The following is a 57,671-nucleotide window of genomic DNA, read 5'->3' on the forward strand; positions in this document are numbered from 1 at the left end:
ATCGTCGGATGGATCGTGTTCCTCGTACTCTTCCGCAAGCACCAGCACGCCGATCTCGATTTCGACATCGCGCTGGAACAGCAGGAGACCGCGGAGCTGCACCGCACCGAGGATGTTCGCGACGCGAAGAGCGATCCGGACACCGCATAGACACTCGCCGCGATATGGCGTCCGTCACTTTCTGTTCACCCGGAATATATACGGACCCCGGTCCGCTTGTGTACTATGAGCATTGAAACTTCAACCAACGAGGAGACTTCATGACCACCGCTATCGCACTTCCCGAGCTCACCGCAGGCACCTGGGCCATCGACGCATCCCACTCCACCGTCGGATTCACCGTCCGCCACCTGGTGGTCAGCAAGGTCCGCGGCCGTTTCCAGGCCTTCACCGGCACCATCACCGTCGACGCCGACGGCACCCCGTCCGTCGACGCCGAGATCGACGTCACCTCGATCACGACCGACAACGCGCAGCGCGACGGCCACCTCAAGACCGCCGACTTCTTCGAGGTCGAGAAGTTCCCCACCGCGACGTTCAAGTCCACCTCGGTCAAGGCCGACGGCGGAGACTTCATCGTCACCGGTGACTTCACCCTCCACGGCGTCACCAACTCCATCGATCTCAAGCTCGAGTTCAACGGCGTCAACGCCGGCATGGGCAACGGACCGGTCGCAGGCTTCGAGGCCAGCACCGTCATCAACCGCAAGGACTTCGGCATCAGCATCGACATGCCCCTCGAAGGCGGCGGCGCAGTCGTCGGCGACAAGATCACCCTGAACCTCGACATCGAAGCCGGCCTGCAGGCGTAATTCCGCCCTGCTCTTCCCCTCCCCCTTCGGGATCACCCCTCCCCCCTTCGGATCAATGCGGCTTTGTTGCAGTCCAAGCGACTGAAACCCACATTGATCCACGCCGGGAGGCCCACCGAACGGCCCGTATCGCATTTGCGGTACGGGCCGTTCGCTGTGGGTGTCTACAGTGGGTCGCGTGAAGTTTCGATCCCCCGCAGTTGCTGCCGTCCTCGACCTGCTGATGGTCCTGCTGTTCGCCGCCATCGGTCGCCGCAGCCATGACGAGGCCACCGCGCTGTCCGGCCTGTTCCACACCGCGTGGCCGTTCGTCGTCGGTGCCGCCGTCGGCTGGGTCGTCACGTTCGCTCTGTACCGCAACAAGTTCGACGCGTTCCTCGTCGTTCCGACGGGCATCGTCGTGTGGGTGACGACTGTTGTCGTGGGCATGGTGTTGCGGGCACTGACCGGACAGGGAACAGCCGGTGCGTTCATCGTCGTCGCGACGGCGTCCACTGCAGTTCTACTGCTGGGCTGGCGCGCGCTGACACGATTCGTGCCCAGCGTTCGTTGACTTCGAGTTCGTCGCGAACGCCTCGGCGCGATAGGATCGACCACGGTGCGCCGGGAAGTCTGGTCGGCAACAACTCTGTGCTGCGCGTCTACCGTCCTACCCGAGGTTGGCCCGCAGCTCGACCAAGCTACCGAAAGGCGCTGTCACCGTGACAGATTCATCATCTCCCAAAACGCGATTGCCGCTGTTCTCGCGCGGTTCCTGGTCCGAGGCAGACCGCGTCGCGCAGATCCTGCGTAAAGAGACAGTCGGTGGCGCACTATTGCTCGTCGCAACCCTGGTCGCATTGGTCTGGGCCAACTCACCCTGGTCCGCTGCCTACGACTCGCTGATGGATACCCGCGTCGGGCCCTCGGCATTGCACCTCGACCTGACTCTGTCGACATGGGCGGCCGACGGGCTGTTGGCCATCTTCTTCTTCGTGGTCGGTCTCGAACTCAAGCGAGAATTCGTCGCCGGAGATCTTCGCGATCCCGCACGCGCGGCGCTACCGGTGGCGGCCGCCATCGGCGGAATGGCAGTTCCAGCAATCATTTTCGTGCTGATCAACCTCGGCACCGGGGACGGTGCACTACTCGGTTGGGCCATCCCGACGGCAACCGACATCGCGTTCGCCGTTGCCGTCCTGGCCGTCATCAGCACTCATCTGCCGACTGCGCTGCGGACCTTCCTGCTGACCTTGGCCGTCGTCGACGACCTCCTGGCCGTCAGCGTCATCGCCATCTTCTACACGGACGACATCAATTTCGTCGCCCTCGGTCTGACGCTGATCCCTCTCGCACTGTTCGCCGTTGCCGTGCAGATGCGCATCCGGTCGTGGTGGATCCTCATCCCGCTGGCGGTGGTGACGTGGGTTCTGATGCACGAGTCCGGCGTTCACGCCACGGTCGCGGGCGTTCTGCTCGGCTTCGCCGTCCCGGTGATGCGCAGCAAGGCCAACGGAGGGCCGGAGGCAGGCCCCGGCCTCGCCGAACACTTCGAGCACAAGGTTCGGCCCATCTCAGCAGGTATTGCTGTGCCGATCTTCGCATTCTGTGCAGCCGGCGTGACCGTCGGTGGATTCTCCGGCCTGGCCAGCGCACTGACCGACCCCATCGCCATCGGCATCATCGCCGGCCTCGTGATCGGTAAAGCGATCGGCATCTTCGGCACCACCTACCTCGTCTCCCGCTTCACCCGGGCCACCCTCGACGCCGGACTGAAGTGGCTCGACGTCTTGGGCGTTGCGATGCTCGCGGGTATCGGATTCACGGTGTCGCTGCTGATCGGAGACCTGGCCTTCGGTGAAGGAACCGAGCGCGACGACCACGTCAAGGTGGGCGTGCTCACCGGTTCGATCATCGCCGCCTCGCTGGCCGCCGTCATCCTGCGCAGCCGTAACAAGGCCTACCGCGACATCCACATCGAAGAAACCCGCGACGACGATCACGACGGCATCCCGGACGTGTACCAGAACAAGAAGTAGGCACACACCTCGATCGTGTGATCGACGTGTGTCTACAGTTGTCGCCGTGACACAGCCGCTGGCTCGTCGCCTCGGACTGTTCGACGCCGTCGTCATCGGGGTCGGCTCGATGGTCGGGGCAGGGGTGTTCGCGTCGTTCGCCCCAGCCTCGGCCGTCGCGGGCACGGGCCTGCTCATCGGGCTTGCCGTCGCCGCGGTCGTTGCGTTCTGCAACGCCACCTCGTCGGCTCAGCTGGCCGCCCAGTATCCGACGTCTGGCGGCACGTACGTCTACGGCCGTGAGCGACTCGGCGAGTGGCCGGGATTTCTGGCCGGGTGGACGTTCGTCATCGGCAAGACTGCGAGTTCGGCGGCCATGGCGTTGGTGTTCGCGGCCTACGTCGCCCCGGCCGGATACACCGAACTCGTTGCGGTACTTGCTATCACAGTGCTGACCACGGTGAACTACTTCGGCATCACCCGCACTGCGACGCTGACGAAGATCTTGGTCGCCGCTGTGCTGACCGTGCTCGCCGTCGGGGTGGTGCTCGGCGTCACCGGCTCGTCCGAGCCGGTCGATACCGAGCTCGGCTCGTTCATCGAGAACGGGTGGTACGGCATTCTGCAGTCTGCGGGGTTGCTGTTCTTCGCCTTCGCGGGCTACGCCCGCATTGCCACGCTCGGCGAGGAGGTGACACGGCCGGAGCGGACCATCCCACGCGCCATCGTCTCCGCCCTCGGTATCGCGCTCGTGGTCTACGCGGTGGTTGCGTTGACACTGCTGTCGGTTCTCGGCCCCGAACTCCTGGCCTCGTCGTCTGCTCCTCTGGTCGATCTCGTCGTCACATCGGGGAATTCGTGGGCGTCACCGGTGATGCGCGTCGGCGCCGGCCTGGCTGCGCTGGGAGCGCTGCTCGCGCTGATCGCGGGCATCGGCCGCACCTCACTGGCGATGGCTCGCCACCACGACCTGCCGTCGTACCTGGCGGCGGTCCACCCCCGCTACTCGGTTCCGCATCGCGCCGAGATCCTCCTGGCCGTGATCGTCTGCGTGCTGGTCCTGGTGGTCGATCTACGTGACGCCATCGGCTTCTCGTCGTTCGGGGTGCTGCTCTACTACCTGGTGGCCAATCTCAGCGCGTTCACCCAGGATGCCGAGCACCGCCGCTACCCACGGGCTCTTCAGGTCCTCGGCAGCATCGGGTGCGTGGTGCTGATCGCCACGTTGCCGGCGTCATCCATCGTCGTCGGAACAGTCGTGGTCGCGCTCGGGGTCGCGTACCGCGTTCTTCGGGTTCGGCAACTGTTCACTTGACGCCTGATTCGATGAGCGTCAATATAGACGAATGTCGAATCAAGACCGGTCATCCGTCGATGGTGACTACTGCTCGCCGCTGATCCGCGAACCCCTGAACGCGGATTGGGCCGGAGATCTAGCCCGCATGTTCAAAGCTCTGGGAGATCCCGTCCGGCTGCGTCTGCTCAGCCTCGTCGCCAGCCATGCAGGCGGCGAAGCGTGTGTCTGCGACATCTCCCCCGCATTCGACCTGTCGCAGCCGACGATCTCCCACCACCTCAAGGTGCTCCGCGAGGCGGGGTTGCTCGACTGCGAACGGCGCGGCACCTGGGTCTACTACTCGGTGGTTCCCGCTGCCCTGCAGCAACTTTCCGCAGTGCTGAACGCTGCAGAGTCCACGGAGGTCATGGCATGAGTACGACGACCGATACTGCCGTAGTAGGCAAGCTCTCCACTCTCGACCGGTTCCTGCCCGTGTGGATCGGCGTGGCCATGGTCGTGGGTCTACTACTGGGACGCATGATTCCCGGAATGGACGAGGCGCTGTCCACCATCTCCGTCGACGGCGTCTCGCTCCCCATCGCCATCGGACTGCTCGTCATGATGTATCCGGTGCTGGCGAAGGTTCGCTACGACCGCCTCGACACCGTCACCGGAGACAAGCGCCTGCTGATCGGCTCGCTGGTGCTCAACTGGGTCCTCGGTCCGGCCCTGATGTTCGCTCTCGCATGGCTTTTCCTGCCGGACCTCCCCGAATACCGAACCGGCCTGATCATCGTCGGTCTGGCTCGATGCATCGCGATGGTCATCATCTGGAACGACCTCGCTTGCGGCGACCGGGAAGCCGCCGCGGTTCTGGTCGCGATCAACTCGGTGTTCCAGGTCTTCATGTTCGCCATCCTCGGATGGTTCTACCTCTCGGTTCTGCCCGGATGGCTCGGACTCGACCAGACCACCATCGAGGCGTCGCCGTGGCAGATCGCCAAGTCGGTCCTGATCTTCCTCGGCATCCCACTGATAGCGGGATTCGCGTCTCGCTTCTTCGGCGAACGCGCCAAGGGCCGCGAGTGGTACGAGGAGAAGTTCATCCCCAGGATCGCCCCGTGGGCCCTCTACGGCCTGCTGTTCACGATCGTCATTCTCTTTGCGCTGCAGGGTGATCAGATCACGTCACAGCCGTTCGACGTCATTCGGATCGCACTGCCACTACTGGTGTACTTCGCGGTCATGTGGGGCGGCGGTTGCGCCCTGGGTGCCGCGATGGGTCTGGGCTACGAACGCACCACCACCCTCGCGTTCACGGCCGCAGGCAACAACTTCGAGTTGGCGATCGCCGTCGCCATCGCGACGTACGGCGCGACATCCGGGCAAGCACTCGCCGGAGTCGTCGGACCACTCATCGAGGTGCCGGTGCTGGTCGGCCTCGTCTATGTCTCCCTCGCGCTGCGTAAGCGCTTCTCCCCCGTACCACCAGTGACCACAGCGACAAAGGAGTCCTGATGTCCGACAGCATTTCTCCCGCCAGCCATCGCGCTCAGCCCGAGCTACTGATGCCCCAGGCCATTCTCTCGCGCACCGCCGAAAGACTGGCTGCGGAATACGAGGGCATCTTCTCCACCCAGACCGTCGAGCGCTACGTCTTCGAGTCCTACACCGCGCTGCGTCGAACCTCGAAGATTCACACTCACCTGACCACTCTGGCCGGCAAGTTCGCCGCGGACCGCCTCACTGCCCTGGCCCAAGCACAGGGTGACGCACCGAAACTCGTGCCCGAGGTGCTGTTCATCTGCGTCCACAACGCCGGACGATCGCAGATGGCCGCGGCCTTGCTCGAGCACCACGCACGGGGACTGGTCCACGTCCGATCTGCAGGCTCGGCTCCCACCTACGAGATCAATCCGATCGTCGTGCAGGCGATGGAGGAACAGGGCATCGACCTGGGCAGCGAATTCCCCAAGCCACTGACCGACGACGTCGTCGCCGCGGCAGATGTCGTGGTGTCCATGGGATGTGGCGACGCGTGCGCGGTCTATCCGGGCAAGCGCTACCTGGACTGGCAACTGACCGACCCCGACGGCAAGTCCCTCGACGAAGTGCGTCTCATCCGCGACGATCTCGACGCACGTGTCCGCGAACTGCTCACCGAGCTGACCACCACAACCGTACCGGCCTGAGGTATCCGCCTCGCGCTCGAAAGGCAAACGACTCCATGTCCGACACCCCCAGTGTTCTGTTCGTCTGTGTCCACAACGCCGGCCGCTCTCAGATGGCCGCCGGATTTCTCACTCATCTTGCCGGCGACACCGTCGAGGTGCGTTCTGCCGGTAGCGCTCCCGCGGACATCATCAACTCCGCAGCAGTCGAGGCCATGGCCGAACTCGGTATCGACATCTCGTCGCAGTCCCCGAAGATTCTGACCCCGGAGGCCGTCGAGACGTCCGATGTCGTGATCACCATGGGCTGCGGGGACGCGTGCCCGGTGTTCCCCGGAGTGAGCTACCGCGATTGGGCACTGGCCGACCCGGCAGGCAAAGGCGTCGAGGCAGTTCGTCCGATCCGAGACGAGATCAAGAGTCGAATCGAAGAATTGATCGCCGAACTGGTTCCGGCGAAGCAGAGTTCGGCGTCATGACGACACCGAGCGTGCTGTTCGTCTGCGTCAAGAACGGCGGCAAGTCTCAGATGGCGGCCGGTCTGATGCGCAAGACCGTCGGCGATTCGGTGGAGGTGCACTCGGCGGGAACGAAGCCGAGCGGAACGGTCAATGCCCTATCGGCCGAGGCACTCCTCGAAGTCGGCGTCGACCTCTCCGGTGAACAGCCGAAACCGATCGACCCGGAGCTGTTGTCTCGCATCGACTACGTGATCACCCTCGGAAGCGAGGCGACGGTCGATCCCATCGACGGTCCGACGTTCGAGAACTGGAATACCGACGAGCCGTCCGAACGTGGTATCGACGGAATCGAACGGATGCGTCTGGTGCGCGACGACATCGCCGCTCGTGTCGAGGAACTCGCATCCCGACTGCGCGGCACCGACGGTTGACTCGCATGACATCGGAGGTGGTGGTGATCGGCGGCGGTCAAGCAGGACTGGCCGCCGGCTACTACCTGCGACGAGCCGGGCTGGACTTCGTCATACTCGACAACCAGACGCATGCCGGCGGCTCCTGGCAGGACTACTGGCCGTCGCTGCACCTGTTCTCGCCGGCCGAGCATTCACGACTCCCCGGTTGGCCGATGCCTGTGTGGCCCAACGGGTTTCCTCCGGCTTCGCACGTCGTGGACTACCTGCGGGCATACGAGAAGATGTACGAGTTGCCGGTGCGCAGGCCCGTCGACGTGAAGTCGGTGCATCGTACGACCGAAGGCTATCGCGTCGATACGGACGGTGACTCGTATTGCGCCACAACGGTCATCAATGCCACCGGGACGTGGTCGCGACCGTTCTGGCCCAGCTACCCCGGGATGCGGCAGTTCGTGGGATCGCAACTGCATGCTGCCGACTACCGAACACCGGACAAGTTCGTAGGCAAGCGAGTAGGGATTGTGGGCGGCGGCAACTCGGCCGCGCAGATCCTGGCCGAGATCTCCACCGTCGCCGACACCGCGTGGTTCACCAACCGCGAGCCCAGGTTTCTACCCGACGATGTCGACGGCCGAGTGCTGTTCGATGTCGCCAGCGACCGCGCCCGAGCGCTGGCCGCAGGTGACACCGATACCGGCGGGGTCGCAGGCCTGGGAGACATCGTCATGGTCCCGCCGGTGCGAGACGCGCGCGATCGCGGAGTTCTGCATGCTCGGCCGATGTTCACCGCAATCACAGCCGACGGCGTGACGGACGGGCACACGACAGAGACGCTGGATGCGATCGTGTGGTGCACCGGTTTCCGCCCTGCTCTGCGGCATCTGCAACCGTTGCACCTGCACACCGACGGGTCGGGAATCGTGCTGGACGGCAACCATGTTCGAGACGAGTCGACCCTGCTGTTTCTCGGCTACGGCGACTGGACCGGCCCGGCGTCGGCAACGCTCATCGGTGTCGGCCGCACAGCGCGTGCAGCCGTGGACACTGTCATTCGAAGAAGAAAGGTAGATCAGCCATGAAGACATACCCCGTAGTGGTGGTCGGCGCAGGGCCCATCGGCCTGGCCGCCGCGGCGCATCTGACCGAAACCGGTTCCGACGTAGTCGTTCTCGAACGCGGACCGTCGGCCGGATCGGCAGTGTCCGAGTGGAATCACGTTCGGCTGTTCTCCCCGTGGTCCGAGGTCGTCGACCCCGCTGCTGCCCGACTGCTCGAACCCACCGGTTGGACCGCGCCGGACGGCGACACCTACGCCACCGGACGCGAATGGGTGGAGCAGTACCTCGCGCCCCTCGCCGCCGTTCTCGGCGATGCCGTCCGAACCGACTCCGAGGTGGTCGGCGTCGCTCGCCACGGACGCGACCGCGTGGTCGACGCCGGCCGCGACACCGAACCGCTGTCGGTGCACATCCGCCACTCCGACGGCAGCGAGGAACGCATCCTCGCCCGCGCCGTCGTCGACGCATCCGGCACCTGGGGATCACCGAATCCACTGGGCAGCGAGGGTCTTCCGGCCATCGGTGAGAAGGTCGCCTCAGATCGGATCGTCTACCGGGTGCCCGACCTGACCGATCCGGACGTTCGATCCACCTTCGCAGGCAAGCACATCGTCATCGCCGGCAGCGGTCACTCCGCTCTGACCGCGATCATCACTTTCGCCGAACTGGCCGCGGACGAGCCCGGTACGACGCTCACCTGGGCCGTGCGCCGAGGCGTCACCGCGGAGGTCTTCGGCGGCGGCGAAGCCGATGAACTCGCCGCCCGCGGCGCTCTGGGCCAACGCGCCAAGAAGGCCGTCGACGACGGCTTCCTCACTGTGGTCTCGGGCTTCCGCACCGAAACCGTAGCGGCGGAGGGTGATCGACTGTCACTGGTCGGCGACACCGGGACTCGCATCGAGAACGTCGATCGCATCGTCGCACTCACCGGCTTCCGCCCGGAACTGTCCTGGCTGTCGGAAGTTCGCCTCGACCTCGACCCCACCCTGCAGGCACCGAGATTCGTCGCCGAGTTGGTGGACCCCAACATGCACTCGTGCGGATCGGTGTCCCCGCACGGCGTCGAGGAACTCACCCAGCCCGAACCGGGCCTGTACCTGGTGGGCATGAAGAGCTACGGCCGTGCACCGACATTCCTGGCGATGACCGGATACGAGCAGGTTCGCAGCATCGCCGCCGAACTCGCAGGCGATCACGAGGGCGCGCGAAAGGTGGAGCTCACGCTTCCCGACACCGGCGTCTGCGGTGGCGCAGGCCTGTTCGACGAGCCCGACGCCCCGTCGACCGGCGGTTGTTGCGGAGCCCCTGCGGCACCGGAGCTGATCACCCTCGGCGCACCGTCGAGCAAGTAGCGAACAGGTGACCTGAGTGTCCACTATTCCGGTCCAGAAGCGGGATCGCGCCTCCCTGCCAAAATAGTGGACGGTCAGAGCACCTGCACCGTCAGCCGAAGGCCTGGTAGCCCAGCCACCCGGCGAGACCGAGACCCAGAATCCCGACGCCGATGCGCAACACGATCGGCGAGATCACCTTCACCGTCGGCGGCCCGCACGCGCCGCCGACGAAACACCCGATCGCCAGGGCAAGCGCGGCCCACCAGTTCACCTGGCCGGAGAACGAAAAGATTATGGCAGCAATGAGATTGGCGATACCGAGGAAGAAGCTCTTCAGAACGCTTGCGCGCCAGAAGGTATCCGCGGTGCAAATCAACGCCAGCGCTAGAAATATGACGCCTGCTCCGGCACCGAAATAGCCGCCGTAGATCGCGACGGCGAACAATGCCAGGGGATATAGCGTCGGAAACTGCTTGTCTCCGGACAGCTTTCGAATGCTCGGCTGCAGCAGGAGCGCAATGGCTGCCATCGCCACCAGGAACGGGACAACCGCCTCGAACGAACCGTCCGGGGTGACGAGCAACAGAACGGCGCCGGTGCTACCGCCCAGCGCGGAATAGATCGCGTACCGAACCAACTGCTTGCCGTCCTTGGCCAGCTCGGCCGAGGAACTCGCCGTCGCGCCCACACCGGCGGCGACCAACGCGACCGTGTTCGTCACGTTCGCGGACACCGCAGGTAGACCCACCGCCAGCAGAGCCGGATAGGACACCAGCGACGCGAGCCCGGTGACGAACCCGATGAGCCCAGCGAAGAACCCGGCCACCACCAGAAGTCCGAAATCGAGCACAGTCACCGAACAAAACTACCGTGCCTAACTATCTGGTCCACATCACTCGACGGGGTTGGCCATCTCCTGCAGCAACCGGCTCGTCATCCGCACTGCCTGATCCCCACCGTCTGCGTCCTCGATGTACACCGCGAAGGCGACGTCACCACTGGTGGCGAGAACGAACCGATCGTCGGCACTTTCCCCGGCGAATCCCTGCACACCGTCGAACGTATCGAGGCCGCTGCTCCTCGACGAGTCGGCGAGTATGCCGCGCAATCGATTTGCCGCATCCGAGCCGATGGCCTCGGACTCGCGATTCGCGACGGCGGTCTGACCGGCGACGATCGTCGGAATCGGAGCGCTGCCCCGCGAGATCGCGGCCGCCATCTGCGCGAGTCCGAACGGCGTCACCGTCGCCTCGTCCCCGGAGGACGTGGACACGGTCCTGATGCCGTCGATCGCGCTGCGACTGTCGGCGGGAGTACCGGTGTAGGCATCGAGCCCGGGCATCGAGTAGCTGATTCCGAGACCGAGCCCCGCAGCCGCGTCCTCGGCGCTGGCGTCACCGCGATCGGACTGCACTGCTCTCACCAACTCGGACGCGGTGCCGGCCGGGTAGGAGCCCCCGAACACGACGTCGCCCTGCTCGTTCGCGTAACTGTTCTGTGCCGCAGCGAGAATCGCTCCGGTCGAGGTGGACAGTGCGACGATCGACGCCGACGACCCCGCCATGACAACTGCGTTCTCGGCTGCCAGCTGGACGCGCGGATCGAGCGTCGCGTGCAGGTCCGGTCCGCCGGGTCCTTGGAATCCGACGCGGCGTTCGCCGGTGCCGTCGACGGTGTAGGTGTCGACGGCCCAGCCTGCGGTGGCGTCGCGTCCGGCCTGCCAGGCGCTGCGCAGGGAGTCGAGCACGGGTGAGGTGATCCGACGGTCGTCGACGATGAGCTTGGGTTGCGGAGAAACCACCACTCCCGGCACGGCTCGCAGGTCGTCTTCGAGGACGGCGAAGTCGTCGTCGCGCAGAGTCACTGCCGTGATCGGCGCACCGCCGGACGAATTCAACTCTGCCAGCATCGATTCGGAGGTGATGAGCGGTGCGACAACGTCGATGACGTCCGCGAGTTGTGCGGTGGACGCCGCCGGATCGCTCATCTGCGCCGGGTCGAGGGTAATGGCGTTGATGGTTCGCTCGCTCATCAGCACGTTGTTCGCGGCGTCGAAGATCAGCGGCGGCGCGGCGTCGGTGCGGGTGTAGCGAACAGATCCCCCCGAGGTGAGGTCGGGGACGAGGGTGGCCGGATCCCACGCGATGCGCCAGCCGACGCTGAGCTTCTTGGTCGAGCCCTGTGCGCTGTACTTCCAGTCCTTGCCCTCACCGAAGTTCCACGCGGACGCGAGAGTGAAGAAGCCACTCTCGTCGGAGAGGTCCATGTACTGGGTCAGATCGAAATCACCGGTGGACGTGCCGCCGGCCGACAAGCCGTCGAACATCTGGTTCAGCGCAGCCGTCGCGGCGTTCGGGTAGGTCGTCATCGCAGCAGCCGTCGCGACGTCTCGGTTGTCCAGAGCATCGACGAACTTCGAGACCAGCACCTCGGCCTCGCTCGGCGGGCGATCGACCATCCAGAACACTGCCGAAACCGTCAACGTCGCCGATGCTGCAACGGCGACGAGGTAGCGACCGCGGACCTTGCGCGGGCCACGACGGGCACGACTCATAGAACTCATGAGTCACAATATTCACTGTAGTCACACGAGTAACAAGCACGGGATTCATACGAGCCGGTCACGATTGGGATACGGCGTGGTCTGTTTACCTGAGGCTGTTCACCTCAGGAAACGTCCCGCAGCCTCGATGGCCGGCGTAGAGCTGCCCGCGTTGTTCACGAAGACCGCGAACGCAAGATCACCGGAAATCCCGACGAACCAGCCGTGAGCGCCCTCGTTGTTCGCACCGAACTCAGCGGTGCCGGTCTTGCCCAGCAACCCGGGGATGTCGTTGAGCGCCGTAGCCGTGCCGCCGGTGATGGTCTCGCGCATCATGGCTTTGACCTCCTCGGTGACCTGTGCATTCACCGCTGCCGGCTGCATGTTTCCCACGCCGGGCTCACCTGCGACAACCGTCGGTGGGAGCAAACCGTTGTTCGCGATCGACGACGCGACCATCGCCATTCCGAACGGCGACGCGGTCACCTGCCCCTGACCGATGGCGGATTCGACGCGCTGCGCCGGGGTGTCGGCCGACGGCACCGAACCGGTGACCGTCGTCAGCCCGGGGGTGACGTAGTCGACGCCGAGGCCGTACTGCGCGGCCGCGTCGGTCAGTCCGTTCGGCGGGAGTGCCACGCCGAGGCGGCCCATCGTCGTGTTGCACGACTTGGCAAAGGCGGTGTGCAGCGGCACCTCACCGAGATCGAAGTTGTCGTCGTTCGGGATCTGCCTGCCCTCGATGTTCTCGGTCGCCGGGCACGCCAGCACGGTATCGGGAGTGACGGCACCGGACTGCAGTGCAGCCGAGGTCGTCACCGTCTTGAACGTCGACCCCGGCGGGTACAGACCGGTCAGCGCGATCGGACCCTCGGCGTCCGCGGCGGCATTCTGCGCCACGGCGAGAACCGCCCCCGTCGACGGCCGAAGCGCGACGATCGCAGCCTGCTGCGGCAGCGACGCGAGGGCATTCTCGGCTTTGAGCTGCAGAGCCGAGTCCAGGGTGGTCGCAATGTCGTCGCCGGTTCCGGCATCGCGTCCGGCAAGCGGAGTGATGGTGCCGTCGGCGGCTACGGCCTGCACGGCCCACCCACGATTGGCCGCCTGCTCCTGCTCCCACAGCGTCGTCAGGTCGCTGAGGACCGGCGAGACGAGGTTGCGGTCGGTGGCGAGCAGTCGCGTCTGCGGAGCCAGCGTGACTCCGGGGACGGTCGCGAGCTGGGCACCGATGGGATCGATATCCGCCTGACGGAGAGTGACGACTGTCGCTGAATTACCCTGCGCGCCAGCAACAGTCGCCGCGACCGACTCTGCTGTGATGCCCGGAACGACGGATCCGACGAGGTTCGCGACCGCTGCCGGATCCGCTGTCGCATCGACGTTGACGAGGGTGACCACCTGCTGCGACATGAGCTCGACGCCGTTGCCGTCGAAGATGCGCGGTGCGACGAGTGCGTCGGTCGGCGTGAAGCGCACCGACGAGTCGGCCGTCAGCCCCGGTGCCAACATCGCCGGATCCCACGCGATTTTCCATCCCTGCTCGGTCTCCGTCGCGGACGCCGAGGTGGTGTAGCTCCACTCCTTCGGCTCACCGTCGGGTTCGGCGGTGCCGTCGGTGGTCGTCGAGAAGCGCCAGTCGGCATTCAACGTGAACGAACCGGCGTCCTCGTTGGGGTCGACGGCCTCGAAATCGGGAGTTGCCGTGACCGTTCCGCCGCCGGACAAACCGTCGTACAACGCGGTGAGCGCTGCCGTCGCACCCGCCGGATCGGTGGTCAACGCAGCCGCCTGATCGATGTTCGAGCTGTTCACCGCGGCCGCGAACTGCTCGGCGACCGTCTGCGGCTGATCCGGACCACTCTGACCGCAGGCGGCAAGCACCAACGCCGATACGGACACGATCACGGCCAGAGTCGTCGGTCTTCTCGAAGTGCGCACGGAGTCGATCATGCCCCAGCGCCTCCGCGAAACTCTGGTGGCACGATCCTGAAATTGGGTGTAATTATGTAATCAGTCTTACAACCACAATCTCGGGAGCCCACATGAAACCCAACGGACGCTCGTTCGGTCGCCCCGGCGGCTGGCAGCACGCAGACATTCCGAACGCCACCGACGCAGCCGACTGGTTCGGTGGCCGACTCCCGGACACCTGGTTCGACGGTGCCGCCTCCGTCGAGGTCGATCGAGAGGAGATCGTCGTCGTCGGGACACTGCCCGTAGAGCAGGACAGTTCACCCGCAGCCACCGAGGGCCGTATCGCGCGGTTCCGGGAAACGACCCGCGGCGACCGCATGCACATCGCCGACGAGGCCGAGAAGCGGTACGGACGCAAGGTCGCCTGGGGAGTGAGAACCGGATCCGAAACGGTCCTGTTCACCCACCTCGCGGTACCGGTCATGACCCGCCTACGTCAGCCCGAGCGTCGCGTCCTGGACACCCTCGTCGACGCCGGCGTGGCCCGGTCTCGCGCCGACGCCCTCGCCTGGGCCGTCAAGCTGGTCGGTGAACACACACAGGAGTGGCTCGACGAACTGCGCGGAGCCATGGAGACGGTCGACGAACTGCGCAAGAAGGGCCCCACGGTGTAATTCGCTTGCGCGCTCGTCGGGTTCGGGGCTAGCGTGATTCTCGCCTTGTTGCCCACAGATTCGGAGAGGCCATTGCTCTTCCAGAGGTTCTAGACGCCTGCAGATCGTCCGCATGCACACCTTTGGAGCGCCCATGCCTCATTCATCCTCCCTTTCTGTCTCGAACCTGACGTTCTCTTGGCCCGACGGCGACCCCGTGTTCGACGCCTTGTCGGCCATCTTTCCCAGCGGCACAACAGGTCTCATCGGATCCAACGGTGCCGGGAAGTCGACGCTCCTGCGATTGCTCGCCGGGGAGTCGACACCGCAACGAGGGTCCATCTCGATACCGGGCGTCTTGGGGTACCTGCGTCAGGACGTCGCCCTGGACCCCGACCTGCCCGTGGATCGGGTCCTGGCGATCGATTCTGTGCGAAAAGCACTGCACCGCATCGAATCCGGGGATTCCACCGAGGACGACTTCGCGATGGTCGGGTCCGCCTGGGACGTCGAGGAACGCGCTCTGGCACTGCTGAGCAAGCTCGGACTCGGCGGCATCGTCGGCTCTCTCGATGACCTCGATCGACGGGTCGGCACCCTGTCGGGCGGCGAGACCATGCTGCTCGCTCTCACGGCAGAGTTACTGGCCGAGCCCGACGTACTGCTGCTGGACGAGCCCACCAACAACCTCGATCAGGTTGCGCGAGAACGCTTGTACACGGCGGTCGACGGCTACACGGGTGTGCTGATCGTGTGTACTCACGATCTCGAGCTGCTCGAACGCGTCGACACCATCGCCGAGGTCCGGGCCGAGCGTCGCGGAGTCTCGCGGCTGCGCATGTTCGGCGGCAACTATCAGCACTATCGCTCGGTGGTCGACGCAGAACAGGAGGCGGCACGGGCAACTATCCGCGACGCCAAGAACGACGTCCGCAAGCAGGAACGCGAATTGATCGACACACAGATCAAACTCGACAGACGCCTGCGCTTCGGCAAGAAGATGGAAGAGCAGAAGCGCGTGCCTCCGATCCTTGCAGGCCGACGCAAGCGGGCCGCCCAGGAATCAGCCGGCAAACTTCGCGGAACCCACAGCGACCGCGTCGACGACGCCCGATCATCACTGTCGGCCGCCGAGGATCTCCTGCGCGACGACCGCGAGATTCGCGTCGACCTCCCGGCAACGAAAGTTCATCCCGGACAGGTGGTTCTGGCTCACGACGACATAAACATCGTGGGTCCCGAACGCATCGCACTGATCGGACCGAACGGTAGCGGCAAGACCACCCTGTTGCGGGCCTTGGACGCCACCGGGGCAGAGGTGCCGTGGAAGTATCTGCCGCAGCGACTCGACGTCTTCGACGAAGCTCGCACCGTCGCCGAGAACGTATCCGACGTTGCACCACACGCCACCGCCGAACAGATCCGGGGACAACTCGCGCGCTTCCTGTTCCGCGGATCCGACGCCGACGCCGTCGTCGCCACCCTCTCCGGTGGCGAACGACTACGGGCGGCACTGGCACGAATTCTGCTGGCCGACCCTGCCCCGAAACTACTGATGCTCGACGAACCCACCAACAATCTCGACATCACCAGCCGACAACACCTCATCGACGCGCTCGGGACATTCGAGGGTGCGCTGATCATCGCGAGCCACGATCGACCGTTCCTCGACGCCATCGCCCCCACCCGCATCATCGACCTCACCCCGACCGCCGAATCCGCCGAAGAAGCGCCCACCCGTAGGGACTCAATGTGACATTTGGTGGACGGGAGTGGAGCCTGCGGAACGACCCACAGGCGCAGTGTGGGGGTCAATGTCACGTTGAGTGGACTTCAAAGGCAAGAATCGCGGGGTGGAGTACGCCTCGAATGCAGATGATGGAACACGGATCGCGTACACGGTGGTGGGGTCCGGGCCGCCGTTGTTGATGGTGCACGGCAGTTTTCTGACGCACACGATCTGGCGGACGTTCGGCTATGTGAAGGCGCTACGTGGCAGTCGGCAGTTGATTCTGATCGACAGTCGCGGTCACGGCCGCAGCGAGAAGCCGCATTCTCCCGACGCCTACGCAATGGGTAACATCGTCGGCGATCTGACGGCGGTGCTCGACGCAGTGGGTGTCGACGCCGTCGACTATCTGGGGTATTCGTTCGGGGCCCGGGCGGGCTTGGCGTTGACCGCGGCGAGGCCCGAGCGAGTGCGATCACTGGCCGTCGGCGGCGGTAGTCACGGCGCTCAGGCCGGCGCGTTCGACCGCCTCTTCTTTCCCGGGTGCGCAGATGTGTTGGAGCAGCGCGGCATGGACGGCTTTCTCGAGGCATGGAGCAGCCACCGCATGTTCCCCATCGACGCCGGAACGCGAGCGGTGTTCTCCGCCAACGACGCTCGAGCCATAGCCGCGTACATTCGAGCGTCCGACGCCGATCCCGGCCTACCGGACGAGGCGCTGCAGCAGTTCACCCAGCCGTCTCTGTTCTACGTCGGCAGCCAGGACGGCACCAGGCTCGACGACACACGGGCCGCCGCCGCTCTGGTGCCGAACTCCGAATTGCATGTCATTCGCGGCTTCGACCACGCGACGACGATGGCGGCGTCCGCAGAGGTGCTCGAACACCTCGAACGGTTCTGGAGCAACTGACCTCAGCGCCCATTATTCGCCTCGAGAATCGGGATGCCGCCTCCCACAGCAAATAGTGGACAGCCACATCACCTACGGCAAGCGAAACCCTGCGCGCCCGCACCAACTGACCTGAGTGTCCACTATTCGCCTCCAGAATCGGAATCCCGCCTCCCACAGCAAATAGTGGACAGCCACATCACCTCTTCAGCGCAGGGAACTGATCGTCACGCCACTCGGTGTCCAGTGGACCCACGGCTGCGTCCTCGCGAGCGCGCAACTCCACTCGGCGGATCTTGCCCGAGATGGTTTTCGGTAGCTCGAAGAACTCGATTCGCCGCACCCGCAGGAACGGGGCCAGGTGCTCGCGGGCGTACTTGAGGATCTCGAACGCCGTGGCCTCGTTGGGTTCCCAGCCCGACGCCAATGCCACATACGCCTTGGGAACGGCAAGTCGCGTCTCGTCCGGGGCCGGAACCACCGCGGCCTCGGCCACGGCGGGGTGTTCGATGAGTACGCTTTCGAGCTCGAACGGGGAGATCTTGTAATCCGAGGCCTTGAACACGTCGTCGGTGCGGCCGACGTAGGTGATGTAGCCCTCGGAGTCCCGTGATGCGACGTCGCCGGTGTGGTAGTAGCCGTCGGCCATGACGGCAGCATTGCGTTCGGGATCTCCGAGGTAGCCGGTCATCAGGTTGAACGGATTCTGCGCCAGGTCGAGGCAGATCTCGCCCTCGTCGGCGAGTTCGCCGGTGGTGGGGTCGACGATCACCACCGGTACACCCGGCAGCGGCCTCCCCATCGAACCGGACTTGAGTACCGCACCGGGCGTATTGGCCACCAGCGCAGTGGTTTCCGTCTGCCCGAATCCGTCGCGAATGTTCAGACCCCACTCCCGCTGCACCGTGGAGATCACCTCGGGGTTGAGCGGCTCACCCGCGCCGATGGCCTCGCGTAGGGAACCACCGCCACCGGCGAGATCGGCCTGAATCAGCATGCGCCACACCGTCGGCGGTGCGCAGAACGTGGTCACCTCGGCCCGCCGGATCTGCTTGAGCAGTGCTTTCGCGTCGAATTTGCCGTAGTTGTAGATGAAGATGGTCGCTTCGGCGATCCACGGCGCGAAGAAGCAACTCCACGCGTGCTTGGCCCACCCAGGCGAGCTGATGTTCAGGTGCACGTCACCAGGCCGCAGCCCCAGGAAGTACATCGTGCTCAGATGCCCCACGGGATAGGAGATCTGAGTGTGCTCGACGAGCTTGGGCTTGCTGGTGGTGCCGGAGGTGAAGTACATCAGCAGGCGGTCGTCCGGCGCAGTGACGGACTCGAACGGCCGGGCCTCCACAGAACGAGCATCGGAGTAATCGAGCCAGCTGTCGTGCGCGGAGGTTGCGATGCGCAGGTAGTCACCGGGGACGTCGTCGAATTTGCCGGTGTCCGAGGGGTTCACGATCACGGCACGCGCATTGCCGCGTACCACGCGATCGGTCAGGTCTGCGGATCCGATGGCCGTGGTGGTCGGCATCAGGACCGCGCCCAGCTTCATCACCGCGAGCATCGCCTCCCACAGTTCCACCTGATTGCCCAGCATCAGGATCACCGAGTCGCCGCGGCCGATGCCCAGTTGCTCGAGCCACCGAGCCACCTGATCGGAGCGACGCGCGATGTCGTCGAAGCTGTACTTGGCCTCGCGACCGTCCTCCTCGACGATCCACAGCGCAGTCCCGTCGTTGCCTCGTGCGATCGCATCGAACCAATCGATCGCCCAGTTGAACGTCTCACCGAACGACGGCCACTCGAAAGTCGATACAGCTCGGTCGTACTCACCGTACGTGTCGAGCAGTAGATCGCGAGCGTCCCTGAATGCCGTGTACGCCGATTCGGCCATGTTTCCTCCGTAGCCTGTGATGCCCATCACCGCCACGGTAGGGGAGATGAACAATCCCTCGCTACCCCTGAACGGGGGTGACAACTCGGCTAGCCTCCATCACCGTGGCCATCAGATTCTTCGCGATCGCATGTGCACTGGGGATAGTTCACGCCGCGTTTTCCGGCTATTGGGCCGCGGGTGGGCGGTGGATGCTCGATACCGTCGGCTCCTTCGCCACAGAGTGGGTGGACACCGAACCGCAGACAGCGCGAACGGCGCTGCTGGTGCTCACACTGGTCAAACTCGCAGCGGCAATTCTTCCTGCCCTCGCCTACCTGAACCGGCCGCGCCTGGCAGCACAGAACCGGACCCGGCTGCCGTCGTTGATTCTCGGCATATCCTGGCCCGGCTCTGTGCTGCTGATCCTGTGGGGCGGAGCGTCGTTCATCGGCGCGGTGATCGGCCTGATCGCCTCGGACGAGAATCGAAGCGTCAAGTACGGACACCTGTTCTTCGACGGCATCTTCCTGCTCTGGGGTGCCGCCCTCCTGACGGCACTGATCCTGGCACGAAAAGCCGCGTACCGACCGCGTTAGATGCGCTCCCCCGACTCGGGGTGGAAGAGGTGGATTGCTCCGTCGAGGCGCGTCAGGCCGATGCTCTCGCCGATCTTCGCCGGAGCGCGCACGGCCGAACGCGCAACCAACGACACGGGTCCCCCGTCGAGTCCCTTGACCTTCGGGTCGTCGAGGTGCGCGTAGACGTAGGACTCACTGCCCAGCTCCTCGATGAGATCGACCTTGCCCTCGAAGCCCTCGCCGCCGCCGTGGACGATGCCGAGGTTCTCGGGCCGCATTCCGATGGTGACCTCGTCGATGCCCAGGCTCGCGAGCTTGGTCAGCTCGTCGCGCTCGAGCGGGAGCAGGAACTTGCCGATCTGGACGCCGCCCGAGCCGATGGGCACCGTCATCAGGTTCATCGCCGGCGAGCCGATGAATCCTGCGACGAACGCGTTGACCGGGTTGTCGTACAGGTCTGTGGGAGAGGCGAACTGCTGCAGCTTGCCACCACGAAGGACTGCGACACGATCGCCCATCGTCATGGCCTCGACCTGATCGTGGGTGACATAGACGGTCGTGGTGCCGAGCCTGCGCTGCAACGCCGCGATCTGCGTACGCGTTTGCACCCGTAGCTTGGCGTCGAGGTTGGACAACGGCTCGTCCATGCAGAACACCTGCGGCTCACGAACGATGGCGCGGCCCATGGCAACTCGCTGACGCTGGCCGCCCGAGAGCTTGCCGGGCTTGCGGTCCAGGTACTCGGTGAGGTCGAGAACCTTCGCCGCCTCGGCCACCTTCTTCGTCCGCTCTTCGAGCGAGACCCCGCGCATCTTGAGCGCGAAGCCCATGTTCTCTCCGACGGTCTTGTTGGGGTAGAGCGCGTAGTTCTGGAAGACCATGGCGATGTCGCGGTCCTTGGACGGAACGCCCACCATGTTCTTGCCACCGATTTCGATTGCGCCACCGTCGATCTCCTCGAGACCGGCGAGCATACGAAGGGCCGTGGACTTGCCGGAGCCGGACGGTCCGACCAGGACGACGAACTCGCCGTCCTCGATCTCGAGGTCGAGGGAATCGACGGCGAGCGAATCGGCACCTTCGTAGACGCAGGATGCCTTCTTGTACGTGATTGCAGCCATGAGACTTTCTCCTATTTGATGGCGCCGAAGGACAGGCCGCGCACGAGCTTGTTCTGCGCGAACCATCCGGCAAGGACGACGGGGAGTGCTGCGAACGTCGCAGCGGCGGACAGCTGAGCCCAGTACAGGCCCTGGCCGGTGATGAATCCGACGAGGTACACCGGAATCGTCTGAGCCTGAACAGCAGTGAGGTTGACGGCGAAGAAGAACTCGTTCCACGAGAAGATCACGCAGATCAACGACGTCGCCGCGATGCCGGGAGAGACGAGCGGCAGAATCACCTCACGCACCGAGGTCCACAGCGATGCACCGTCCATGCTGGCGGCCTCGAGCAGTTCCGACGGTACTTCCATGAAGAACGAACGCATCATCCACACCGCGATCGGTAGATTCATCGCGGTGTAGAGGACCACCAGCGCCCAGATGTTGTCCAGCATGCCGATGTCACCGACGATGACGTACAGCGGCACGATGACAGCGACGACGGGCAGCATCTTGGTCGAGATGAAGAAGAACAGCACGTCCTGGGTCTTCTTGACCGGTCGCAGCGACAGCGCGAACGCCGCCGGAACACCCAGTAGCAGAACGAGAATCGTCGAGACGATCGTCGCGAACGCCGAGTTCAGCAGGGTGGTGCCGATGCCGCTCTCGAGGACGCCTCGATACTGATCGAGGGTAGGGGTGAAGAGCAGCTTCGGCGGGTTGGAGTAGGCGTCGGCCTCCTGCTTGAAGCCGGTGATCACCATCCAGAGCACGGGGAAGAAGAAGGCGATACCGGCCACCCAGGCAACGAAGGACCAGATCGTGCCCGGTCCCCACTTGCTCTTCTTACGAATCTCCTGCCCGTCCGAGGTCTGCGCGACGGCCTTCTTCTTGCTCGTGGTTGCCGTGCTCATCACGCCGCCTCCTCGTTTGCGCTGAAGCTCTTGAAGATCAGTCTCAGCGCCAGAGTGCTGAGGATGATGGTTGCCACCACGGTGACGACGCCCATGGCCGCGGCCTGACCGATGTCGAAGCCGAGGAAGGCACGTTGGTAGATGTAGAACGGCAGATTGGCCGACGCGACTCCCGGTCCACCGGAGGTCATCATGTAGACGGCGTCGAAGGTGTTGACGAGGTAGATCGCACCGAGAACCGTGCCCAGTTCGATGAACCGGCGCAGGTGCGGCAACGTCAGCTCACGGAAGAGCTTGAACGGGCCCGCTCCGTCCACGCGTGCGGCCTCGGCGATGTCCTTGGGCATGGACTGCAGCCCGGCCAGAATCAGCAGCATCATGAACGGCGTCCACTGCCACACCAGGTTCGTCATGACCGCAGCCAGGGGGAACCGCGAGACCCAGTCGATCTCACCGACACCGAACGGGCTCAGGGCGAAGTTGATCAGACCGAAGACGGGATCGAACATCGTCGTCTTCCAGATCAGCGCACCGGCCACCGGGGTGACGAGGAACGGGGTGATCAACAACGTACGGATCAGACTGCGTCCGATGAACTTTCGATCGAGCAGCAACGCGAGGGCCAGACCGAGGATCACCGAGATGATCACCGTTCCCACGATCATGATCACGGTGTTCATCGCGACCTCGCGGAACTGACTGTCGCGGAACACGTCGATGTAGTTGTTCAGACCGTTGAACTCACGCGAACCCGGACGAACGAGGTTCCAGGACTGCGTCGAGTAGTACAGCGTGAACAGGAACGGGATCTGCGTGACGATGATGGCGAACACCAACGCCGGCAACAGCGGGCCGCGTCGACGCCAGCCCTCGGCCTTGGAGATCGTTCTCGGTCGCGGTACGAACTTCTCCGGTTCGGTCGGAGCCGTCCGTTCTTCGGTGGTGGTCATCCCTGGTCCTCCTGATACGTCCTGCCGACCACTTCGGCGTATTGCTGCGATTGGTCGAGCGCCTCCTGGACGCTGATCTGTCCTGCGATCGCGGCGCTGATCTGTTGGCTGACCCGGGTACCGAGATCCTGGAACTCGGGAATGGTCAGAAATTGGACTCCGGTGTACGGAACCGGATCCACGGTGGGGTTGTTCGGGTCGGCGCTGTCGATGGAGTCGAGAGTCAGCTGACCGTAGGCGGCCGACGCCTCTGCGTACTCGGGAATCTCGTAGGTCGACAGACGGCTTCCGGGAGGTACACGCTCCCAACCGAGTTCGTTACCGACCTTGTTCAGGTACTCCTTGCTGGTCATCCACGAGACGAACTTCCACGCCTCGTCGGGGGCCTCGCTGGTCTTGGGGATTCCCAGTGCCCAGGAGTACAGCCAGCCGTTGTCGCCCTTGGCCGCCGACGGGGCCTTGGCGTAACCGATCTGCCCGACGACGTTGCTCGACGACGGGTCCTCGAGGACCGAGACGGCCGAGGTGGCGTCGTACCACATCGCTGTATTGCCCTGTGACAGTTGCGTTCCGCACTCACTGAAGCCACTGGTGGCCGCACCGGCCTGACCGTGCTCGCGCACGGTGTCGACGTAGAACTCCACGGCGTCGACGACCTCGGGACTGTTCAGCTGAGCGTTCCAGTTCTCGTCGTACCAGCGGCCACCGAACGCGTTGATGACCGTGTTCAGCGGAGCGAGCACCTCACCCCAGCCGGGCTTGCCGCGCAGGCAGATTCCGGACAGGCCGGGGCTGTCGAGTGCAGCAGCGGCATCGGCCACCTGCTGCCAGGTGGGCTCGGCCGGCATGTCGATACCGGCCTGCTCCATCAGGTCCTTGCGGTACATCAGGAACGACGACTCACCGTAGAACGGCACGGAGTACATGCTGCCCTCGTACGACAGCGATTCCTTCAACGTCGGAATGAAATCGTCCTCGTCGTACCCCGGCGTGGCGTCCGCGTACTCGGAAAGATTGGTGAGCCAACCGTTCTCGGCCCACTGCGGGGTCTCGAAGTTGCTGATCATCACCACGTCGAACTCACCGCCGCCGGTTGCCACCGAGGCCGTGATCTTCGCGCGCGCCTCGTTCTCCGACAACGACACGAACTTCAGATTGATGCCCGGGTTCTCCGCCTCGAACTCCGGAGCGAGCGAAATGGCATCGGACATCTGCGAATTCGAGACGATCGCGACGGTGATCGTCGTACCGTCACCGTCACCGCCGAACGAGCCGGCACCGGCACATCCGGACAGCACCAAGGTCGTCGCGAGCGAGGTCGCGACAACCACTTTCGGTAGAGCTTTCACTGAGATACCTTTCCATTCGACGCTGATGTGGATGTATCGACGAGCCAACGCGCGCTGTCGATGTCGGTGACCAGGATCGATGCCAGTCCACCGCGAAGCGCACCGAGCAGCGCTTCGTGTTTTCGTTTTCCGCCGGTGACCAGCACGGCCCGGTCGCACGCCCTGATGGCGTCGAGTCCCACCGACACGGTGCGGCCGGGGAGCGACCCTCCGGTGTCGTTGCCGTCGGCGTCGTAGAACCGGCCTCCGATCTCACCGACCGCGCCGAGTCTGCGCAGTTCGTCGAGCACATCGAGGTCGATGAAGCTGCCCTCGAACAACGTGGTGGACGTGGAAACGGGACCGATGCCGTACATCATCACATCGGCATCGGTCCCGGCTTTGAGGGCGCGAGAGATCACGGAATCCTGCTCCAACGCAACGACAGTCGCCTGATCGGCGTACAGCGGCGCGTTGAGCCTGATGGGTGTCGCCTGCAGATACGCAGCGCACCGTCCGAGTGTGTACTCGACACCGGTCTGATAGTCGGCCGAGGTGATGGAACCGTCGAGTTGCACTACCGCAGCACATTTGGTGGATCGGGTCTTCAGCGAGCTCGCCACCGCCACCGTCTCGGGTCCCCATGTGAAGCCGAGGACATCACGATCCTTGAGGCGACGGGAAAGCAACGTCGCTGCCGCACGACCCAGGGACCCGTAGCCGGTGTCCGTGCCGTCGATGACGTCCGACACGACCAGCACCTCGGTGAGTCCGAACTTCGCTTCGAGCTCGCGCTCGACGTCCGCATGCACGGTGCCCTGCAGATCGTCGGGGACGTTGATCTCGATCGTCACGAGCCCCTGGGTGCGAGCGCGAGCCACCAACCGTCCTGCGGTCGGCCGCGAGACGCCGAGCTTCACGGCGATCTCGGCCTGAGTCGCGCCTTCGAGGTGGTACATGGTCGCGGCACGCAGAGCCAGGCGGAGGTCCTCTCCGGACCGCGGAGCCTGTGACCCCGCTGGATCGGATCTCGATCCATCCATGTCGCCTCCCCAAGTTGTGAGCAGATGCTCAACTCGTGTTCATCTGCTCACTAAGCTAACATTAAGGTGTGATCTACACAACACCCCCTCGCACACAGCGACCCGTGCCACAGTCCATGCAGGTCAGCGTCCTGACCGGAGTGCAGCACATACGACTCGCCGAACGGCCCGTCCCCACGCCCGCGCACGACGAGGTCCTCGTGCAGGTCACGGCAGTCGGAGTGTGCGGTTCCGACGCGCATTACTACCGCGAGGGACGCATCGGCGACTACGTGGTCGACGGCCCCCTCGTACTCGGACACGAGGCGGCGGGCGTCATCGTGGCCGTGGGCACCGAAGTCTCCGACACCCGCATCGGACAGCGAGTGTCCATCGAGCCGCAGCGCCCCGATCCCACCAGCGCACAATCCCGTGCAGGTCGCTACAACCTGTGCCCGGCCATGGAATTCTTCGCGACGCCGCCCATCGACGGAGCGCTCGCGGAGTACGTGCTGATCCAATCGACCTTCGCGCACGACGTCCCCGACGACATCTCCGACGAGGCAGCCGCCCTCTTCGAACCCCTGTCGGTGGGCATCGCGTCGGCCCAGAAGGCACGCATCTCCGCCGGTTCGAGCGTGCTCATCGCAGGAGCGGGTCCCGTCGGTCTCGTCACTGCGCAGGTCGCGCGCGCATTCGGTGCCACCGAGGTCATCGTCACCGATATCGACGCCTCCCGCCGCGGCAACGCAGAGAAATTCGGTGCGACGCGGGTGATCGACCCCGCCGCCGAGGACGTGCGTGCCGTGACGGTCGACGCCTTCATCGACGCCTCCGGTGCGGCCCGAGCCGTGATCGACGGCATTCATGCGGTCCGACCCGCAGGCACTGTCGTCCTCGTCGGCATGGGCGGATCGGACTACCCACTGCCGATCTCGGTGATCCAGAACCGAGAGTTGCTGCTCACCGGCGTCTTTCGCTATGCCAACACATGGCCGATCGCACGCGAGCTGGTCGCGTCGGGCATGGTGGATCTCGACGCTATGGTGACGGCGAGGTTCGGACTCGACGGCGTGGAGGATGCATTGAACGCCGACAGGCAACCCGGAAGCATCAAAGCCGTAGTCATTCCAGGACTTTCGAAGGAGACGAACGCATGAAGCTGAACTCGCAGAACCTCGCCGACTTCATCGAGGACGTCGCAGTTCCGACGTACGACCGATCCGAAGTGACGGTGGGCATCGTGCATTTCGGTGTCGGTGGCTTCCATCGCGCCCACCAGGCAATGTATGTCGACCGCCTGTTGCAGCAGGGGCAGGCACTGGACTGGGGAATCTGCGGAGTCGGGGTGATGCCAGGAGACCGGAGAATGCACGACGTCATGCAGGCACAGGACTGCCTGTACACGCTGGCGCTCAAGCATTCCGACGGCACGTGGGACACCCGCGTCATCGGATCCATCGTCGAGTACCTCTTCGCACCGGACGACGCCGAGGCCGTGATCGAGAAGATGGCCGCCGACACGACCAAGATCGTCTCGCTCACCATCACCGAGGGCGGCTACAACTTCTCGGCGACCACCGGCGAGTTCGACGCGGACAACCCGGCCATCGTCGCCGACCTGGCCGACGGCGCAGTACCCGCAACGACATTCGGGCTCGTCATCGAGGCGCTGGCCCGACGCAAGGAACGTGGCATGACGCCGTTCACTGTCATGTCCTGTGACAACATCGAGGGCAACGGCCACATGGCACAGTCGACGTTCACGACGTTCGCACGCCTGAAGGACCCGGCATTGGCCGACTGGATCGACGCCGAAGGGGCGTTCCCCAACTCGATGGTCGATCGCATCACACCGGTCACGACGCCGGAAGTGACCGAACAGCTTTCGGTGCGATACGCGATCGACGACCAGTGGCCCGTCGCGGGCGAGCCGTTCACGCAGTGGGTGCTGGAGGACAAGTTCACCCTCGGCCGTCCGCCGCTGGAGGATGTGGGCGTTCAGGTGGTCGAGGATGTCACCCCGTACGAACTGATGAAGCTGCGGTTGCTCAATGCCAGCCATCAGGCGCTCGCGTACTTCGGTTACCTCAGTGGCTATCGCCTCGTCCACGAGGTCTGCCAGGATTCGCTGTTCGCGGACTTCCTGCTCGCCTACATGGACGAGGAGGCAACCCCGACGCTGCAGCCGGTCCCCGGCATCGATCTGACCGACTACAAGAAGACGTTGATCGAGCGGTTCTCCAACCCGGAAATCCGCGATACCGTCGCCCGTCTGTGCGCCGAGTCCTCGGATCGAATTCCCAAGTGGCTCTTACCCGTCATCCGCAAGAACCTCGAGACCGGCGGGGAGATCGCCCGCTCCACCGCAGTGGTGGCCAGTTGGGCTCGCTACGCCGAGGCCGTCGACGAAGCCGGCGAGCCCATCGAGATCGTCGATCAGTTGAAGGACTCGCTGGTGCCGATCGCGCAGAGCCAGCGCGAGAACCCCACAGCGTTCATCGCGAACCGCTCAGTGTTCGGCGATCTGATCGACAACGAGCGCTTCGTCGCCGAGTACACGAAACAGCTGTCGTCTCTGCAGGAGCGAGGAGCCCGCGCGACGCTGGAATCACTCAGGTCGACTCACTGAAACGTTCGGCGTCTCGAACCTGACCGGAGACGATGACGGTATCGCCTGCGCCGATCACCGTGTCGGCCGTGGCGTAGGTGAATCCCTCACCCTGACGCTTGACCGCGACGACGGTGACACGATGCTTGGTACGTATTCCGCTCTCGCCCAACTTCTTTCCGATGATGGAGGTGGGTGGAGAGGTCTTGATCATGGCGAAACCGTCGTCGAATTCGATGTAGTCCATCATCCGGCCGCGGACCAGGTGGGCGACGCGCTTGCCCATGTCGTGCTCGGGCCTGACCACATGGTGCACGCCGATCTGGGTGAGGATCTTGGCGTGTGCGTTGCTGATCGCCTTGGCCCAGATGTGGGACACCGACAGGTTTATCAGCGCGGATGCGGTCAACAGACTCGCCTCGAGATCGGATCCGATGCCCACGACTGCGCGGTCGTACTCGTGCACCGACAGTTGTCGCAACGACTCCTCGTCGGTGGTGTCGGCCACTGCGGCGTGCGTGAGCCGGTCCGAGACACGTTGCACCACAGCCTCGTCGGTGTCGATGCCGAGGACTTCGACACCCTGGCCCATCAGTTCCAGTGCCAGCGATTTGCCGAATCGGCCGAGGCCGAGGACGACGACGACTTCGGAGGACGGTTTCCTAGCCAATGAACGGCCTTTCGGTGGGGAGCGTGTAACGCCGACCGCGGTCGCGGGCAGCAAGGGCACTGACCAGGGTGATGGAACCGATGCGGCCCAGATACATCAGAACGATCAGAATCACCTGACCCCACCCCGGCAACTGCGCGGTGATGCCGGTGGACAGACCGACGGTGGCGAAGGCCGAGACGACCTCGAACAGCAGGACGTCGAGGTCGAAGTCCGTGCCCGCCAGCAACGCGACGACCGGGAGCATGACCAACGCGACGCCGATCAGTGCCACGGTCAACGCCTGGCGCTGTACGCGCGGATCGATTCTGCGATCGAAGATACTCACATCGCGATCGCCACGAATTTCGGCGAGGATGACGAACAGCAACAGGGCGAACGTGGTGACCTTGATGCCGCCTGCGGTGCCGCCACTGCCGCCACCGATGAACATGAGAACGTCGGTGACCAGCAGAGTCGCGTTGTCGGCATCGGCGTAGTCGATGCTGTTGAACCCGGCGGTGCGCGGCATGACGCCCGCGAAAGTGGCGACGAGCATTTTGTCCCAGATCCCGTAGCCGCCCAGAGTCCTGGCCCATTCGAGCAACAGAATCAGCGCCGGTCCCGCCACGAGTAGAACGCCGGTGACCGAGAGCGTCAGGCGGGTGTGCAGCGACCATCTCTGTCGACCTCGACCCCGCCGAACGTGCCGGAACAGCTCGAACAGAACCGGAAAGCCGATGCCTCCCAGCACGACGGCGACCATCACTGGAACACAGATCCACGGGTCGGTGGCGAATCCGATCAGGCTGTCACTGAAGAGAGCGAATCCGGCATTGTTGAACGCCGACACGGAATGGAAGACACCGAGCCAGATCGCCCGACCGGGACTTTCGCCGTACCCGATCGCGAACCTGAGCGCGAGAGCGATCGCGACGACGGTCTCGATCAGCAGGCTGGTTCGGAACACTCCGATGACAACGCTGCGAACGTCGCCGAGCCCGGAGGTACGCACCTCTGCAGCGGCATTGAGTCTGCCACGCAGTCCAATTCGGTCGGCGAGCACCAAACCGACCAACGACGCGATCGTCATGATGCCGAATCCACCGATCTGGATCAGACCGAGTATCACTCCTTGCCCGAAGCCCGACCAGTACACCGGGGTGTCCACCACGATCAGGCCCGTCAGACTGACCGCCGAGGTGGACGTGAACAACGCCTGCAGTACTCCGGCCTCACTCCCCGACTGGGTGGAGCCCGGAATCAGCAGCACGCCTGCCCCGAAGACAATGGCGAGCGCAAAGCCGGACGCCATGACCCGAACCGGCGTGGGCCGAAAGATCGCGGACCATCGCGATGCCTGGTGAGCGTCTGTCACTCGAGAAACAGTACTGTGCGCTCCGCGCAGTGGTGGGATTCGTCCGTCGGTGCGGACGACGATGGGCTGAACGGTGCTCTCGATATCGGCTTGCCATGACGTACGCATCGGCTCCGGGCTCTTCGTCTACCCAGACGGCCGCGGTTCCGCACTGAGCTCGCTCCGGGCGGGTAACGTCGGAATTGAGCTGAAGCTCAATGTTCGATCGCGAAAAAGGACATCTTCATGCCGGACGACGCTGTGCGCGAGCGTTCCTCGCACGAGGCGATCGCCTCTGCCCTCGCTGATGTGAACGCTGTCCGCCCGGTGTTCCAACCCGTGATCGAACTCGGCACCGGAACCGTCCTCGGGTACGAGGCTCTGGCGCGGTGGCCCGAGTGGCCCCTACTGGACCTGGATTCCGTGTTTGCGACGGCGGCAGATCTGGGTGTGGTGGACGATCTCGATTGGGCGTGTCGCACAAGCGCGGTCGACGCGGCACTCGCTGCAGGGATGGCACAGGAACTGTGCTTGTTCGTCAACGTGGAACCCCACACCGCGACCGGACCGACCGACGGTGCCAAGCGCGCGTTCGCAGCGGCCGAGGGCCGATTTTCCGTGGTGCTCGAGTTGACCGAGAGGTCACTGCTGGCCGATCCCGCAGTGTTGTTGTCCGTGGTTGCCGATGGTCGGCGGGCAGGATGCCGCATCGCTCTCGACGACATCAGCGTGCATCCGGACACGATGACCATGCTCGAGTTCGTCGCACCGGACATCATCAAACTCGACCGTTCGTTGGTCCAGCGAGATCCGAGTCGAGAGCAGGCGCGCGTGATCGCCGCGGTACGAGCGCATTCCGAGGCGACCGGGGCGACTGTTCTGGCAGAGGGCATCGAAAACGACGAACACCTCGCCCGCGCTCACTCGCTCGGCGCGGTACTGGGACAGGGATGGCTGTTCGGAAGGCCTGGCCCCCTGCCCGAGTCCGTTCGGACCGCACCGGGTGCGCAGTCGATCCTGAGCGAGCCCGTTGCGAACTCCGGTCTGGTGCCGAACCTGCCATCGGATCTGTTCGAGCTCGTGGCCCCGTCCATCGGAACCAAAGCCTTCATTCGTGCCATCTCCCGCCAGATCGAGGACCACGCCCGCGATACCAACGATTCGCTGGCCCTCATGTCCACCTTCCAGCATTCCCGATGGTTCAGCCCGCCTGTCGCTGCGCAGTACGCCTTGCTGGCCACCAAGCACGCGTTTGTCGCAGCCGTGGGCGTCGGGTTGGGAGGAGAGCCTGCGCCGGGTGTGCGCGGAGCAGATCTCGACCCCACGGAGGAGTTCACCCGAGAGTGGACGATCACCGCGGTCGGTCAGCACTATTTCTCGGCGCTCATCGCCCGCGATCTGGGTGATACGGACTGCGCCGACACAGATCGTCGATTCGAATTCGTGCACACGCACAATCGGCAACTCGTCGTCGCCGCAGCCAGATCGCTCATGCGCCGCATCCTTCCCGTGTGACCGTGGCCGGTACCGGCTAGCGCACGACTGCCTTCGCCACGGTCCACGCTCGTCCCTGCTCGCTCAGCGTGAATCCGAGCCCCGGGCGAGCGGACAGATGCATGCGTCCGTCTCGTGTCTCGAGGTGCTCGTCGAACAACGGGTCCAGCCAGTCGAAGTGCTCCACCCACGTCTGCAGGGGATACACCGCCGCGAGGTGCAGGTGGATCTCCATGGCGAAGTGCGGGGCGAGCTGCAGATTGTGGCGCTCGGCCAGTGTGGCCAACTTCAGGAACTGCGTGATGCCGCCGATGCGGGGAGCGTCGGGTTGCAGGATGTCGACCGAGCCGGCCTCGATGAGGCGCACGTGCTCGCCGACGCTGGCCAGCATCTCTCCAGTGGCGATCGAAGTGTCGAGGCTACGAGCGAGCTGGGCGTGTCCCTCGGCGTCGTAGGCGTCGAGCGGCTCTTCGATCCACACGAGGTCGAGCTGCTCGAGGATTCGGCCCATGCGCTGCGCCGTCGGGCGGTCCCACTGCTGGTTGGCGTCGACCATCAGAGGAACGTCGTCGCCGAGGAACTCGCGCACCGCGGTGACCCGGGCGATGTCGGTGCGCCAATCCGGCTGTCCCACCTTCAGTTTGATGCCACCGATACCGTTCGAGAGTGAAATCGCGGCGTTCTCCATGACCTCCGCGATCGGAGTGTGCAGAAATCCACCGGAGGTGTTGTAGGTCTGGACCGAATCGCGTGACGAGCCGATCAACTTGGCCAGCGGCAACCCGGCACGCTTGGCTTTGAGATCCCATAGCGCGATGTCGATCGCCGCGATCGCCTGCGTGGCAACACCACTGCGGCCCACCGACGCTCCGGCCCACACCAGCTTGGTCCAGATCTTGCCGATGTCGTTCGGGTCCTCACCGATGAGCACCGGGGCGATCTCCTGGGCATGAGCGAACTGAGCTGGACCGCCTGCCCGCTTGGAGTATCCGAAACCGATTCCCTCATGGCCCTGTTCGGTCCGAATTTCGGCGAACAGGAACACCACCTCGGTCATCGCCTTCTGCCGGCCGGTGAGCACCTTGGCGTCGCTGATCGGATTCTTCAGCGGTAGCACGATCGAGGACAGCGTGACCTCGGCGATGCGATCGATGCTGGCGGCACCGGCGGCCAATGCGGTGATCGCAGCATCCGGGGCAGTGAGGCCGCTGGTCGGTTTGTCTGTGGCAATGGTCATCTGAGGCTCCTAGTATCGTCGATTTACGCTGTCTCACAGACTATTTAGCCGGTACAATGCGGGTCCAACACCGATTATCGGTCGATCGATGCCGCCAGCGCATCGATGTTCGACGCAATATCCGCGACTCGGCCCACGAACGTATGGTGCGTGACGCCCGACGAGTGTGGCGTCATCAGCACGTTGTCGAGATCGCGAAACGGCAACACACTCGGTTCTCCCACACCGTCCGGCCCGGGGTAGCGATACCACACGTCGATCGCAGCGGCGGCAATCTCGTTGCGCGACAGGGCGTCGAACAGCGGTTGTTCCTGCACCAACGGACCACGACCGACATTGACGAGTACCCCGTCGCTACCGAGCCTGCTCAGCTCCTCGGCACCGATCATGCCGCGGGTACGCTCGTTCAGCGGCGCGGAGACCACGAGTACATCGGCGAACTCGGCAATCTTTCCCAAATCCTGTGTATCCGAAACCCATTCGAGACCCTCGCCCGAAGCACGACCGCTCCCGGTGACGGCAGCACCCACCGCGCCGTAGGCCTGAAACAGCTGCAACGTTCGCTTGCCGATATGCCCGAAGCCGACGAATCCGATGCGGGCACCGCTCAGCGACAACGGTTGCGCGATGCTCGGGTCGTAGACGGCAGTGGCGAACACACCGGAGCGGAGTGCGCGATCCTGCTGCAGGAAATTGCGGCGCAGCATCACCGTCGCCGCCACAACGTACTCGGCGATCGATTGCTCATGATGAAAGGTGCTGCACACCTGCACATCAGGACCTAGCCCGGAGCGATCGACGTTGTCCGTTCCGGCACCCGCGACGTGCACCATACGCAACTTCGGCGCTGCGGCACCCATGGCCGCGCTGAACTTGCCGCCGACGTACACGTCCGCGTCGGCAAGTTCGCCGATGACCCGACTCTCGTCGAACGGCACGCACCAGATCACCTCTGCGCCATCAGGCAATCCCGCCTCGAACTGCTCGCGGTGCGGCAGGATGTTGCGATCCCCGACGACGATCTTCATCAGCGCACCCGAACTCATCGGACCAGAGCCGGCCGCTTGCTGTCGAACGTCCATCCCTCGATCAGATACTGCATGCCGATGGCGTCGTCACGGGCGCCGAGGCCTTCCTTCAGGTACAGCTCGTGTGCCGCGTCGACCTGCTCGAAGTCGAGCTCGACGCCCAGACCCGGCTTGTCGGGCACGGTGAGGTAGCCATTCTCGATCGTGAACGGCTCCTTGGTGACTCGTTGCCCGTCCTGCCAGATCCAGTGGGTGTCGATGGCGGTGATCGTGCCCGGGGCCGCCGCCGCGACATGGGTGAACATGGCGAGAGAGACGTCGAAGTGATTGTTGGAGTGCGAACCCCACGTCAGGCCCCAGGCGTCACAGAGCTGAGCAACGCGTACCGAGCCGGCCATCGTCCAGAAGTGTGGGTCGGCCAAGGGGATGTCCACGGCACCGGACCGGATGGTGTGGCCCATTTCCCGCCAATCGGTGGCGATCATGTTGGTCGCCGTCTGCAATCCCGTGGCCCGCTTGAACTCCGTCATCACCTCGCGGCCGGAGAAACCGCCCTCGGGCCCGACGGGGTCCTCGGCGTAGGCCAACACGTCGCGCAGCCCGCGGCAGGTGTCGATCGCGTCCTTCAGCAGCCAACCACCGTTCGGATCCAACGTGATTCGCGCCTCGGGGAATCGCTCGGCCAGTGCGCGCACCGCGGCAGCCTCCTCGGCCGCGGGCAGCGCACCACCCTTGAGCTTGAAGTCCTGAAATCCGTAGCGCGCCTGCGCAGCCTCGGCGAGGCGCACGATCGCTGCGGGGTCCATCGCCTCCTGGTGCCTGATGCGCATCCAGTCGTCGGCCCCGGCGGCCTCGTCGGCGGCACTGCGGTAGGCGAGGTCGGTCTTGGTCCGATCGGCGACGAAGAACAGGTAGCCCAGAGCCTGGACCTTCTCGCGCTGTTGTCCGTCCCCCAACAGTGCGGCAACGCTGACGCCGAGGTGCTGGCCGAGCAGATCCAGCATGGCCGATTCCACTGCGGTCACTGCATGGATCGCGATCCGCAGATCGAAGGTCTGCGCTCCGCGGCCCCCGGCATCACGATCCGCGAACGCGCGGCGCATCTCGGCCAGCACCGCGTTGTACCGGCCGATGCCCTGGCCCTCGACGAGCCCCCGCGCATCCTCGAGAGTCTGCCGAATCGCCTCACCGCCCGGCACTTCGCCGACGCCGGTTCGTCCGTCCGAGTCCGTGAGTACCACCAGATTGCGGGTGAAGTACGGAGCATGTGCACCGCTGAGGTTCAACAACATGTCGTCGTGGCCGGCAATCGGAATGACACGCATATCGGTGACGACGGGCGTGCTGGTGTGGACGTTCATGTCCGACCTTTCTCACATACTTCCGGTGACTCGGCTCACAAACGACAGTAGGACCCCGGATCGATGCCTGTCCAAGACCATCTGCGCATCGAACGATGCCGTAGCGGTATTGGTAACGACACCCGGAGCACAACGGTCCTGGCAGTGAGATCGATACCGAGACTGAATCAAATGCGACATTTTTAGACTTGGACATGTATCGATCGGCCTTCTACCGTGGTGAGCTATGAGCCAGGTCACGCCTCGGCGTCAGCGCATGTACCGCACCACAGCCTTAGGAGTCACCCCATGACAGCGTCGACGACACAGTCCACCCACCTCACCGGCCGGATGATCGTCGCCGGCACCCCGGTCTTCGGTGGCGGCACGCAGATTCACGGAATCGACCCCAGCACCGGCGAGAATCTCGAACCAGCCTACGGACACGGAGACGATGCCGACGTCGAGAAGGCCTGCGCCGCAGCGGCCGAAGCTTTCGCCGACTACCGGGCCACCTCCTCGGAGACCCGCGCGCAGTTCCTCGAGACCATCGCAGACAACATCGCCGCGCTCGGCGACACCCTGATCGAGCGGACGGTCGCCGAGTCGGGACTTCCACTGGCTCGCATCACCGGCGAAGTCGGTCGCACCACCGGTCAGCTGCGCCTGTTCGCTTCCGTTCTGCGCGAGGGCAGCTGGAACGGTGCCCGCATCGATCCGGCTCAGCCCGAGCGCACGCCGCTCCCCCGCGCCGACATCCGCCAACGGCAGATTCCGCTGGGACCGGTTGCGGTGTTCGGAGCCAGCAACTTTCCACTCGCCTTCTCCGTCGCCGGCGGCGACACCGCCTCCGCTCTCGCGGCCGGATGCCCCGTGATCGTCAAGGCGCACGACGCGCATCCGGGGACGTCCGAACTGGTCGGCCGCGCGATCGCCGACGCAGTGTCCTCCACCGGAATGCCCTCGGGCACCTTCTCACTGCTGTTCGGCTCCGGTCGCGGACTCGGCACCGCTCTGGTGACCGACCCTCGCATCAAGGCCGTCGGATTCACCGGATCACGTTCGGGTGGAACAGCTCTCGTCGCCGCTGCGGCGGGTCGTCGGGAGCCCATCCCGGTGTACGCCGAGATGAGTTCCATCAATCCGGTGTTCGTCATGGACGGTGCACTCGCCACCCGCGGAGCCGAACTGGGCCGCGCGTTCGTCGCATCGCTGACAATGGGATCGGGCCAGTTCTGCACCAACCCGGGCCTCGTCATCGCCGTGGACGGCGCAGGACTGCAGTCCTTCACGGAGGCAGCATCCACCGCGGTGCAGGAGTCCACCCCCACCACGATGCTGACCCCGAACATCGCCTCCAGCTATGCCGACGGCGTCGCCGGCCTGTCCGACGCGGTGACCGTGGTAGCGCGTGGATCGGACACCGACGCCCCGAATGCCTGCCGCGCAGCACTGTTCGTCACCGACGCCGATACGTTCCTCACCTCCGAGGCCGCGCAGGCCGAGGTGTTCGGCGCGTCGAGCCTCATCGTTCGCTGCACCGATGCACAGCAGGTCCGTGACGTCGCCGCGCTGTTGGAGGGACAGCTCACCGCCACCGTCCACGCCGACGAGTCCGATCATGCCGAGGCAGGCAAGCTCCTGTCGATCCTCGAACTCAAGGCCGGCCGCATCCTGTTCGACGGATGGCCGACCGGCGTCGAGGTCGGCCACGCGATGGTCCACGGCGGCCCCTTCCCCGCCACCTCCAACTCCCGCACCACCTCGGTCGGATCGCTCGCGATCGAGCGTTTCCTCCGCCCTGTCTCTTACCAGGATGTACCGAAGTCGTTGCTGCCCAGCGCTGTCGCCGACGGGAATCCCGAGGGCATCTTCCGCCGCATCGACGGCCAGCTCACCCAAGACTGACTCACCCCACCTAATTTTCGAGGAGATCCCCATGCTCGACGGCGTCCTGTTCTTCCCCGTCACCCCGTTCACCGCTTCCGGTGAGGTCGATTACGACCTGCTGGCCGCTCACATCGCGAAGGGTGTCGACGCGGGACCCGGTGGAGTGTTCATCGCCTGCGGCACCGGCGAATTCCATGCCCTCGAGACCGAGGAGTTCGGCAGGATCGTGCGCACCGCAGTCGATGTCGTCGCGGGCCGGGTTCCGGTGTACGCCGGTGCAGGTGGGTCCGTGGCGCAGGCAAAGGCATTCGCGTCGAGCGCGAAGACCAACGGAGCCGACGGCATCTTGCTGCTGCCTCCCTACCTGGTGACGATGCCGCAAGCCGGTCTGGTCAACTACACCAAGGCCGTTGCCGGTGCATCCGATCTGCCGCTGATCGTCTACAACCGTGGCAACGCCCGCTTCACCGAGGACTCGGCCGTCGAGGTAGCGCAGCTGCCCACCGTCGTCGGGTTCAAGGACGGCACAGGCGATCTCGATCAGGTCGGCCGCATCGTCCGCGCCGTCCTGGATGCCCTGGAGCCGTCGGGCAAGCCCTTCCAGTTCTTCAACGGCCTGCCCACCGCCGAGGTCTCCCAGCAGGCGTACCGCGCGATCGGTGTCACGCTGTACTCCTCCGCGACATTCGCGTTCGCACCCGAGCTGGCGTTGGCGTTCTACCGCTCCATGGAAAACGGCAACGACAAGCTCACTGCCGCACTGCTTCGCGAGTTCTTCCACCCGCTGGTGCGCCTGCGCGACAAGGTTCCCGGCTACGCCGTCGCTCTCATCAAGGCGGGCGTGACGATGGAGGGTATCGAGGCCGGACCGGTTCGCCCACCGCTGGTGGACATCAGCGCGCCGCACCTCGAGGAACTCACCGCAATCGTCGCCGCCGGCCGGGCCGTGCTGGCCGACGAGCTCGCGGTGCACTGATGCGAGAACCGGTCCTGATCACCGGCGCTCGGATCACTCCCATCGCTTTCGTCGATCCTCCGTTGCTCAACACCGTCGGCGTGCATCAGCCCTACGCGCTGCGCGCGATCATTCAGTTGGACACCGATGCCGGCGTCGTCGGACTCGGTGAAACGTACGCCGACACGGCGCATCTGGCTCGTCTCGACGCGGCCGCCACGGCCATCGCCGGCCTGGACGTGTTCGCGCTCAACGACATTCGAGAGGCCGTCGCTACCGTGCTGGGGACGCTGTCGATCACCGGCGGAGACGGCGTCGCCGGTATGATCACCACGGCCAGTACGACGGACCGCGTGTTCTCCCCGTTCGAGATCGCGTGCCTGGACGTGCAGGGCAAAGTGCTGGGGCGACCGGTGTCCGATCTGCTCGGCGGCAAGGTTCGGGACTCGGTTCCGTTCAGCGCGTATCTGTTCTACAAGTGGGCAGCGCATCCCGGCCGAGAGCCCGACGAGTGGGGCGAGGCAATCGATCCGGAAGGCCTGGTGCGCCAGGCTCGAAAGATGATCGACGAGTACGGTTTCGAGGCCATCAAGGTCAAGGGCGGCGTCTTTCCACCCGACGAGGAGATTGCCGGAATCAAGGCGCTACGCGAAGCGTTTCCCGAGCTACCGCTTCGGCTCGATCCCAACGCTGCCTGGACCGTCGATACGTCCATCCGCGTCGCCGCCGAACTCGACGGCATCGTGGAGTACCTCGAGGACCCGACACCGGGGCTCGACGGCATGGCCGAGGTTGCGCGCGAAGCGAAGATGCCTCTCGCGACCAACATGTGCGTCGTCGCTTTCGATCACCTGAAGCCCGCTGTGCTGAAGGACTCGGTGCAGGTGGTGCTGTCCGACCACCACTACTGGGGAGGTCTGCAGCGGTCGAGACTGCTCGCCGGAATCTGCGAGACTTTCGAGATGGGTCTGTCGATGCACTCGAACAGCCATCTCGGAATCAGTCTCGCGGCCATGGTTCACCTTGCCGCAGCCACACCGAATCTCACCTACGCCTGCGATACCCATTGGCCGTGGAAGCACGAGGACGTCGTGGTCCCGGGCGTTCTGAACTTCGTCGACGGGGCGGTGGCCGTACCCACCGCGCCCGGTCTCGGCATCGAGATCGACGAGGACGCGCTCGCGGCGCTGCACCAGCTGTATCTCGACTGCGGGATCCGAGACCGTGACGACACCGGCTACATGCAGAGTATCGATCCGAGCTTCGAGAACACCTGCCCGCGCTGGTGATCCGACGCTATGACGTCAGCGGCGCAACGATGTTGGCAAGCATGGTCGCAATGGTGGCGACGACGATGCGGCGCTCTGCGACGTAACCGCTCTGGTACCACGTCATCGCGGTGTGGCTGATGCCGCCGATGGCGGCGGTCGCGAGCAGGTCGACATCCATATCGGGGCCCGACGGCACCTCGCCCGCGAACGTGCGGAGGTAGCCGAGCAGCAGAACACCGAACTCGTGCATCACCGTCAGATAGGTCTGCTCGACGCGAGAACTGACCCCCAGCACCTCCATCCACACCACGCGGGCAAGGTGCGGGTCCTCGACCACCTGAAAGAACGGTTCGAGCAACTGCTTCGCAACGGCCCCGAGACCACCGTCAGGATCTACCTCTGCCATGGCTTCGGACACCGAGTCCGTAAGTTGCGCAATGCATTCTGCGTAGACCGCGAGCAGGAGATCCTCGGTCTTGTCGAAATACTGATAGAAGTGCCGGTCGGCGATCTTGGCCTCGCGGCACAGTCCGCGGACGGTCGCGGCGCGGTACCCGACGCTGCCGAACACCCGCAGGCCCGCGTCCAGCAGCTGCCGTCGCCTGCGGTCGTCGCGGTCGGCGGCACTCTCACCGCCGTAGGCCCGGCCGGGCACGTCGACTGTTGCGCTCATGACCGTCGGGCATCCAGTTCGGCTGTCAGCCGGATCAATTCGGAGTCTCGCTCCATCGTGGCATCCATGATCGGGTTGACGATGCCGCGCACTATCGAGATCGGGATCCAGCGGCCGGGCACGGCGATGCGCGCAGCTCGCCGTCCGATCCCTCGAACGGCTACGCGCGCAAGCTTGTCCGGCGTGATCGGGCGAAGCAGCGGAGTAGGGAAGGCCCGGGCGATCATCGCCGTCGCGACGGTGTCGCCGCCGAACGCCACGTCGGCAATGGGAGTGGCCACCCAGCCCGGGTACAGCACTCCGGCCGTCGCTTTCGTGCCCGCGAGTTCCGCCCGCAACGCGCGACCGAGTTGTTCGACGGCCGCCTTCGACGCCGCGTACGGCGCATTCGCCAGCCCGTTGAGGTAGGCGTACGTCGAGGAGGTGAGCAGTACGTATCCCCCGGACTCGACGATGTGCGGCAGCGCTGCTCGCACCGTGTTCCACACACCGACGAGATTGACCCCGATGACTCTCTCGAACACACCGTCGTCGACGGATCGGATCGTCGATGCCTGTGCGCCGCTGGAGATTCCCGCATTCGCCATCACGATGTCGAGCGTGCCGAACGTCTCGATGGCGGTGGCAACCGCCGCGTCGAGTTGCTCTCGCACGGTGACGTCGGCGTAGGCGATCGCCACGCGCTGGTTGCCCAGTGTCGCCGCCACCGATTCGAGATCGGTCGACGCCATGTCGACCAGAACGACCGAGGCACCGCGTCGATGCAGTGCCGACGCGACGGCCGAACCGATGCCGCCTGCCGCTCCCGTGATCAGCGCTACCTGGCCCGAATGATCCTTCATGCCGATACCTCGTCCTTCGTCGTCACGTCGGTGGAAGACCGGTGGATGTGATGGGCTTCCGGCCGAAAACGCTTGGCCCACCGCCGGAAAGTGAAACTGAAGCCGGGGAACATGGCCACGACATGCCCGGACTTCGACTGGTACCAGCTGTGGCAGCCGCCGTCCTTCCAGACGGTGCCCTCCATCTCGCGATGAATCGTGTCGGTGTACTCCCGCTCTGCGGCGGCAGTGACCTCGATGGCCGTCGCTCCGGCCTGTCGGACGGCATCGACGGCCCGCACGATGTACTCCATCTGTGCCTCGATGAGGAAGATCGCCGAGGTGTGGCCGATGCCGGTGTTCGGACCGGTGACGACGAAGAGGTTGGGGAAACCGGGAATCGTGGTGCCGAGGTAGGCGCGGGGATAGGGATCCCAGACGTCGGACAGGGCGCGGCCGTCCCGGCCGATCACCGGATACGAGATGACGCCGTCGGTGGCGTCGTATCCGGTGGACCACACCAGTAGGTCGACATCGACGTGTTCGCCTGTGGTGGTGACGATCCCGGTTTCGGTGATCTCCGCGATGCCGTCGTTCTTGTCGTGCAGGGTGACGTTCGGCTGCCCCAGTGCGGGATACAACGTGTTGGACAGCAGTACCCGCTTGCATCCGATGGTGTAGTCGGGGGTGACCTTCGCTCGAAGCTCGGGATCCGGAACCTGAGACTCGATGTGCTTCAGCGCAGTTCGCTGCGCCACGGCCTTCAGCATCGTCCGTGAGTACTTGAAGCCCAGAATGCGCGTCTCGAGGGTCCAGTAGATCCCGGCGCGAACCGTCCTTCGAATCGGTTCCCTACGCAACAGCTTTCGCTGAAGCGCTGTGAATTCACGATCGTGGCGCGGCATCACCCAGTGCGGGGTGCGCTGAAAGACGTGCAGTTGCTCCACGTCGGGTTGGATCGCGGGAATCACCTGTGCCGCGCTGGCCCCGCTGCCGACGATCGCCACCCGTTTCCCGGCGTGGTCGTACTCGGTGTGCCAGTCGTTGGTGTGGAACTGGGTGCCCTGGAACTTCTCCCGGCCGGGGAACGGCGGGACGACGGGTGTACTGAGCGGTCCCGACGCGTTGACGACGAACGTCGCCGCGTAGTCGCCCCGCGAGGTGGTGATCAGCCAGTGGTCTCCGGCCCATTCGATTCTCCGGACGTCGGTGTCGACGTGCGTTCGAGCAGGCAGACCGTTCGATTCGAGCACGTGGTCGGTGTACCGCTCCAGCTCCTCGCGTTCGGCGAACATACGCGACCACTCGAAGGGCTCCGACGCGATGGAATAGAGCGGACTCTGCACGTCGACGGCTGCGCCGGGGTATCGATTCTGCTTCCACGTGCCGCCCAGGAACGGACGCCTCTCGAGGATCACGAAGTCGTCGATCCCTCGATCGAGCAGCGCTTTGGCAGCGCACTGGCCACCGAACCCACTGCCGATGATCACCACGGTGTGAATGTGCATGCCGACGAACCTTCCCGCACGAGGCGCAATCCGATGATGCGCGTCATCACTTTAAAGTGATGACGCGTGATTCCGCAATGGAATCGGTCGATCGGCGACTGCTCGTCAATGGCCGCCCGACAGCTGCCCGGTCAGCCGGACATGCCGCTGCGCAGACACCGCGTCGAGGCCGACGATCTCCGCTCGCTTGCCCTTTGCCTCGTATTTCGTGGTGATGGCATCGAGCGTGGCGACCGTGGATGCATCCCAGACATGGGCACCGCTGAGGTCGATGACGACATGTCGAGGATCACCCGTGTAGTCGAACTGATAGACGAGGTCGTTGCTGGACGCGAAGAACAACTCCCCCTTCACCGCGTAGACGCGGGTGTCCTCGTCGGGATGCGCCACGTCGACGACCTCGGTGAGGTGCGCGACCCTGCGAGCGAACAGCACCATCGCGGTGACGACGTCGACGACGACGCCGTAGGCGAGATTGTGGGTGGCGACGGTGACGACCACGGTTGCCACCATGACTGCCGTTTCGCTCTTGGGCATGCGCCGCAACGTCTTCGGGCTGATGCTGTGCCAATCCATCGTGCCGATCGCAACCATGATCATGACGGCGGCGAGTGCGGCCATCGGGATCAGCGCAACGATGTCACCCAGTCCGACCACCAGGATCAGCAGGAACACCCCGGCAAGGAACGTGGAGATGCGCGTCCGGGCACCCGAGGCCTTGACGTTGATCATCGTCTGGCCGACCATCGCGCACCCACCCATGCCGCCGAAGAATCCGCTGATGACGTTCGCTGCGCCCTGACCCCAACTCTCCCGGGTCTTGTTCGAGTGCGTGTCGGTGACGTCGTCCACCAGTTTGGCCGTGAGCAGCGATTCGAGCAGTCCGACGATGGCCATGGCAAGGGCGTACGGCGCAATGATGCTCAACGTTTCGAGGTTGAACGGGACGTCGGGGATCAGCAGTGCGGGCAGGCTCGACGGCAACTCGCCCTCACCGCCGACGTTCGGAACATTCAGCGCGAAGACGACGGCGGCGACGGTCAGCAGCACGATGGCCACGAGCGGCGCGGGCACGACGGAGGTGATCCTGGGGAGCAGGACCATGATCAGCAGACCGACGGCCACCAGCGGGTAGACCAGCCACGGCACGCCGATCAACGCAGGAAACTGCGAGGTGAAGATCAGAATGGCCAGTGCATTGACGAAGCCGACCATGACGCTACGTGGGATGAAGCGCATCAACTTGGCGACGCCGAGGACCCCGAAGATCACTTGGAAGACGCCGGCGAGGATGACCGTGGCGATGAAGTAGTCGAGGCCGTACTGCTTGGCGACGGGAGCGATGACCAGGGCAATTGCCCCGGTGGCCGCAGAGATCATCGCGGGGCGGCCGCCCAGGAACGCGATGGACACGGCCATCGTGAAGGACGCGAACAGGCCCACTCGCGGATCGACACCCGCAATGATCGAGAAGGCTATTGCCTCGGGAATCAGCGCCAACGCGACAACCAGGCCGGCCAGCACCTCGGTCTTCAGCATTCGCGGGGACCGCAGGGCACTCATGACGGTCGGAATCCGCTCGGCGGAGTCGCTCATATCTCTCCATTCGTGATCGATGGATGCGGACGTGCCGAGAAACGGCGGGTCTCATCCAGGGGTGGGCGCATCGCTGCGCCCGAAGGCTTTGTTCGTGGAGCCCGATGGGCATCTCACGCATCCCGCACACTTCGGGCGGGAAGGAACAGTCAGGAAACTGATCCCTACTCTTACGCAATAGTAGAGTTGACGCAAATCGACACTGTTCGGACCGGGGTCGACACCAGGTCGGAGGCCCCCCGTAGCGTAAGAGGCATGTCGAGATCACCACGGAACCGCAGATCCCCCGCCGCACCGAGAAAGCGATCCTCCTCCGCGCTTTCGGCAGGGCACCTTCGCGTGATCGCGACCGGCGGTCTCGGCGAGATCGGCCGGAACATGACCGTCTTCGAATTCGACGGAAAACTGCTCATCGTCGACTGCGGCGTGCTGTTCCCCGAGGAGCATCAGCCGGGCGTCGACGTCATCCTGCCGGACTGGAGTTGCATCCGGGACCGTCTCGACGACGTCGTCGCCATCGTTCTCACCCACGGGCACGAGGACCACATCGGCGGTGTCCCCTACCTGCTCCGCGAACGGGGCGACATTCCCGTCATCTCGTCGCGGCTGACGCTGCATTTCCTCGCCGCCAAATTCGAGGAGTTCAAGGTCTCGACGAAGCTGATCGAAGTCGAGGCGGGGCAGACGCGTCAGGAAGGCCCGTTCGAGCTCGAATTCATCGCCGTCAACCACTCGATCCCCGACGGTCTGGCCATCGCCATTCGTACCGACGCCGGGCTGGTGCTGCACACCGGCGACTTCAAGATGGACCAGTTTCCGCTCGATGGTCGGATCACCGACCTCCGTAGCTTCGCGCGCCTCGGCGAGGAGGGTCTCGACCTACTCCTCGTGGACTCCACCAACGCCGAGGTTCCCGGCTTCATGGTCTCCGAACGTGACCTGGTCCCGGCCATCGAGAAGGTGTTCCGCGAAACCACGGGACGCGTGATCGTGTCGAGCTTCGCCAGTCACGTCCACCGCATTCAGCAGGTACTCGACGCCGCGCATGCCCAGGGCCGCAAAGTGGCGTTCGTGGGCCGATCGATGGTGCGCAACATGAAGATTGCCACCGATCTGAACTACCTCGATGTGCCCGACGGGCTCGTCGTGGACCTGCCGAAGCTCAATCGTCTTCCGGCGAACAAGATCACGCTGATCTGCACCGGGTCCCAGGGCGAGCCGCTGGCTGCACTGTCACGGATGGCCTCGGGCGAACACCAGATCAAGGTCGGCGACGGTGACACCGTACTGATGGCGAGCAGCCTCATTCCGGGAAACGAGAACGCGATCTACCGCGTCATCAACGGTCTCGTGGACAAGGGTGCGCGCGTGGTGCACAAGGGAAATGCCAAGGTGCACGTCTCCGGTCACGCCAGCGCAGGCGAGCTCGTCTACTGCTACAACATCCTCGAACCCGCCAATGTGCTTCCCGTACACGGTGAATCGCGGCACCTGCGCGCCAACGCCGATCTCGCAATCAGGACCGGTGTTCCTCGCGATCGCGTCCTGATCGCCGAGAACGGAAGCGTCATCGACCTGTTCGACGGCGTCGCGCAGATCACCGGCTCCGTCCCCATCGAGCTGATCTACGTCGACGGCAGTTCCGTCGGTGGTGTGACGGAGGATTCGCTGGCCGACCGACGCCTGCTCGCCAACGAGGGCGTCCTGACCGTCATTGCGATCGTGGATCCCGACACCGGCCTGCTGGTCGACGACGTCGACTTCATCGGACGCGGATTCGCGCACGAGGCCAACGCTTTCGACTCGTTGGCCAAGGCGATCGGCAAGACCCTCACGCGCGAGAGCGACGTCAAGGTTGCTTCTCGCGAGAACATCGAGAAGCGCATCGTGCAGGAGTCGGCCCGCTGGGCCAAGCAGACCCTGGGCCGTCAGCCCCTCATCGTCCCGGTGGTTGTCGACGGCTAGAGCTGGGCAGCTGCCCCGCGAGTCGACAGCACCTCGGTCAGCTCCTCGGCGTAGGCGAGCTGCCGCCGCAACGTGCGGCAGCTGTCCTCGGCCTTGGTGTGGCACTCGCGAACGAACGCTGCGGCCGACGATCGAGCATCGTCGGTCGCGTTCTCGTCGCCCAGAATGTCGAGAGATTCCAGTAGCTGTTTCATCTCGGCCAGGGTGAAGTCGAGGGGCTTCATTCGGCGAATGACGAGCAGGCGTTCGACGTCGGCCTCGGTGTACAACCGAAATCCGCCTGCGGACCGGGCAGAAGGCGCTACCAGGCCCACGTCGTCGTAGTGACGGACGGTGCGGATGGACAGCTCGGTTCGCTGAGCTACCTGCCCGATCTGCATGTGCATGTCGTCGTCCGTCATGTGCCGCCTCTCTTCGCCCGAGCGTCCACCCTAGTCAGTGCTCGGCACCGAGGTTTCCACTGAGACGATCGTGCCGTTCGATCGAGGGCGCGTTCAGGCCGATGATCTGCACCGTCTTGCCCTTCGCGGCGTACTTGGTGGTGATGGCGTCGAGGGTCGCGACAGTCGAGGCGTCCCAGATGTGCGACTCCGACATGTCGATGACCACGTTCTTCGGATCCCCCACGTAGTCGAACTGATAGATCAAATCGTTGCTCGACGCGAAGAACAACTCGCCCTTCACCGCGTAGACGCGGGTGTCCTCGTCGGGATGCGCCACGTCAACGACCTCGGTGAGGTGCGCGACCCTGCGAGCGAACAGCACCATCGCGGTGACCACACCGACGACGACGCCGTACGCGAGGTTGTGGGTGATCACGGTGACTGCCACGGTCGCGACCATGACGAGGGTTTCGCTCTTGGGCATGCGCCGCAACGTCTTCGGGTTGATGCTGTGCCAGTCGAAGGTTCCGACGGAGACCATGATCATGACGGCGACGAGCGCGGCCATCGGGATCAGCGCAACGATGTCGCCGAGACCGACCACCAGGATCAGCAGAAAGACGCCGGCGAGGAACGTCGAGATACGGGTGCGGGCACCGGAAACCTTGACGTTGATCATGGTCTGACCGATCATCGCGCAACCGCCCATGCCGCCGGTGAATCCGGTGACCAGATTGGCCACGCCCTGGCCCCAACCCTCGCGGGTCTTGTCGGAATGCGAGTCGGTGATGTCGTCGACGAGCTTGGCCGTCATCAGCGATTCGAGCAGACCCACCAATGCGATCGCCAGAGCGAACGGCGCGATGATGCTCAGTGTGTCGAACGTGAACGGTACGTCCGGGATCAAGAACGACGGCAGCGAGGACGGCAGCTCGCCCTCGTCGCCCACATCCGGGACCGCGAGCGCGAACACGAGCGTGACCCCGGTGAGTATCACGATGGCGATCAACGGTGCCGGGACGATCGTGGTGAGCTTGGGCAGAAAGAACATGATGAGCAGGCCAACGGCGACCATCGGGTACACCAACCACGGCACCCCGATCAGGTACGGCACCTGGGAGCTGAAGATCAGGATCGCCAACGCGTTGACGAAGCCGATCATCACGCTGCGCGGGATGAAGCGCATCAGCTTGGCGACGCCGAGAACGCTGAGCACGACCTGCAGGACTCCTCCGAGGATCACCGCTGCAATGAGGTAGTCGAGGCCGTAGTCCCGAGCCAGCGGGGCGACGACCAGCGCAATTGCCCCGGTAGCAGCGGAGATCATCGCCGGGCGGCCACCGACGATGGAGATGGTGACGGCCATGGTGAACGACGCGAACAGCCCGACGCGTGGATCGACACCGGCAATGATCGAGAACGAGATGGCTTCCGGAATCAGCGCCAGTGCCACCACCAGGCCTGCGAGCACTTCGGTCTTGAGTCGCTTCGGCGAGCGCAACGCACCCAGCACCGAGACGTCTTCGACGGCGGTGACTGGCACCTGGGCAGCTCGAGACACGACGACTCCATTCGATGAGTGCGGAGGGATGCTGCGCGCGAACTCTACTCTTACTGGAGAGAAGGTTGCTAATCGTAGCGACCTTCGGCCTACGCTAGATTGATACGTAAAGGTCCCGCGAAACTGTCAGCGCGATGCAAGGAGTGAATCGATGTTCTCGCTCAACAGGCTGTCCTGCTTCATCGCCGTCGCCGAGGAGTTGCACTTCGGCCGCGCCGCCGAACGACTGCACATGACGCAGCCTCCGCTGAGCAGGCAGATTCAACAGCTCGAAAGCGAGGTCGGCGTGCAGCTGATCGATCGCACCAGTCGGTCGGTGACGCTGACCGCGGCGGGCCTGGCCTTCCTTCCCGAGGCTCGACGCATCCTCGACCTCGCCGAGGGCGCACTGCTCACCGTCCGACGCGTTCCCACCGGCGATCTCGGAACGGTGGTCGTCGGATTCACCGGCGCCTCGGCGCACGCGGTGCTCCCGCAGTTGCTCGACGCCGCCCGCGAGAAGCTACCGGACGTCAAACTCGTTCTACGCGAAATGGTCTCGGCAGTGCAGATGGAATCGTTGGCCATCGGCGATATCGATCTCGGGTTGGCCAGACCACCACTCAAGCGACCGGGCATCTCATCCCGACCGGTGCTGCACGAATCGTTGATCGCAGCGATGCCCGAGGCGCACCCGCTGGCCGCGAAAGACGAGCTGTCGGTGGAGGACTTCGACGAGCAGCCGATCATCATGTACTCGCCCGTCGACGCGCGGTACTTTCACGAGCTGCTGATCAGCACCTTCACCATCGTCGGGGTGTCCCCGCGCTACGTGCAGTACGTGACCCAGGTGCACACGATGCTGGTGCTCGTTCGTTCCGGCATCGGATTGGCATTGGTACCGGAGTCGGCGTCGACCATGCGGCCGGAAGGTGTTGTGTTCCGGCCGGTTCGGACCGTGAAGGAACGCCCCGTCGAACTCGACGCGGCATGGCGCGTGGACAACGACAACCCGGCACTGCACCGCTTCATGACCGATGTGCTGCCGACGCGGGAGTGGTCGTGATGCGCCGCTGATCGAGTTGCGTGCAGGACCGTGACGGCGCGAGTGCGGTCCGATGGGAGACGCCGAAGGCCTGCGCGCGTTTGCCCACTTATTGTCCAGATGCCTACCTGCGACTGTGAGCAGATCAATGATTACCCGGCATGGAGCTCGATCGAGGTCCGGCAGCTGCCGCGCGAACCTTCCGGTGTTGCCTGGGGGGTCACTCTTTCGGTATGGACACGTCCTTGCCTGCTGCGATGTCGCGCAGCCACTGCGGGACAGGGTCTTTGTCGTACTCGCGGAGCGCGATCGAGGCTTGCGCGGCGGCAGAGCGGACCTTCATCGACCGGCCGCGGCGTGCCGGGCGGTTCTCCGTGGTGGTCATCGCGGGTCCTCCGTGTCTGTGTCGGTTCCATTGTCGCTGCTGCCGCCGCTTTCTGCCAGGACGTCGTCAGATCCGGTCACGATGTGATCGGCGATGACCCGTAGTGTGCGGCGGTCGGTCTTGGCGATGAACGGTGTTGTGGCGACGGTGCCAAATACTCTCCAACCGAGTGCGGCTTCGTCGTCATTTTCGCTGACGGTCCGCTCGAGACACCAGGTGATGCGTTGCCAGGATTGGGAACGGTTGTCCGCCCGAGTGCGCTGGCTGACAGTTCCCACCACTCCGACGACGGCGAGCAGACCGACGATGAGGGTGATCCAGGCTTGCGCTGGCACTGACCGGGTTCCTTTCCTGCGGCAGGGTCAAACGCGTGGCGGATGACCCACCACGCTCTCCCGTGAACAAGAAGGACCGTAGCCCGACCCACCGACACGAAATCGACATGCCAGTTCCAGCACCACCGAGAATTCGCGAAACCGCTACGCGAGATTCCCGGAGAGATGAATCAGCGCATAGCCTTCGGAAGTTTCCTGCCGATGCGTTTTTAGGCAGCGCGCTGCAACGTCAACAGCTCACCGGCATCCTTCGCCGCCAACCTCACCACCGAATGCACGAACGCAGGCCACCCGACCGAACTATCGCGGCGTCCCCACCGGCGGCTTGACGGCCGTCACCGGGCAGTGTGCCTCGAGCAGTACGCGCTGAGAGATGCTGCCCATGAACAACTTTCCGACGGGCGATCGACGCCGGATCCCGATCACGACCAGCTGAGCCTGCTCGTCGAACGACAGGTCGATCAGGTTGTCGGCGTGCGAGCGGCCCGCTTCGTTGTCGTGGATCTTCGTCGTCACACCGACGGCCGAAGTCTCCTCGCGAGCCGACTCGACGGTGGCAGCGAAGTCGGCGTCGGCTGCGCTGTTGTCCTCGGCGACGATGAGCAGGTCGGTACCGCGCATGTGGGCCTCGCGAAAAGCGAAGGGCAGTGCGCCTTTTCCTTCGGTGGTCGGCGAGTAGCCGACGACGACGGTCACTGCGTCACCGGCGTCACGAGGGTGCCGTCGGCCAGGAAGCGATCGAGGTTCTCGAGCGTGAGTGCTTCCATTGCGGCCCGCGTCTCCACCGTCCCGCTGCCCACGTGCGGCAGCAGAACCACGTTGTCCATTGCCAGCAGGGCGTCGGGCACGTTCGGTTCATGGGCGAAGACGTCCAGACCGGCTCCGGCCAGCTGCCCCGCGGCGAGCAACTCGATCAGCGCTTCCTCGTCGACGACGCTTCCGCGTGCGACGTTGATCAGATACCCCTGCGGCCCCAGCGCTTCGAGCACTGCACGATCGACCAGATGGGCAGTTCCCGAGCCCCCCGACGCCGCGATGATCAAGACGTCGACACCGTCGGCCAGCGCTTGTGGACTGGCTGCATACGTGTACGGCGAACCGTCGATCTCGTTGCGATTGTGGTACGAGATCTCGCAGCGAAACCCTCTGAGCCGATCGGCAATTGCCGAGCCGATGCGCCCGAGGCCGATGATCCCCACACGCTTGCCGGTGACCTGACGCGTCAGTGGCGTGTTGCCCTCGGCCGGCCACCGACCAGCCCGCACGAACCTCTCGGCGGAGGACAGCCCACGCATGGTGTCGATCACCAGACCGACCGCGAGGTCCGCCACACAGTCGGTCAACACGTCGGGGGTGTTGCTGACGGCGATGCCGCGGTCTGCTGCCGCGTCGACGTCGGTGGTGTCGTAGCCGACGCCGAAATTCACCACCGCTCCGAGCTGCGGCAACCTCCCCATCAGCGCGGCATCGACACCGGTCCGACCGGAGGTGACCACCGCAGTGATCGATTCGCCGTGCGTATCGAGAAATTCGTCGCGACCATCCCCTTCGGGCAGCTCGAGCGCGTCGTACTCGGCAACCAACGTGTCCATCAGCGACGGCTTGAGCGGTCCGACTCGGAGCACCCGGCCGCCTTGTTGCGAATCCGGTTGAGACACAGAGGAACTCTGCGAGCTGACGGTGACCATTGTTCTCCTCGCGAGATGGTGGAACGTGCGCGTTTCCTGTACGGTATGCCGCTTCTCGAATACCTGTCCAACACGGAAATAACATGGACCGATACCCAAACGGCATGAACGACGCATTGCCGATGCAGGCTTGACTAGCCTTCCCCCTATCCGGCCTGGTCAGCCCACTCCTCATGTGACTCGAGCCTCATCAAGACTTCGTTTGTGACCCACAAAACTGGCTGGAAAGGGCATTTCGTCCGGTTGACGGTGAAGACAGCCCGCTCCTACCGTGTGTCTACCGTCACAGATTCGGCTGCAACTCGCAGACGCGGATCCTTTTCCCACTGGAGGCCACCATGAGCCCTGCACTCTTCGTGCAGCAGGGACGGAACCATCGCGTCGCCGCAATTGCCGTTGGCGCACTGTCACTTTCACTTGCCGCAAGCGGCTGCACCGTCGCCAACTCCAACAACGGCGGAGCCGCTCGCGCAGATACTCTTCGCATCGTCCTACCTCAGGAACCGCCGACCCTCGAAGCCTGCGACGTCTCGCTCACGTCGGTCGGGGTCGTCACCCGCTCGAACATCACCGAACCTCTCATGGAACGCAACCCCAGCACCGGAGATCTCGAACCCAAGCTCGCCGACTCCTGGGAGCAGACCTCCGACACCGAATGGACGTTCGCGATCCATCCCGGAGTGACGTTCAGCGACGGCAGCCCCTTCGAGGCCGAGGACGCCGCCTTTTCGATCGACCGCACGGTCAACTCCGAACTGGGATGCAACGTCGAAGGGTACGTATTCGGCGACGCGAACCTGGTGGTGAAAGCAGTCGACCCCATGACGCTGACCGTCCAGTCGCCCGAACCCGACCCCATTCTGCCGCTGCGCCTGTCGTTCGTGGAGATGGTTCCGCGCACGGCCAGCTACACCGAGCGGGTGCGCGAGCCGATCGGCACGGGACCGTTCGCGATCGAGCGTTGGGACTACGGCCAGAAGCTCTCGCTCGTACGCAACGAGACCTACTGGGGCCCGGAGCCCGAATACGCGAGGGCCGAATACCAGTGGCGCAGCGAAGGCAGCGTCCGCGCATCGATGGTCACCAACGGTGAGGCCGAGATCGCCACGTCCGTCGGACCCGAGGACGGTGCGGGCGACCTCGGAGTCGCGTACCCCAACAACGAAACAACGGCGCTGCGCATCCAGGCGGCTCAACCGCCACTGGACGACATGAGGGTTCGGCAGGCGATCAATTACGCCATCAATCGCGAGGGCATCGTCAAGGCCCTGTTTCGTGGACTCGGTTCACCTGCAGAGCAATTGATTTCCGAGGGCGTCGTAGGCTTCAACGAGGACCTGACACCGTGGCCGTACGACATGGACGAGGCCCGCGCGTTGATCGAGCAAGCCCGCGCCGACGGCGTACCCGTGGACACCGAGATCCGCTTGATCGGACGCACCGGGCAGTTCCCGAAGATCAACGAGACGGTGGAGGTCATCCAGAACTCGCTGTCCAAGATCGGTATGAACGTGAAGATCGAAATGATGGACGCCGCGGGCACCGCCGAGTATCAGGAGCGTCCGTTCCCCGACGTCGGGCCGTATCTGCTGGTGATTCAGCACGGCAACCAGGCCGGCGACTCCGCGTTCACCGTCGATCAGTACTTCACCAGCGACGGCTTCCAGAGCGCTTACGGCACTGCGGAATTCGACAGAAAGATCGCTGCCGCCGGTGCGCTGACCGGCGAGGACCGCCAGCACGCGTACGCGCAGGTGTTCGCCGACGAACCGAAGGACATCATGCAGATGGCCTACATCGCGCACATGAACGGGGTACTCGCCAAGGCGTCCTCGGTCGACTACACCCCGAACTCGGCCACGGTCGACGAAATGCATCTCGCCGCGATGACGCGCGCCGATACCGAGAGGCCCTGACATGTTCGGATTTCTCCGCAGACGGATCTACACCAGCCTCATCCCGCTGTTCGTCGTCCTGCTCGGCGTGTTCTTCCTCGCTCGGCTCACCGGCGACCCCACCAGCCTGTACCTTCCCGAATCTGCGACCCAGGCCCAACGCGAGGCCTTCCGTGCCACCAACGGGTTCGATCAGCCGGTCCTGACACAGCTGTTGGACTACTTCAAGGGTGTCGTTCAACTCGACTTCGGGCAGTCGCTCCGCACCGGTGAGGACGCGTCGGCGATGGCATTGCGTGCCTTCCCCGCAACGTTGCAGCTCGCGTTCGCGACGATGTTTCTCGCGATCCTCGGTGCCGTGATCATCGGGTGCTGGGCTGCGTATCGACCCAACTCACTGGCCGACCGTATCTCGAGCCTGCTGTCGATGACCGCAGCCAGCATTCCCGATTTCTGGTTCGCCATCATGGGCGTCTACGTCTTCGCCATCCTGTTCGGTTGGCTGCCCACCTCCGGTGTCGACAACGGAATGCTCTCCTGGGTACTGCCCATCGCGACACTGCTCATTCGCCCCCTCGGCGTGCTGACTCAGGTGGTCCGAGGCGCAATGGTCTCGGCCCTGTCGGCCCCGTACGTTCGGTTGGCGAGAAGCAAGGGGGCAGGCGATCTTCGGGTCGTCACCCACCACGCTCTGCGCAATGCCGCCGCACCGGCCCTGACCGTTGCCGGCGACCTGATGGTCGGACTCGTCAACGGGGCGGTGGTCGTCGAAGCCATCTTCGGCTGGCCCGGCATCGGAAAGCTGATGATCGACGCCATCCTGCAACGCGACTTCGCCGTCCTCCAGGCGGCCGTTCTGTTGACGGCAGTGTCGATCTTCGTGCTCAACATCGTCATCGATGCCTGCTATGCACTGCTCGACGCCCGGGTTCGCGACAAGGTGAAGGTCTAGGTAAGAACATGTCACTCGACTTCGAAGCACCGAAAACGTCCGAGCCGGAGGATGTTCCGCCCTCGGTTCCGGTGGAAGCCCGCAAGGCATCGGCCCCGCTGTGGAAGCTGTTGCTGCGAGACAGGGTTGCCACCGTCGCCGCTGCGATCCTGGTGCTGGTCCTGCTCACGGCGATCTTCGGGCCGATGCTGGTCGGCGACTCGGCGACCGATCAGGATCTCGACCGCTCGAACCTGCCACCGTTCACCCTCGACACCGGGTGGATGAACATTCTCGGTACCGATCCACTGGGCCGCAGTATGCTCGCCCGATTGATCGTGGCCAGCAGAACCACACTCTCGGTTGCCGTTCCAGCCGTGATCCTTTCCGCGATCATCGGCTCGTTCATCGGTATGTGGGCCGGCTTCCATCGGGGCTGGCGCGAGACCGCGGCGATGCGCGTCGCCGACGTCATCCTCAGTTTCCCGTCCCTGCTGATGGCCGTCGTGGTGCTCTACGTCTTCTCGCCCAGCGCTGCGAACATCGTGCTGGTGCTGACGGTCACGCGTATCCCGATCTACCTGCGTACCGCGCGCGCCGAGTCCGCAGAACTGCAGAGTCGGCTGTTCGTGGACGCCGCCCGTACCTTCGGTGCCAAGAGCGGATCGGTGATCCGACGCCATGTGGCCCCGATTCTGCTGCCGACCCTGCTCACCGTCGCAACCCTGGACTTCTGCTTCGTCATCCTCGCCGAATCGTCACTGAGCTTCCTGGGCATCGGTATTCAGCCACCGGACGTCTCCTGGGGCCTGATGGTCTCGCAGGGCCGGACCTACCTGCAGACCGCCTGGTGGCTCTCGTTCTTCCCCGGCCTGGCCATCGTGTTGACGACCGTCTCGGCCACCGTGCTCGCCGCCTGGGCCCGCATCGCCACCGACCCCGCGCAGCGCTGGCGACTCAACGTGCCCCGCTCCAAGCGCTCTCGCCTGCTCCCCGCACGAAAGGTCGTCTCATGAGCGCACCGGCAACAACACCGCACCGAACCGACACCGGCAGCGTCGCCCTCGACGTTCGCGGGCTGACCGTCGATCTGCGGACGCCGTCGGGCGTCATTCGCGCCGTCGACAACGTCACCTTCACCGCCCGTCGCGGTGAAACCCTGGCTCTGCTGGGCGAATCCGGTTGCGGTAAATCGATGACGGCACAGGCCATCGTCGGGTTGCTCGAGCCGATCGCGGACATCACCGGTGGCTCGGTCGAATTGGGCGAGATCGACCTGGTGACGGCCAAGACCAAGGTACGACGCACGGTCGCGGCCACCGAACTGGCCATCGTCTTCCAGGACGCACTGACCGCCCTCAATCCCGTCTACACCGTGGGAACCCAACTGGCCGAACCGTTTCGGATCCATCGAGGTATGTCCGGCAAGCAAGCACGGGCGGAGGTCATCGCGCTGATGGCCCGCGTGGGCATCCCCGAGCCCGAATCACGCGCCGACTCCTACCCGCACCAATTCTCCGGCGGCATGCGTCAGCGCCTGCTGATCGCGATGGCCGTAGCGCTGAGCCCGTCGGTACTGCTGGCCGACGAACCGACCACCGCCCTCGACGTGACCGTGCAGGCGCAGATCATGGCGCTGCTCAAGGAATTGCGCACCGAGCACGACATGGCCGTCGTACTCATCACCCACGACCTCGCTCTGGTGGCCGAGGAAGCCGATCGAGTGGCAATCATGTACGCGGGCAACGTCGTCGAGACCGGACCGGTGTCCGAGGTGTTCGGCGAACCGCGCCACCCGTACACCAAGGGTTTGCTGGACTCGGTACCCGTTCACGCCGTCCGCGGTGAGGATCTGAAGTCGATCGGCGGCACCCCACCGGATCTGCATTCCATTCCCGACGGGTGCGTCTATCAGGCCCGATGCCCCCTCGCCCGCGAGATCTGCATCAGCACTCGACCGCCGCTCGAATCCGTCGGCACCGGCCGGATGTCGGCCTGCCACTTCCCGAACGAGGTACCCAGCCATGTCTGAGCAACTGCTGACCGTGCGCGGCCTGAACAAGACCTTCGACGTGGGCCGCGGCAAACTCCGGGCCCTCGACGCCATCGATCTCGATCTACGACGTGGCGAGACCCTCGGCCTCGTGGGCGAATCCGGCTGCGGCAAGTCCACTCTCGCACGCACCCTGATGATGCTCGAACGACCCGACTCGGGCACCGTCGCCTTCGACGGCATCGATCCGTTCGCGCTGCGCGGCAAGGAACTCCTCGCGTGGCGTCGACGAGTACAGATGGTCTTCCAGGACCCGTACGGCTCACTGAACTCACGCATGACGGCAGGTGACATCATCGGTGAGCCGTGGCGAACCCACAAGGGCCTGTACAAGACTCGCCGCGATCGTTCTGCACGTGTTCGCGAACTGCTGCATCTGGTGGGCCTGCGCCCGAGCGACGAGAATCGATTCCCGCAGGAATTCTCCGGCGGTCAACGCCAACGCCTCGGCATCGCGCGGGCTCTTGCGCTGAACCCCGACGTGATCATCTGCGACGAGCCCGTCTCGGCCCTCGATCTCTCGGTGCAGGCGCAGGTACTCAACCTGCTCAACGACCTGCAGAAGCAACTCGGCATCTCGTACGTGTTCATCTCCCACGATCTGTCGGTGGTCCGACACGTCGCCGACCGCGTCGCGGTGATGTACCTGGGCCGCATCGTCGAATCCGGTGCCACCGAAGCAGTATTCGAGCGACCGTCCCATCCGTACACTGCGGCGTTGATGTCGGCCGCACCCACACTCGACGCGTCGAACCGCGGGACGAAGATCCTGCTGAAGGGCGAGGTACCGTCGCCGCTGAATCCGCCGTCGGGATGCCGCTTTCGCACGCGCTGCTGGAAGGCGACCGAACTGTGCGCCAGTGAGGCACCCCCGGTGGCGCTCGACGCCGACGAGGCCGATCACATCGCCGAATGCCACTATCCCCTCGCCGCAGGCAATCTCGGCCTCGTTGCTGCCGGGACGTGATGGCGACACACCTGAGCGTCACCGGCTTCGTCGTCGTCGCCCTGGCCATCTTCTTCGCGTCGGCGATGCAGGCGTCGATCGGATTCGGCATGGGCATGCTCGCAGCGCCGATCGTGGCCATCGTCGACCCCGGGCTCATCCCGGCGACGCTGATCATGCTCGCCGTTGTCGTCAGTGTGCTCGTTCTGGTTCGTGATCGCACCGCCCTCGATCTTTCGGGAGCGGGGTGGGCACTCGCCGGTCGCCTGCCCGGTTCGGCGGTGGGTGCACTTCTGCTCGTCCTACTGCCCGAGCGAGGACTGGCCATACTGCTCGCGCTTGTGGTGTTGGGCGGCGTCGCACTGACATCCTTCGGCTGGGTCCCGTTCCCGCACCGACGAAATCTGGTGGTGGCCGGGGCCGCGTCGGGAATTCTGGCAACGGCCACCTCGATCGGCGGACCACCGATGGCCCTGGTGTGGCAACGCAACACCGGGGCCGAACTACGCAGCACCATGAGCTGCTTCTTCCTCGTCGGCTCGCTGATCTCGCTGGCGGTACTGGCGGTGGCCGGCGCTGTGGATGCCCATACGGCCACGCTGTTCGTGTTCCTGGCCCCGGCGACCGTTCTCGGTTTCCTGCTCTCTCGAGTGGTCAATCGTGTTCTCGACCGTCGACGCCTGCGCATCGTCGCGATCACCGTCTCCGCCGTCGGCGCGCTCGTGCTCGTCGGCCAACAGGTACTCGCCCTGTTGTGAGACGCGACGCGTCACGTGTCGAGTCGGCCCCAGTGGGTAGTCGGCACGAATGACTACGAACACCACACGCGCGCTGATCGTCGGTGCCACCGGTATTTCCGGGCAGGCCCTGTGCCGCGCCGCACTCGATGCCGGCTGGACCACCTACGGACTGAGCCGCAGCGGCAGTACCCCCGTCGACGGCGTCGTGCCGGTGGCTGCGGATCTACTCGACCCGGAGTCCTTGCGGGACGCCCTGACCGACGTCCGTCCCGAGGTCGTGTTCTTCACCGCCTGGATGAAGAAGGACTCCGAGCAGGA

General features: G+C 64.6%; 55 protein-coding genes (2 of these 55 only partly in view). 31 read left to right on the forward strand and 24 right to left on the reverse strand.

Annotated features, from left to right (window positions below; all coding sequences use genetic code 11):
• From MTX34_RS09110 to MTX34_RS09165, 12 genes are all read left to right on the forward strand, one after another.
• On the forward strand, positions 1–150 hold the end of the coding sequence (locus MTX34_RS09110; protein ID WP_243609176.1) for a YbhN family protein. Its footprint begins 981 nt before the window's first position; the window shows 150 of its 1,131 coding nt (coding positions 982–1,131); its start codon lies beyond the left edge, outside the window; the stop codon is at positions 148–150.
• 110 nt (positions 151–260) lie between these two features.
• Complete coding sequence (locus MTX34_RS09115; protein ID WP_243609177.1) at positions 261–812, forward strand: YceI family protein; 552 nt, start codon at positions 261–263, stop codon at positions 810–812.
• 169 nt (positions 813–981) lie between these two features.
• Positions 982–1,365 carry a DUF3054 domain-containing protein gene (locus tag MTX34_RS09120; protein ID WP_308198502.1) on the forward strand — a complete coding sequence of 128 codons (384 nt, stop codon included), beginning with the start codon at positions 982–984 and terminating at the stop codon, positions 1,363–1,365.
• Positions 1,366–1,513: 148 nt separating this feature from the next.
• The gene (gene nhaA / locus MTX34_RS09125; RefSeq protein WP_243609178.1) at positions 1,514–2,830 is read left to right on the forward strand and encodes a Na+/H+ antiporter NhaA; all 1,317 of its coding nucleotides are present in this window, start codon (positions 1,514–1,516) and stop codon (positions 2,828–2,830) included.
• Positions 2,831–2,876: 46 nt separating this feature from the next.
• Positions 2,877–4,124 carry an APC family permease gene (locus tag MTX34_RS09130; RefSeq protein WP_243609179.1) on the forward strand — a complete coding sequence of 416 codons (1,248 nt, stop codon included), beginning with the start codon at positions 2,877–2,879 and terminating at the stop codon, positions 4,122–4,124.
• Positions 4,125–4,155: 31 nt separating this feature from the next.
• Positions 4,156–4,521, forward strand: coding sequence for a helix-turn-helix transcriptional regulator (locus tag MTX34_RS09135; protein WP_243609180.1), 366 nt, complete (start codon positions 4,156–4,158; stop codon positions 4,519–4,521).
• A complete protein-coding gene (gene arsB / locus MTX34_RS09140) occupies positions 4,518–5,606 on the forward strand; it encodes an ACR3 family arsenite efflux transporter (RefSeq protein WP_243609181.1) in 1,089 nt (362 codons plus the stop codon). Before MTX34_RS09135 ends, arsB begins: the two co-directional genes overlap by 4 nt.
• Positions 5,606–6,280, forward strand: coding sequence for a three-helix bundle dimerization domain-containing protein (locus tag MTX34_RS09145; RefSeq protein WP_243609182.1), 675 nt, complete (start codon positions 5,606–5,608; stop codon positions 6,278–6,280). The genes arsB and MTX34_RS09145 overlap by 1 nt, the downstream gene beginning before the upstream one ends.
• Positions 6,281–6,315: 35 nt before the next feature.
• Positions 6,316–6,738, forward strand: a complete 423-nt coding sequence (locus tag MTX34_RS09150) for an arsenate reductase ArsC (RefSeq protein WP_243609183.1) — start codon at positions 6,316–6,318, stop codon at positions 6,736–6,738.
• Positions 6,735–7,151 carry a low molecular weight phosphatase family protein gene (locus MTX34_RS09155; protein WP_243609184.1) on the forward strand — a complete coding sequence of 139 codons (417 nt, stop codon included), beginning with the start codon at positions 6,735–6,737 and terminating at the stop codon, positions 7,149–7,151. Before MTX34_RS09150 ends, MTX34_RS09155 begins: the two co-directional genes overlap by 4 nt.
• A 5-nt stretch (positions 7,152–7,156) precedes the next feature.
• Positions 7,157–8,212, forward strand: coding sequence for an ArsO family NAD(P)H-dependent flavin-containing monooxygenase (locus MTX34_RS09160; protein ID WP_243609185.1), 1,056 nt, complete (start codon positions 7,157–7,159; stop codon positions 8,210–8,212).
• Positions 8,113–9,543, forward strand: coding sequence for an FAD-dependent oxidoreductase (locus MTX34_RS09165; protein WP_374639218.1), 1,431 nt, complete (start codon positions 8,113–8,115; stop codon positions 9,541–9,543). Before MTX34_RS09160 ends, MTX34_RS09165 begins: the two co-directional genes overlap by 100 nt.
• Positions 9,544–9,634: 91 nt before the next feature.
• Here the strand turns inward: MTX34_RS09165 and MTX34_RS09170 are convergent, their stop codons facing one another.
• The 3 genes from MTX34_RS09170 to MTX34_RS09180 all read right to left on the reverse strand — a co-directional run bounded on the left by MTX34_RS09170 (position 9,635) and on the right by MTX34_RS09180 (position 14,017).
• Positions 9,635–10,381 (reverse strand): sulfite exporter TauE/SafE family protein, encoded by a 747-nt coding sequence (locus MTX34_RS09170; RefSeq protein ID WP_243595243.1) that lies wholly within the window; start codon positions 10,379–10,381, stop codon positions 9,635–9,637.
• 36 nt (positions 10,382–10,417) lie between these two features.
• Positions 10,418–12,079, reverse strand: a complete 1,662-nt coding sequence (locus MTX34_RS09175; RefSeq protein WP_243609220.1) for an NTF2-like N-terminal transpeptidase domain-containing protein — start codon at positions 12,077–12,079, stop codon at positions 10,418–10,420.
• Between the two features lie 108 nt (positions 12,080–12,187).
• Entirely contained in the window at positions 12,188–14,017 is a 1,830-nt protein-coding gene (locus tag MTX34_RS09180) for a penicillin-binding transpeptidase domain-containing protein (protein ID WP_243609187.1), read from the reverse strand.
• 92 nt (positions 14,018–14,109) lie between these two features.
• Between MTX34_RS09180 and MTX34_RS09185 the strand changes: the two genes are divergently transcribed.
• The 3 genes from MTX34_RS09185 to MTX34_RS09195 all read left to right on the forward strand — a co-directional run bounded on the left by MTX34_RS09185 (position 14,110) and on the right by MTX34_RS09195 (position 17,273).
• On the forward strand, positions 14,110–14,655 hold the full coding sequence (locus MTX34_RS09185) for a hypothetical protein (RefSeq protein ID WP_243609188.1): 546 nt from the start codon (positions 14,110–14,112) through the stop codon (positions 14,653–14,655).
• A 133-nt stretch (positions 14,656–14,788) separates the two neighbouring features.
• On the forward strand, positions 14,789–16,390 hold the full coding sequence (locus MTX34_RS09190; protein ID WP_243609189.1) for an ABC-F family ATP-binding cassette domain-containing protein: 1,602 nt from the start codon (positions 14,789–14,791) through the stop codon (positions 16,388–16,390).
• Positions 16,391–16,460: 70 nt separating this feature from the next.
• Positions 16,461–17,273 (forward strand): alpha/beta fold hydrolase, encoded by an 813-nt coding sequence (locus tag MTX34_RS09195; protein ID WP_374639196.1) that lies wholly within the window; start codon positions 16,461–16,463, stop codon positions 17,271–17,273.
• A gap of 178 nt (positions 17,274–17,451) precedes the next feature.
• On the opposite strand, the gene MTX34_RS09200 is transcribed toward MTX34_RS09195, so the two are convergent.
• Entirely contained in the window at positions 17,452–19,140 is a 1,689-nt protein-coding gene (locus tag MTX34_RS09200) for an AMP-binding protein (RefSeq protein ID WP_243609222.1), read from the reverse strand.
• A 104-nt stretch (positions 19,141–19,244) separates the two neighbouring features.
• Here MTX34_RS09200 and MTX34_RS09205 point away from each other — a divergent pair, with 104 nt between their 5' ends.
• Positions 19,245–19,718, forward strand: a complete 474-nt coding sequence (locus MTX34_RS09205; protein ID WP_243609190.1) for a DUF3995 domain-containing protein — start codon at positions 19,245–19,247, stop codon at positions 19,716–19,718.
• Here MTX34_RS09205 and MTX34_RS09210 read toward each other — a convergent pair.
• From MTX34_RS09210 to MTX34_RS09230, 5 genes are read right to left on the reverse strand one after another with little or no spacing between them, the layout of a single operon-like run.
• A complete protein-coding gene (locus tag MTX34_RS09210) occupies positions 19,715–20,821 on the reverse strand; it encodes an ABC transporter ATP-binding protein (protein ID WP_243595248.1) in 1,107 nt (368 codons plus the stop codon). The genes MTX34_RS09205 and MTX34_RS09210 overlap by 4 nt on opposite strands.
• 11 nt (positions 20,822–20,832) lie before the next feature.
• On the reverse strand, positions 20,833–21,717 hold the full coding sequence (locus MTX34_RS09215; protein WP_243595249.1) for a carbohydrate ABC transporter permease: 885 nt from the start codon (positions 21,715–21,717) through the stop codon (positions 20,833–20,835).
• Complete coding sequence (locus MTX34_RS09220; RefSeq protein ID WP_243595250.1) at positions 21,717–22,667, reverse strand: carbohydrate ABC transporter permease; 951 nt, start codon at positions 22,665–22,667, stop codon at positions 21,717–21,719. Before MTX34_RS09220 ends, MTX34_RS09215 begins: the two co-directional genes overlap by 1 nt.
• Positions 22,664–23,998, reverse strand: coding sequence for a sugar ABC transporter substrate-binding protein (locus tag MTX34_RS09225; protein ID WP_243609223.1), 1,335 nt, complete (start codon positions 23,996–23,998; stop codon positions 22,664–22,666). The genes MTX34_RS09220 and MTX34_RS09225 overlap by 4 nt, the downstream gene beginning before the upstream one ends.
• Positions 23,999–24,012: 14 nt before the next feature.
• Positions 24,013–25,038, reverse strand: coding sequence for a sugar-binding transcriptional regulator (locus MTX34_RS09230; RefSeq protein ID WP_243609191.1), 1,026 nt, complete (start codon positions 25,036–25,038; stop codon positions 24,013–24,015).
• Positions 25,039–25,154: 116 nt separating this feature from the next.
• On the opposite strand from MTX34_RS09230, the gene MTX34_RS09235 reads away from it, so the two are divergent.
• Entirely contained in the window at positions 25,155–26,177 is a 1,023-nt protein-coding gene (locus MTX34_RS09235; RefSeq protein WP_243609224.1) for an NAD(P)-dependent alcohol dehydrogenase, read from the forward strand.
• Positions 26,174–27,649 carry a mannitol dehydrogenase family protein gene (locus tag MTX34_RS09240; protein WP_243609192.1) on the forward strand — a complete coding sequence of 492 codons (1,476 nt, stop codon included), beginning with the start codon at positions 26,174–26,176 and terminating at the stop codon, positions 27,647–27,649. Before MTX34_RS09235 ends, MTX34_RS09240 begins: the two co-directional genes overlap by 4 nt.
• On the opposite strand, the gene MTX34_RS09245 is transcribed toward MTX34_RS09240, so the two are convergent.
• Together MTX34_RS09245 and MTX34_RS09250 are read right to left on the reverse strand one after the other, a co-directional pair.
• Positions 27,633–28,298, reverse strand: a complete 666-nt coding sequence (locus tag MTX34_RS09245; protein ID WP_243595253.1) for a TrkA family potassium uptake protein — start codon at positions 28,296–28,298, stop codon at positions 27,633–27,635. The two genes, MTX34_RS09240 and MTX34_RS09245, sit on opposite strands and share 17 nt — an antisense overlap.
• Positions 28,291–29,592, reverse strand: a complete 1,302-nt coding sequence (locus MTX34_RS09250; protein WP_243609225.1) for a TrkH family potassium uptake protein — start codon at positions 29,590–29,592, stop codon at positions 28,291–28,293. The genes MTX34_RS09245 and MTX34_RS09250 overlap by 8 nt, the downstream gene beginning before the upstream one ends.
• Positions 29,593–29,880: 288 nt before the next feature.
• Between MTX34_RS09250 and MTX34_RS09255 the strand changes: the two genes are divergently transcribed.
• Positions 29,881–31,149 carry an EAL domain-containing protein gene (locus tag MTX34_RS09255; RefSeq protein WP_243609193.1) on the forward strand — a complete coding sequence of 423 codons (1,269 nt, stop codon included), beginning with the start codon at positions 29,881–29,883 and terminating at the stop codon, positions 31,147–31,149.
• Between the two features lie 16 nt (positions 31,150–31,165).
• Here the strand turns inward: MTX34_RS09255 and MTX34_RS09260 are convergent, their stop codons facing one another.
• The 3 genes from MTX34_RS09260 to MTX34_RS09270 all read right to left on the reverse strand — a co-directional run bounded on the left by MTX34_RS09260 (position 31,166) and on the right by MTX34_RS09270 (position 34,754).
• Positions 31,166–32,365 (reverse strand): mandelate racemase/muconate lactonizing enzyme family protein, encoded by a 1,200-nt coding sequence (locus MTX34_RS09260; protein WP_243609194.1) that lies wholly within the window; start codon positions 32,363–32,365, stop codon positions 31,166–31,168.
• Between the two features lie 74 nt (positions 32,366–32,439).
• The gene (locus MTX34_RS09265) at positions 32,440–33,393 is read right to left on the reverse strand and encodes a 2-hydroxyacid dehydrogenase (RefSeq protein WP_243609195.1); all 954 of its coding nucleotides are present in this window, start codon (positions 33,391–33,393) and stop codon (positions 32,440–32,442) included.
• A gap of 14 nt (positions 33,394–33,407) precedes the next feature.
• Positions 33,408–34,754, reverse strand: a complete 1,347-nt coding sequence (locus MTX34_RS09270; protein ID WP_243609196.1) for an enolase C-terminal domain-like protein — start codon at positions 34,752–34,754, stop codon at positions 33,408–33,410.
• A 288-nt stretch (positions 34,755–35,042) separates the two neighbouring features.
• Here MTX34_RS09270 and MTX34_RS09275 point away from each other — a divergent pair, with 288 nt between their 5' ends.
• The 3 genes from MTX34_RS09275 to MTX34_RS09285 are packed head-to-tail and all read left to right on the forward strand — an operon-like array spanning position 35,043 to position 38,867.
• Complete coding sequence (locus tag MTX34_RS09275) at positions 35,043–36,641, forward strand: aldehyde dehydrogenase (NADP(+)) (protein WP_243609197.1); 1,599 nt, start codon at positions 35,043–35,045, stop codon at positions 36,639–36,641.
• Positions 36,642–36,672: 31 nt separating this feature from the next.
• Positions 36,673–37,599 carry a 5-dehydro-4-deoxyglucarate dehydratase gene (locus tag MTX34_RS09280; RefSeq protein ID WP_243609198.1) on the forward strand — a complete coding sequence of 309 codons (927 nt, stop codon included), beginning with the start codon at positions 36,673–36,675 and terminating at the stop codon, positions 37,597–37,599.
• Positions 37,599–38,867: a glucarate dehydratase family protein gene (locus MTX34_RS09285; RefSeq protein WP_374639203.1), complete on the forward strand. Its 1,269-nt coding sequence runs from the start codon at positions 37,599–37,601 to the stop codon at positions 38,865–38,867. Before MTX34_RS09280 ends, MTX34_RS09285 begins: the two co-directional genes overlap by 1 nt.
• A gap of 7 nt (positions 38,868–38,874) precedes the next feature.
• Here MTX34_RS09285 and MTX34_RS09290 read toward each other — a convergent pair whose 3' ends face one another.
• The 4 genes from MTX34_RS09290 to MTX34_RS09305 all read right to left on the reverse strand — a co-directional run bounded on the left by MTX34_RS09290 (position 38,875) and on the right by MTX34_RS09305 (position 43,447).
• Positions 38,875–39,522 carry a TetR/AcrR family transcriptional regulator gene (locus tag MTX34_RS09290; RefSeq protein WP_243609199.1) on the reverse strand — a complete coding sequence of 216 codons (648 nt, stop codon included), beginning with the start codon at positions 39,520–39,522 and terminating at the stop codon, positions 38,875–38,877.
• Entirely contained in the window at positions 39,519–40,364 is an 846-nt protein-coding gene (locus MTX34_RS09295) for an SDR family NAD(P)-dependent oxidoreductase (RefSeq protein ID WP_243609200.1), read from the reverse strand. Before MTX34_RS09295 ends, MTX34_RS09290 begins: the two co-directional genes overlap by 4 nt.
• Positions 40,361–41,851, reverse strand: a complete 1,491-nt coding sequence (locus tag MTX34_RS09300; protein ID WP_243609201.1) for an NAD(P)/FAD-dependent oxidoreductase — start codon at positions 41,849–41,851, stop codon at positions 40,361–40,363. Before MTX34_RS09300 ends, MTX34_RS09295 begins: the two co-directional genes overlap by 4 nt.
• 105 nt (positions 41,852–41,956) lie before the next feature.
• Positions 41,957–43,447, reverse strand: coding sequence for a SulP family inorganic anion transporter (locus tag MTX34_RS09305; RefSeq protein WP_243609202.1), 1,491 nt, complete (start codon positions 43,445–43,447; stop codon positions 41,957–41,959).
• A 339-nt stretch (positions 43,448–43,786) separates the two neighbouring features.
• Between MTX34_RS09305 and MTX34_RS09310 the strand changes: the two genes are divergently transcribed.
• Complete coding sequence (locus MTX34_RS09310; RefSeq protein WP_374230284.1) at positions 43,787–45,412, forward strand: ribonuclease J; 1,626 nt, start codon at positions 43,787–43,789, stop codon at positions 45,410–45,412.
• On the opposite strand, the gene MTX34_RS09315 is transcribed toward MTX34_RS09310, so the two are convergent.
• Together MTX34_RS09315 and MTX34_RS09320 are read right to left on the reverse strand one after the other, a co-directional pair.
• Positions 45,409–45,813, reverse strand: a complete 405-nt coding sequence (locus MTX34_RS09315) for a MerR family transcriptional regulator (protein WP_243595265.1) — start codon at positions 45,811–45,813, stop codon at positions 45,409–45,411. The two genes, MTX34_RS09310 and MTX34_RS09315, sit on opposite strands and share 4 nt — an antisense overlap.
• Before the next feature lie 34 nt (positions 45,814–45,847).
• Entirely contained in the window at positions 45,848–47,356 is a 1,509-nt protein-coding gene (locus MTX34_RS09320; protein WP_243595266.1) for a SulP family inorganic anion transporter, read from the reverse strand.
• 151 nt (positions 47,357–47,507) lie between these two features.
• On the opposite strand from MTX34_RS09320, the gene MTX34_RS09325 reads away from it, so the two are divergent.
• Positions 47,508–48,401 (forward strand): LysR substrate-binding domain-containing protein, encoded by an 894-nt coding sequence (locus tag MTX34_RS09325; RefSeq protein WP_243595267.1) that lies wholly within the window; start codon positions 47,508–47,510, stop codon positions 48,399–48,401.
• Between the two features lie 199 nt (positions 48,402–48,600).
• Here the strand turns inward: MTX34_RS09325 and MTX34_RS09330 are convergent, their stop codons facing one another.
• From MTX34_RS09330 to MTX34_RS09345, 4 genes are all read right to left on the reverse strand, one after another.
• Positions 48,601–48,765, reverse strand: coding sequence for a hypothetical protein (locus MTX34_RS09330; protein ID WP_243595268.1), 165 nt, complete (start codon positions 48,763–48,765; stop codon positions 48,601–48,603).
• Positions 48,762–49,100, reverse strand: coding sequence for a hypothetical protein (locus tag MTX34_RS09335; RefSeq protein WP_243609203.1), 339 nt, complete (start codon positions 49,098–49,100; stop codon positions 48,762–48,764). Before MTX34_RS09335 ends, MTX34_RS09330 begins: the two co-directional genes overlap by 4 nt.
• 300 nt (positions 49,101–49,400) lie before the next feature.
• Positions 49,401–49,796, reverse strand: a complete 396-nt coding sequence (locus MTX34_RS09340) for a universal stress protein (RefSeq protein ID WP_222056963.1) — start codon at positions 49,794–49,796, stop codon at positions 49,401–49,403.
• Positions 49,793–50,788, reverse strand: a complete 996-nt coding sequence (locus tag MTX34_RS09345) for a 2-hydroxyacid dehydrogenase (RefSeq protein ID WP_243609204.1) — start codon at positions 50,786–50,788, stop codon at positions 49,793–49,795. The genes MTX34_RS09340 and MTX34_RS09345 overlap by 4 nt, the downstream gene beginning before the upstream one ends.
• A 338-nt stretch (positions 50,789–51,126) precedes the next feature.
• Here MTX34_RS09345 and MTX34_RS09350 point away from each other — a divergent pair, with 338 nt between their 5' ends.
• The 7 genes in view from MTX34_RS09350 to MTX34_RS09380 are tightly spaced (at most 49 nt apart) and all read left to right on the forward strand, a layout consistent with a single transcriptional unit that may run on beyond the window.
• Positions 51,127–52,704 (forward strand): ABC transporter substrate-binding protein, encoded by a 1,578-nt coding sequence (locus MTX34_RS09350; protein ID WP_243609205.1) that lies wholly within the window; start codon positions 51,127–51,129, stop codon positions 52,702–52,704.
• Between the two features lies 1 nt (position 52,705).
• Positions 52,706–53,635 (forward strand): ABC transporter permease, encoded by a 930-nt coding sequence (locus MTX34_RS09355; protein ID WP_243595273.1) that lies wholly within the window; start codon positions 52,706–52,708, stop codon positions 53,633–53,635.
• An 8-nt stretch (positions 53,636–53,643) separates the two neighbouring features.
• Positions 53,644–54,630: an ABC transporter permease gene (locus MTX34_RS09360; RefSeq protein WP_243609206.1), complete on the forward strand. Its 987-nt coding sequence runs from the start codon at positions 53,644–53,646 to the stop codon at positions 54,628–54,630.
• Complete coding sequence (locus tag MTX34_RS09365) at positions 54,627–55,646, forward strand: ABC transporter ATP-binding protein (protein ID WP_243609207.1); 1,020 nt, start codon at positions 54,627–54,629, stop codon at positions 55,644–55,646. The genes MTX34_RS09360 and MTX34_RS09365 overlap by 4 nt, the downstream gene beginning before the upstream one ends.
• Positions 55,639–56,634: an ABC transporter ATP-binding protein gene (locus MTX34_RS09370; protein WP_243609208.1), complete on the forward strand. Its 996-nt coding sequence runs from the start codon at positions 55,639–55,641 to the stop codon at positions 56,632–56,634. Before MTX34_RS09365 ends, MTX34_RS09370 begins: the two co-directional genes overlap by 8 nt.
• A complete protein-coding gene (locus tag MTX34_RS09375; protein WP_374639211.1) occupies positions 56,634–57,371 on the forward strand; it encodes a sulfite exporter TauE/SafE family protein in 738 nt (245 codons plus the stop codon). The genes MTX34_RS09370 and MTX34_RS09375 overlap by 1 nt, the downstream gene beginning before the upstream one ends.
• Positions 57,372–57,420: 49 nt before the next feature.
• Positions 57,421–57,671: the 5' portion of an SDR family oxidoreductase gene (locus tag MTX34_RS09380; protein WP_243609209.1), read on the forward strand. 823 nt of this gene lie beyond the right edge of the window; 251 of the gene's 1,074 nt are visible here — the first part of the coding sequence; it begins with the start codon at positions 57,421–57,423; its stop codon lies off the right edge, out of view.

It is taken from the genome of Rhodococcus sp. ARC_M5 (assembly GCF_022810405.1).
In the GTDB taxonomy this organism is placed as follows: Bacteria; Actinomycetota; Actinomycetes; order Mycobacteriales; family Mycobacteriaceae; genus Rhodococcoides; species Rhodococcoides navarretei.

Coding starts and splice junctions, on each gene's coding strand:
- MTX34_RS09115 (WP_243609177.1), top strand. CDS start 261: ATGACCACCGCTATCGCACTTCCCGAGCTCACCGCAGGCACCTGGGCC.
- MTX34_RS09135 (WP_243609180.1), top strand. CDS start 4,156: ATGTCGAATCAAGACCGGTCATCCGTCGATGGTGACTACTGCTCGCCG.
- arsB (WP_243609181.1), top strand. CDS start 4,518: ATGAGTACGACGACCGATACTGCCGTAGTAGGCAAGCTCTCCACTCTC.
- MTX34_RS09145 (WP_243609182.1), top strand. CDS start 5,606: ATGTCCGACAGCATTTCTCCCGCCAGCCATCGCGCTCAGCCCGAGCTA.
- MTX34_RS09150 (WP_243609183.1), top strand. CDS start 6,316: ATGTCCGACACCCCCAGTGTTCTGTTCGTCTGTGTCCACAACGCCGGC.
- MTX34_RS09155 (WP_243609184.1), top strand. CDS start 6,735: ATGACGACACCGAGCGTGCTGTTCGTCTGCGTCAAGAACGGCGGCAAG.
- MTX34_RS09160 (WP_243609185.1), top strand. CDS start 7,157: ATGACATCGGAGGTGGTGGTGATCGGCGGCGGTCAAGCAGGACTGGCC.
- MTX34_RS09175 (WP_243609220.1), bottom strand. CDS start 12,079: ATGAGTCGTGCCCGTCGTGGCCCGCGCAAGGTCCGCGGTCGCTACCTC.
- MTX34_RS09180 (WP_243609187.1), bottom strand. CDS start 14,017: ATGATCGACTCCGTGCGCACTTCGAGAAGACCGACGACTCTGGCCGTG.
- MTX34_RS09185 (WP_243609188.1), top strand. CDS start 14,110: ATGAAACCCAACGGACGCTCGTTCGGTCGCCCCGGCGGCTGGCAGCAC.
- MTX34_RS09190 (WP_243609189.1), top strand. CDS start 14,789: ATGCCTCATTCATCCTCCCTTTCTGTCTCGAACCTGACGTTCTCTTGG.
- MTX34_RS09200 (WP_243609222.1), bottom strand. CDS start 19,140: ATGGCCGAATCGGCGTACACGGCATTCAGGGACGCTCGCGATCTACTG.
- MTX34_RS09210 (WP_243595248.1), bottom strand. CDS start 20,821: ATGGCTGCAATCACGTACAAGAAGGCATCCTGCGTCTACGAAGGTGCC.
- MTX34_RS09215 (WP_243595249.1), bottom strand. CDS start 21,717: ATGAGCACGGCAACCACGAGCAAGAAGAAGGCCGTCGCGCAGACCTCG.
- MTX34_RS09220 (WP_243595250.1), bottom strand. CDS start 22,667: ATGACCACCACCGAAGAACGGACGGCTCCGACCGAACCGGAGAAGTTC.
- MTX34_RS09230 (WP_243609191.1), bottom strand. CDS start 25,038: ATGGATGGATCGAGATCCGATCCAGCGGGGTCACAGGCTCCGCGGTCC.
- MTX34_RS09235 (WP_243609224.1), top strand. CDS start 25,155: ATGCAGGTCAGCGTCCTGACCGGAGTGCAGCACATACGACTCGCCGAA.
- MTX34_RS09240 (WP_243609192.1), top strand. CDS start 26,174: ATGAAGCTGAACTCGCAGAACCTCGCCGACTTCATCGAGGACGTCGCA.
- MTX34_RS09250 (WP_243609225.1), bottom strand. CDS start 29,592: ATGGCGTCCGGCTTTGCGCTCGCCATTGTCTTCGGGGCAGGCGTGCTG.
- MTX34_RS09255 (WP_243609193.1), top strand. CDS start 29,881: ATGCCGGACGACGCTGTGCGCGAGCGTTCCTCGCACGAGGCGATCGCC.
- MTX34_RS09260 (WP_243609194.1), bottom strand. CDS start 32,365: ATGACCATTGCCACAGACAAACCGACCAGCGGCCTCACTGCCCCGGAT.
- MTX34_RS09265 (WP_243609195.1), bottom strand. CDS start 33,393: ATGAAGATCGTCGTCGGGGATCGCAACATCCTGCCGCACCGCGAGCAG.
- MTX34_RS09270 (WP_243609196.1), bottom strand. CDS start 34,754: ATGAACGTCCACACCAGCACGCCCGTCGTCACCGATATGCGTGTCATT.
- MTX34_RS09275 (WP_243609197.1), top strand. CDS start 35,043: ATGACAGCGTCGACGACACAGTCCACCCACCTCACCGGCCGGATGATC.
- MTX34_RS09280 (WP_243609198.1), top strand. CDS start 36,673: ATGCTCGACGGCGTCCTGTTCTTCCCCGTCACCCCGTTCACCGCTTCC.
- MTX34_RS09285 (WP_374639203.1), top strand. CDS start 37,599: ATGCGAGAACCGGTCCTGATCACCGGCGCTCGGATCACTCCCATCGCT.
- MTX34_RS09290 (WP_243609199.1), bottom strand. CDS start 39,522: ATGAGCGCAACAGTCGACGTGCCCGGCCGGGCCTACGGCGGTGAGAGT.
- MTX34_RS09295 (WP_243609200.1), bottom strand. CDS start 40,364: ATGAAGGATCATTCGGGCCAGGTAGCGCTGATCACGGGAGCGGCAGGC.
- MTX34_RS09300 (WP_243609201.1), bottom strand. CDS start 41,851: ATGCACATTCACACCGTGGTGATCATCGGCAGTGGGTTCGGTGGCCAG.
- MTX34_RS09305 (WP_243609202.1), bottom strand. CDS start 43,447: ATGAGCGACTCCGCCGAGCGGATTCCGACCGTCATGAGTGCCCTGCGG.
- MTX34_RS09315 (WP_243595265.1), bottom strand. CDS start 45,813: ATGACGGACGACGACATGCACATGCAGATCGGGCAGGTAGCTCAGCGA.
- MTX34_RS09325 (WP_243595267.1), top strand. CDS start 47,508: ATGTTCTCGCTCAACAGGCTGTCCTGCTTCATCGCCGTCGCCGAGGAG.
- MTX34_RS09330 (WP_243595268.1), bottom strand. CDS start 48,765: ATGACCACCACGGAGAACCGCCCGGCACGCCGCGGCCGGTCGATGAAG.
- MTX34_RS09345 (WP_243609204.1), bottom strand. CDS start 50,788: ATGGTCACCGTCAGCTCGCAGAGTTCCTCTGTGTCTCAACCGGATTCG.
- MTX34_RS09350 (WP_243609205.1), top strand. CDS start 51,127: ATGAGCCCTGCACTCTTCGTGCAGCAGGGACGGAACCATCGCGTCGCC.
- MTX34_RS09355 (WP_243595273.1), top strand. CDS start 52,706: ATGTTCGGATTTCTCCGCAGACGGATCTACACCAGCCTCATCCCGCTG.
- MTX34_RS09360 (WP_243609206.1), top strand. CDS start 53,644: ATGTCACTCGACTTCGAAGCACCGAAAACGTCCGAGCCGGAGGATGTT.
- MTX34_RS09365 (WP_243609207.1), top strand. CDS start 54,627: ATGAGCGCACCGGCAACAACACCGCACCGAACCGACACCGGCAGCGTC.
- MTX34_RS09370 (WP_243609208.1), top strand. CDS start 55,639: ATGTCTGAGCAACTGCTGACCGTGCGCGGCCTGAACAAGACCTTCGAC.
- MTX34_RS09375 (WP_374639211.1), top strand. CDS start 56,634: ATGGCGACACACCTGAGCGTCACCGGCTTCGTCGTCGTCGCCCTGGCC.